Source organism: Streptomyces sp. NPDC096311 (genome assembly GCF_044763085.1).
Taxonomy (GTDB): Bacteria; Actinomycetota; Actinomycetes; order Streptomycetales; family Streptomycetaceae; genus Streptomyces.
The window spans coordinates 339,946-397,616 of record NZ_JBIWFN010000004.1 but is presented as its reverse complement, the minus strand read 5'-3'; the positions used below and the strand labels follow the sequence as shown (position 1 = coordinate 397,616).

Annotated in this window: 48 protein-coding genes and 3 tRNA genes (2 of these 51 only partly in view); 30 read left to right on the top strand and 21 right to left on the bottom strand. The window is 67.5% G+C overall.

Features of this window, described 5'->3' with window-relative positions; all coding sequences use genetic code 11:
• The 8 genes from ACIRA5_RS13405 to ACIRA5_RS13370 form a co-directional block, all read right to left on the bottom strand.
• Positions 1 to 70 carry the start of an HAD family hydrolase gene (locus tag ACIRA5_RS13405; RefSeq protein WP_403690391.1) on the bottom strand. The gene continues 575 nt to the left of window position 1, outside the view, so 70 of the gene's 645 nt are visible here — the first part of the coding sequence; its start codon is at positions 68 to 70; its stop codon lies off the left edge, out of view.
• A 138-nt stretch (positions 71 to 208) separates the two neighbouring features.
• The gene (locus ACIRA5_RS13400; protein WP_403690389.1) at positions 209 to 1,696 is read right to left on the bottom strand and encodes a hypothetical protein; all 1,488 of its coding nucleotides are present in this window, start codon (positions 1,694 to 1,696) and stop codon (positions 209 to 211) included.
• A gap of 188 nt (positions 1,697 to 1,884) precedes the next feature.
• Positions 1,885 to 3,267: an HNH endonuclease gene (locus tag ACIRA5_RS13395; RefSeq protein WP_403690386.1), complete on the bottom strand. Its 1,383-nt coding sequence runs from the start codon at positions 3,265 to 3,267 to the stop codon at positions 1,885 to 1,887.
• Between the two features lie 1,834 nt (positions 3,268 to 5,101).
• The gene (locus tag ACIRA5_RS13390; RefSeq protein WP_403690384.1) at positions 5,102 to 5,845 is read right to left on the bottom strand and encodes a ComF family protein; all 744 of its coding nucleotides are present in this window, start codon (positions 5,843 to 5,845) and stop codon (positions 5,102 to 5,104) included.
• Positions 5,842 to 6,807: a DNA-processing protein DprA gene (locus ACIRA5_RS13385; RefSeq protein ID WP_403690382.1), complete on the bottom strand. Its 966-nt coding sequence runs from the start codon at positions 6,805 to 6,807 to the stop codon at positions 5,842 to 5,844. The genes ACIRA5_RS13390 and ACIRA5_RS13385 overlap by 4 nt, the downstream gene beginning before the upstream one ends.
• Before the next feature lie 140 nt (positions 6,808 to 6,947).
• Positions 6,948 to 8,183, bottom strand: coding sequence for a hypothetical protein (locus ACIRA5_RS13380; protein ID WP_403690380.1), 1,236 nt, complete (start codon positions 8,181 to 8,183; stop codon positions 6,948 to 6,950).
• A gap of 1,691 nt (positions 8,184 to 9,874) precedes the next feature.
• Positions 9,875 to 10,867: a hypothetical protein gene (locus ACIRA5_RS13375; RefSeq protein WP_403690378.1), complete on the bottom strand. Its 993-nt coding sequence runs from the start codon at positions 10,865 to 10,867 to the stop codon at positions 9,875 to 9,877.
• Between the two features lie 5 nt (positions 10,868 to 10,872).
• Positions 10,873 to 11,229, bottom strand: a complete 357-nt coding sequence (locus tag ACIRA5_RS13370; RefSeq protein WP_403690376.1) for a nucleotide pyrophosphohydrolase — start codon at positions 11,227 to 11,229, stop codon at positions 10,873 to 10,875.
• A 93-nt stretch (positions 11,230 to 11,322) separates the two neighbouring features.
• Here ACIRA5_RS13370 and ACIRA5_RS13365 point away from each other — a divergent pair, with 93 nt between their 5' ends.
• On the top strand, positions 11,323 to 13,227 hold the full coding sequence (locus ACIRA5_RS13365) for a DNA/RNA helicase domain-containing protein (protein WP_403690373.1): 1,905 nt from the start codon (positions 11,323 to 11,325) through the stop codon (positions 13,225 to 13,227).
• 265 nt (positions 13,228 to 13,492) lie between these two features.
• Here ACIRA5_RS13365 and ACIRA5_RS13360 read toward each other — a convergent pair whose 3' ends face one another.
• Both ACIRA5_RS13360 and ACIRA5_RS13355 read right to left on the bottom strand, forming a co-directional pair.
• Complete coding sequence (locus tag ACIRA5_RS13360; protein WP_403690371.1) at positions 13,493 to 13,792, bottom strand: hypothetical protein; 300 nt, start codon at positions 13,790 to 13,792, stop codon at positions 13,493 to 13,495.
• A 549-nt stretch (positions 13,793 to 14,341) separates the two neighbouring features.
• A complete protein-coding gene (locus ACIRA5_RS13355) occupies positions 14,342 to 14,674 on the bottom strand; it encodes a hypothetical protein (protein WP_352046393.1) in 333 nt (110 codons plus the stop codon).
• Positions 14,675 to 15,514: 840 nt separating this feature from the next.
• Here ACIRA5_RS13355 and ACIRA5_RS13350 point away from each other — a divergent pair.
• Both ACIRA5_RS13350 and ACIRA5_RS13345 read left to right on the top strand, forming a co-directional pair.
• On the top strand, positions 15,515 to 16,369 hold the full coding sequence (locus ACIRA5_RS13350; RefSeq protein ID WP_403690368.1) for a polysaccharide lyase family 7 protein: 855 nt from the start codon (positions 15,515 to 15,517) through the stop codon (positions 16,367 to 16,369).
• Between the two features lie 118 nt (positions 16,370 to 16,487).
• A complete protein-coding gene (locus ACIRA5_RS13345; protein ID WP_060901523.1) occupies positions 16,488 to 16,700 on the top strand; it encodes a hypothetical protein in 213 nt (70 codons plus the stop codon).
• Between the two features lie 33 nt (positions 16,701 to 16,733).
• Here the strand turns inward: ACIRA5_RS13345 and ACIRA5_RS13340 are convergent, their stop codons facing one another.
• On the bottom strand, positions 16,734 to 17,390 hold the full coding sequence (locus ACIRA5_RS13340) for an NAD(P)H-binding protein (RefSeq protein WP_403690365.1): 657 nt from the start codon (positions 17,388 to 17,390) through the stop codon (positions 16,734 to 16,736).
• 196 nt (positions 17,391 to 17,586) lie between these two features.
• Positions 17,587 to 18,837 (bottom strand): hydrolase, encoded by a 1,251-nt coding sequence (locus tag ACIRA5_RS13335; RefSeq protein ID WP_403690362.1) that lies wholly within the window; start codon positions 18,835 to 18,837, stop codon positions 17,587 to 17,589.
• Between the two features lie 615 nt (positions 18,838 to 19,452).
• On the opposite strand from ACIRA5_RS13335, the gene ACIRA5_RS13330 reads away from it, so the two are divergent.
• The 8 genes from ACIRA5_RS13330 (at position 19,453) to ACIRA5_RS13295 (ending at position 24,760) form a co-directional block, all read left to right on the top strand.
• A tRNA-Thr gene (locus ACIRA5_RS13330) sits at positions 19,453 to 19,525 on the top strand.
• Positions 19,526 to 19,571: 46 nt separating this feature from the next.
• Positions 19,572 to 19,644 (top strand) — tRNA-Met (locus tag ACIRA5_RS13325).
• A gap of 87 nt (positions 19,645 to 19,731) precedes the next feature.
• Complete coding sequence (rpmG, locus tag ACIRA5_RS13320; protein ID WP_004571794.1) at positions 19,732 to 19,896, top strand: 50S ribosomal protein L33; 165 nt, start codon at positions 19,732 to 19,734, stop codon at positions 19,894 to 19,896.
• Positions 19,897 to 20,061: 165 nt separating this feature from the next.
• On the top strand, positions 20,062 to 20,514 hold the full coding sequence (locus tag ACIRA5_RS13315; protein ID WP_403690359.1) for a MaoC family dehydratase N-terminal domain-containing protein: 453 nt from the start codon (positions 20,062 to 20,064) through the stop codon (positions 20,512 to 20,514).
• A gap of 2 nt (positions 20,515 to 20,516) precedes the next feature.
• Positions 20,517 to 20,945 (top strand): MaoC family dehydratase, encoded by a 429-nt coding sequence (locus tag ACIRA5_RS13310; RefSeq protein WP_060899259.1) that lies wholly within the window; start codon positions 20,517 to 20,519, stop codon positions 20,943 to 20,945.
• A 406-nt stretch (positions 20,946 to 21,351) separates the two neighbouring features.
• A complete protein-coding gene (locus ACIRA5_RS13305; protein WP_403690356.1) occupies positions 21,352 to 21,921 on the top strand; it encodes a TetR/AcrR family transcriptional regulator in 570 nt (189 codons plus the stop codon).
• Positions 21,922 to 22,019: 98 nt separating this feature from the next.
• The gene (locus ACIRA5_RS13300; RefSeq protein ID WP_403690354.1) at positions 22,020 to 23,483 is read left to right on the top strand and encodes a DHA2 family efflux MFS transporter permease subunit; all 1,464 of its coding nucleotides are present in this window, start codon (positions 22,020 to 22,022) and stop codon (positions 23,481 to 23,483) included.
• Between the two features lie 221 nt (positions 23,484 to 23,704).
• Complete coding sequence (locus tag ACIRA5_RS13295) at positions 23,705 to 24,760, top strand: UDP-N-acetylmuramate dehydrogenase (RefSeq protein ID WP_403690351.1); 1,056 nt, start codon at positions 23,705 to 23,707, stop codon at positions 24,758 to 24,760.
• A 36-nt stretch (positions 24,761 to 24,796) separates the two neighbouring features.
• Here ACIRA5_RS13295 and ACIRA5_RS13290 read toward each other — a convergent pair whose 3' ends face one another.
• Positions 24,797 to 25,429: an NAD(P)-dependent oxidoreductase gene (locus ACIRA5_RS13290; protein ID WP_403690349.1), complete on the bottom strand. Its 633-nt coding sequence runs from the start codon at positions 25,427 to 25,429 to the stop codon at positions 24,797 to 24,799.
• Positions 25,430 to 25,554: 125 nt separating this feature from the next.
• On the opposite strand from ACIRA5_RS13290, the gene ACIRA5_RS13285 reads away from it, so the two are divergent.
• Both ACIRA5_RS13285 and ACIRA5_RS13280 read left to right on the top strand, forming a co-directional pair.
• Positions 25,555 to 26,166 carry a helix-turn-helix domain-containing protein gene (locus ACIRA5_RS13285; protein ID WP_352046402.1) on the top strand — a complete coding sequence of 204 codons (612 nt, stop codon included), beginning with the start codon at positions 25,555 to 25,557 and terminating at the stop codon, positions 26,164 to 26,166.
• Positions 26,167 to 26,217: 51 nt separating this feature from the next.
• Complete coding sequence (locus tag ACIRA5_RS13280) at positions 26,218 to 26,937, top strand: hypothetical protein (protein WP_403690346.1); 720 nt, start codon at positions 26,218 to 26,220, stop codon at positions 26,935 to 26,937.
• Here ACIRA5_RS13280 and ACIRA5_RS13275 read toward each other — a convergent pair.
• The gene (locus ACIRA5_RS13275) at positions 26,882 to 27,922 is read right to left on the bottom strand and encodes an adenosine deaminase (protein WP_403690344.1); all 1,041 of its coding nucleotides are present in this window, start codon (positions 27,920 to 27,922) and stop codon (positions 26,882 to 26,884) included. The two genes, ACIRA5_RS13280 and ACIRA5_RS13275, sit on opposite strands and share 56 nt — an antisense overlap.
• A gap of 131 nt (positions 27,923 to 28,053) precedes the next feature.
• The gene (locus ACIRA5_RS13270) at positions 28,054 to 29,280 is read right to left on the bottom strand and encodes a pyridoxal phosphate-dependent aminotransferase (protein ID WP_099921157.1); all 1,227 of its coding nucleotides are present in this window, start codon (positions 29,278 to 29,280) and stop codon (positions 28,054 to 28,056) included.
• Positions 29,281 to 29,527: 247 nt separating this feature from the next.
• Here ACIRA5_RS13270 and ACIRA5_RS13265 point away from each other — a divergent pair.
• From ACIRA5_RS13265 to ACIRA5_RS13215, 11 genes are all read left to right on the top strand, one after another.
• Positions 29,528 to 29,600 (top strand) — tRNA-Trp (locus ACIRA5_RS13265).
• A gap of 107 nt (positions 29,601 to 29,707) precedes the next feature.
• Positions 29,708 to 29,989 (top strand): preprotein translocase subunit SecE, encoded by a 282-nt coding sequence (gene secE / locus ACIRA5_RS13260; RefSeq protein ID WP_067367170.1) that lies wholly within the window; start codon positions 29,708 to 29,710, stop codon positions 29,987 to 29,989.
• Positions 29,990 to 30,066: 77 nt separating this feature from the next.
• Entirely contained in the window at positions 30,067 to 30,942 is an 876-nt protein-coding gene (nusG, locus tag ACIRA5_RS13255) for a transcription termination/antitermination protein NusG (RefSeq protein ID WP_403690341.1), read from the top strand.
• A gap of 168 nt (positions 30,943 to 31,110) precedes the next feature.
• Positions 31,111 to 31,545, top strand: a complete 435-nt coding sequence (gene rplK, locus ACIRA5_RS13250) for a 50S ribosomal protein L11 (protein WP_030359033.1) — start codon at positions 31,111 to 31,113, stop codon at positions 31,543 to 31,545.
• Positions 31,546 to 31,639: 94 nt separating this feature from the next.
• Positions 31,640 to 32,365 carry a 50S ribosomal protein L1 gene (rplA, locus tag ACIRA5_RS13245; protein WP_403690338.1) on the top strand — a complete coding sequence of 242 codons (726 nt, stop codon included), beginning with the start codon at positions 31,640 to 31,642 and terminating at the stop codon, positions 32,363 to 32,365.
• A gap of 154 nt (positions 32,366 to 32,519) precedes the next feature.
• Complete coding sequence (locus ACIRA5_RS13240; protein ID WP_403690336.1) at positions 32,520 to 33,455, top strand: hypothetical protein; 936 nt, start codon at positions 32,520 to 32,522, stop codon at positions 33,453 to 33,455.
• A gap of 186 nt (positions 33,456 to 33,641) precedes the next feature.
• The gene (locus ACIRA5_RS13235) at positions 33,642 to 34,493 is read left to right on the top strand and encodes a DUF1396 domain-containing protein (protein ID WP_403690712.1); all 852 of its coding nucleotides are present in this window, start codon (positions 33,642 to 33,644) and stop codon (positions 34,491 to 34,493) included.
• Positions 34,494 to 34,853: 360 nt separating this feature from the next.
• Entirely contained in the window at positions 34,854 to 35,384 is a 531-nt protein-coding gene (gene rplJ / locus ACIRA5_RS13230; RefSeq protein WP_060901499.1) for a 50S ribosomal protein L10, read from the top strand.
• A 124-nt stretch (positions 35,385 to 35,508) separates the two neighbouring features.
• Positions 35,509 to 35,889 carry a 50S ribosomal protein L7/L12 gene (gene rplL / locus ACIRA5_RS13225; RefSeq protein ID WP_351302485.1) on the top strand — a complete coding sequence of 127 codons (381 nt, stop codon included), beginning with the start codon at positions 35,509 to 35,511 and terminating at the stop codon, positions 35,887 to 35,889.
• A gap of 637 nt (positions 35,890 to 36,526) precedes the next feature.
• Positions 36,527 to 40,012, top strand: coding sequence for a DNA-directed RNA polymerase subunit beta (gene rpoB / locus ACIRA5_RS13220; RefSeq protein ID WP_403690332.1), 3,486 nt, complete (start codon positions 36,527 to 36,529; stop codon positions 40,010 to 40,012).
• Between the two features lie 113 nt (positions 40,013 to 40,125).
• Positions 40,126 to 44,025 (top strand): DNA-directed RNA polymerase subunit beta', encoded by a 3,900-nt coding sequence (locus ACIRA5_RS13215; RefSeq protein WP_097285836.1) that lies wholly within the window; start codon positions 40,126 to 40,128, stop codon positions 44,023 to 44,025.
• Positions 44,026 to 44,113: 88 nt separating this feature from the next.
• Here the strand turns inward: ACIRA5_RS13215 and ACIRA5_RS13210 are convergent, their stop codons facing one another.
• From ACIRA5_RS13210 to ACIRA5_RS13185, 6 genes are all read right to left on the bottom strand, one after another.
• Positions 44,114 to 45,028, bottom strand: a complete 915-nt coding sequence (locus tag ACIRA5_RS13210) for a M48 family metalloprotease (protein WP_403690329.1) — start codon at positions 45,026 to 45,028, stop codon at positions 44,114 to 44,116.
• Between the two features lie 626 nt (positions 45,029 to 45,654).
• The gene (locus ACIRA5_RS13205) at positions 45,655 to 46,158 is read right to left on the bottom strand and encodes a Pycsar system effector family protein (RefSeq protein WP_403690326.1); all 504 of its coding nucleotides are present in this window, start codon (positions 46,156 to 46,158) and stop codon (positions 45,655 to 45,657) included.
• Positions 46,155 to 47,549: a hypothetical protein gene (locus ACIRA5_RS13200; RefSeq protein ID WP_403690323.1), complete on the bottom strand. Its 1,395-nt coding sequence runs from the start codon at positions 47,547 to 47,549 to the stop codon at positions 46,155 to 46,157. The genes ACIRA5_RS13205 and ACIRA5_RS13200 overlap by 4 nt, the downstream gene beginning before the upstream one ends.
• 24 nt (positions 47,550 to 47,573) lie before the next feature.
• The gene (locus tag ACIRA5_RS13195) at positions 47,574 to 49,730 is read right to left on the bottom strand and encodes a hypothetical protein (protein WP_403690320.1); all 2,157 of its coding nucleotides are present in this window, start codon (positions 49,728 to 49,730) and stop codon (positions 47,574 to 47,576) included.
• Complete coding sequence (locus ACIRA5_RS13190) at positions 49,727 to 50,587, bottom strand: hypothetical protein (RefSeq protein WP_403690318.1); 861 nt, start codon at positions 50,585 to 50,587, stop codon at positions 49,727 to 49,729. Before ACIRA5_RS13190 ends, ACIRA5_RS13195 begins: the two co-directional genes overlap by 4 nt.
• Before the next feature lie 172 nt (positions 50,588 to 50,759).
• The gene (locus tag ACIRA5_RS13185; protein WP_403690315.1) at positions 50,760 to 51,416 is read right to left on the bottom strand and encodes a Crp/Fnr family transcriptional regulator; all 657 of its coding nucleotides are present in this window, start codon (positions 51,414 to 51,416) and stop codon (positions 50,760 to 50,762) included.
• A 602-nt stretch (positions 51,417 to 52,018) separates the two neighbouring features.
• On the opposite strand from ACIRA5_RS13185, the gene rpsL reads away from it, so the two are divergent.
• The 6 genes from rpsL to ACIRA5_RS13155 form a co-directional block, all read left to right on the top strand.
• Positions 52,019 to 52,390: a 30S ribosomal protein S12 gene (gene rpsL / locus ACIRA5_RS13180; RefSeq protein WP_003948652.1), complete on the top strand. Its 372-nt coding sequence runs from the start codon at positions 52,019 to 52,021 to the stop codon at positions 52,388 to 52,390.
• Positions 52,391 to 52,392: 2 nt separating this feature from the next.
• Positions 52,393 to 52,863, top strand: coding sequence for a 30S ribosomal protein S7 (gene rpsG / locus ACIRA5_RS13175; RefSeq protein ID WP_003992340.1), 471 nt, complete (start codon positions 52,393 to 52,395; stop codon positions 52,861 to 52,863).
• A gap of 39 nt (positions 52,864 to 52,902) precedes the next feature.
• Positions 52,903 to 55,032, top strand: a complete 2,130-nt coding sequence (gene fusA, locus ACIRA5_RS13170) for an elongation factor G (protein WP_403690313.1) — start codon at positions 52,903 to 52,905, stop codon at positions 55,030 to 55,032.
• Between the two features lie 168 nt (positions 55,033 to 55,200).
• Positions 55,201 to 56,394, top strand: coding sequence for an elongation factor Tu (tuf, locus tag ACIRA5_RS13165; protein ID WP_060900339.1), 1,194 nt, complete (start codon positions 55,201 to 55,203; stop codon positions 56,392 to 56,394).
• A 108-nt stretch (positions 56,395 to 56,502) separates the two neighbouring features.
• Entirely contained in the window at positions 56,503 to 56,985 is a 483-nt protein-coding gene (locus ACIRA5_RS13160; RefSeq protein ID WP_403690310.1) for a DUF6193 family natural product biosynthesis protein, read from the top strand.
• 360 nt (positions 56,986 to 57,345) lie between these two features.
• Positions 57,346 to 57,671, top strand: partial view of a glycosyl hydrolase 115 family protein gene (locus ACIRA5_RS13155; RefSeq protein WP_403690307.1) — the start only. The gene runs 2,734 nt beyond the window's last position; the window shows 326 of its 3,060 coding nt (coding positions 1-326); the start codon lies at positions 57,346 to 57,348; its stop codon lies beyond the right edge, outside the window.

Genomic DNA, 57,671 nt, shown 5'->3' with positions numbered 1-57,671 from the left:
CGCGGACCCAGTTCTCAAGGCCCACGCTGCGGTCGATCAGAGTGTTGTCCAAGTCGAAAAGTGCCAGCACACCGCGACGCTACGCGACTTGGCTGCTGCCCAGGGAGGTTCCGCAGACGGTTCTTAAAGGCATCGTGCTGCGCCGACGCGCGTCCTGGTGAGGGGTGGCACACGGTATGAGGTCAGCGCGAGCACAGAGCGCCTTGCGTCAGCTAACGAGCAGCTTCAAACGCTCATGCAGAAGCGGGTAGTTTTCCACGCGCGGCGGAACGGTGGGCTGTGCCGGCGGCGGAAACGGGGGCACCCAGTTAATGGAAGCCGTCACATCAGTAACCAGCTTTTCCATGTCACCGTCGTCCAGCGCTACGACGAACCCACGGTGGTCGAGGGCCGTGTCACGGCATCGACTGAGAAATCGATCTTTATCCTTGAAAGACCGACACGCTAGAATTCCAAACTTCCCTCGCAATGGAGAGAAGCGGGACGAGATCTGGTCCAGCTCAGGGTTCGCGACTTCCCGCCCATAGTTTTTGCATTCAACAAAAACATACTGCGCCGGAATCTTGTGTCGCGTCAGGAAGCCGAAAAATCCATCCTTCGCGTTATTGGTGTAAGTGATGTCGATCCTCTTTCGACCATCATGAATCTCATGTTCCATTTCCGGCATGGCGAGTGAGGGATAGAAGAGCGCCGTGAGCAGCGCTTCAACGCGAGCGTGGTAGTTATTTGCTTCTGCGTTTCCTGTAGGTGTACCTATCACCGCCTGGAGAAGTGCTTGGTAGTCCGGCGGCGGGGTACTATTCGCTTCACTCAGCTCGGAGTGGGAGATTACGTCGGGAGCAATTTCCGCCTTGATCTCCTTGAAGTGCCGGTAAACTGACGGACGCTTCAGGGTTTCTCGCGTCACGTCGGGTTTAGTGGAACCATACTTACCCTCAACATCCTTCCTGAAGACCTTTTTCTTGCCACTCTTGAGTACGGTTACCAGCTTGCTGCGCGGGTCTGCTTCCTCCTCGGACTGTAGTGTCGGAACTAGGTGGTTCTTGTAGTAATCTGATCGCGATAGGTGAAGGTCTCGGCGCACGATAACCTTCGGAACGAGCAGGAGTTTCTCTCCGTCCGCGATAGGTAGTTCGGTGAGCCCAATTTCCCATTTCAAGGCCTGAGCATTCCATACGGGCCCACTATCGACGCCTTCCTCAAGCGGGATACCGAAGGCGGCTGCCATTTGACGCGTGTATGTGATCAGCGGGCCGCGAATGATATTTGTCGTGATGTCGGAAACGATGTCTTTATCGACCCTGTCAATAAAGAAAGCCGTGTCCTCCAGATCTTCAATCAGCCCAGACTTCGCGGCCTGGCTTTTAGCCAGCTTGGCGGCGAAATCTTCACTCATCTGCTTGCCGAACCCTCTGCCGGCGCTCTTCCCCTTAGAGATGCCGAGGTGAGTTTCGTTTGGTTCGCCGAGATTGCCGAGAAGATAGTCGGAACGCGATTTATCGCCGTGTCGCACTGCATCGAGGACGCTATCGAAAAACGTCGTCAGCATCTGGATGCACTCTTTCCCCCAGTCATCAGACAAGTGACGGATCGTGCTGGGGTCGATATAGACAGGGACGTCCATGACCGTGTCCACATCGACAAAATCCAGAGTTCCCTGCCCGCGATTGAGGTTGTAGTACTCCGAAACCCTCATGCTGCCCCCCAAGGCTCAACCTCGCACTGACCCCTGAGCCGTACCCATCCGTTCACTCTGCGTAAACTAACGCTCTTGAAAATCGTTGCGATCCGAGTGTGGTCACATTTGCCCTGTCGGGGTGGGAGCTGGGCACGGCGCCGCGGGTTCGGGTAAACGGAACCGAGGTCTGCGTGCAGGTGGTCCTACTAGGCGCCTGCGAGGAAGGCTTGGTGGCGCTGGCGCGCGATGCGGAGTAGCGCGGCGCGGAGTTGCCGCCGGTTGCTTCCGCGGGTTTTGAGGGCGTGACAGTTGGGGCAGAGCGCGATCATGATTTCGGGGATGTCGTCGCCGCCGTTACCGAGTTCGTTGACGTGGTCGACCTCAAGGATGGGTGCACCAGCGTCTGTGCGTTCGGCGGGGTGTCCTAGGCAGTTGGGGTTCTCGCACGCACCACCGCTGCGGATGATGACTGCTTCACGCGCGGCGGGCGAGCGGAAGTAGCGGTCGACTTCAGTCCGGCGTGACCTCTGCGTGCGGCGCGAGGCCGTCCGTCCGGCTGCTGCCGCGAGTCGGCGGTATCGATCGAGGTCGCTGAGGGTCTCGGCTTCGTCCGTTTCTCCGAGGGGGGTGTTGGCCGTGTGGTCGTGCACGAGGCCGTCGTCTTCGGCGAGGGCGTCGAGGACGTGCTGGGGCCAGGTGTGGCGTAGGGGTGAGACGACGGGTGCGAGGACCCATGCGAACTCCCGTCGCATCTTCCCGTCCTCGCCGCGGCCCCAGCGGCGGTGGCATTCGACGATGACGGCCCAGGACTCGAAGGTCCACTGTCCGCGGTGGGGCTTGTGCCAGTAGCGCAGGGCGCGCTGCTCTGCCTGGTAGCGCTGCATGGACTTGTTGCCGCCGCGCAGTTGCTGGTCGCCGGCGAGCCCATCGCCGGTGTAGGCGATGAAGTCGGTGCCCTCGATCCGCTTGTCGGCGTAAGGCCCCTTGTCGTCGGAGTAGACCGTCAGGATGCCGTCAGCCAGCGGGGTGATGCCCAAGACACGGTTACCACCGCAGGCGTCAGCGATCGTGTCGCGGTTAGTGAACGGTTCCCCTACTCGGGGCCGAAGAGACGAGTCGATGCGGCCCGCCAACAATTCCTCCAGCCCCACGGCCGCGAGAAGTCCAGCCGGCAGGGGTTCGAAAAAGCGCATTAGCACACTTCCAGCAATCCTCGCTGCAAGTTCAGCGTCTTGCGACAGCAGCTTGAAGTCGGCCTGAGGGAGCCCGGCGAGCGGATCCGCCTCGTTCAGCGCGGAGAGCGTCGGCCTCCGGCCGCCGCTCGTGAGCGCCAACCCCTCAACCTCGCCAACCTCCCACAGGCCATTGCCACACAGCGCCCAGAACGGATACACGACGCTCTGAGCCGTACTGGGAGCTCCCGCGTATGCCGTCAGCAAGGGCTCTACGGCGTCGCGCAGAGCAGACCAGCGATACTCGCCCCGCCCTTGAAGCGCCTGACCGATGGCCCACAGCAGGAGCAGGGGCCGGTGCAACGCACGGCCAGAGCCGCGGGCTGCGGGGGAGAGGTCCCCCACCCGCTTGGTCAAAGATGCTGCACCGTCCGTCACTTGAACCTCCGCGAGAGACCATCCGCCAGCATCCGATTGGAGCACGAGGCACTGACAACGAGCAGTCTTCGTCGGTCCGCTACGGGGGACAGGGGAGCGTTTAGCAGGGGCTGGTAGCCCCGTCTCACGGTGCGAACCGCGACTGTCATGCTCCTTGCCGCGAGGAACTTGGCCTGCAGGACTACGTGGCGACACTCTCCCCGGGAGAGTGAAGGAACAGGGAGAGCGCCAAAATAACCGCCTGGAATCGGATCAGTCACAGCTCACTTGCCGTCGCTGCTATCCGACGAGGTGGACCGGTAGATCCAAGACCGAAGGGGAATTTACTGGGAGCTAGTTTTTGTGGGTAAACATCGCTACCACCGTAGATACCCCAGCAGCCACACTGAGTGGAACAACCGCGCTCGGAACCGTGTAAGCAAGAAATCCGGCCGCAGCACCGAATATGCTGACACGGAACTCTGGCTTCCGGGTTAGGCTCTTGAGTTTTGTTCCTGCGCGACTCAGTTTCAACTCCAGATCCCCTTCTCTCACGCTGATGTCACTTAAAGTGATTTCTCTTTTGGGTGGAACGCCAAGCAGATTCAGGCAGTGTGCGGATACATGGCGCCTATCGTGGTCAGGCCTTACACCGGACTGCACTCTGGATCCGCACACAACTCAGGGGTCTTCAGGGTTGGCCACCCTGGGATGACTGCGACTCCGGCCTTCAGGCGGAAGCTGAAGGCGAACTCGTGTTCCGATGAGGGTGCTACTACCAGTGCTTGAGAGTCGGGCGCCTCTACATTGAGCATCGTCCAGCAGTGGCCGCCGGGACTCTCGGCGAAGATGACACATGCGGCCTCGGGTGCTGCTTCCGCCTGGATGAGCATGCTGTGCACACGGCGCGTAGTGTCTTCGGGACATGCATTGCGTTGGGTTGGACGCCAGGGGATTGGCATTTGATTCACATCCCAGTTTCCACGCCACTTTTCTGGCCCAGGCCACCCGACTCGCATGTATGCGTATTTGTTCCAATGGACTTCAGAGTTGATTTCCAATGGAATCGCCTCAATAAGCAAGCGATGGTAGGAAAGGTCGTTGGTGGCGAGGGTCAGTCGGCGCGTTCGGCCGCGTCCATCGCGCACTGTGCAATGGAGAAATCCCCAACCGGCGGGAGACGGCGCCAGGCTTGCATTGGCGCAGAAACTTTCGTACGACGCTTCCATTTCCTGCGCTCTTTCGGGGCACATCTCGGAGTATTCCCAGGCGTGGACGTCGACGAGTTCGACGCTCAGGTGCATGGGGGATGGCGCGTGATCGGCCGAAGGTACTGGATCACGCCACTTGTTGAGGCCCGCTGCCGCGGTAGTTGCAAGTCGGGTGCGCCGGCTAGGTGGTTTCTGGTGCATGCCGTGCAGACTTGCGCAAGTTCGAGGGCAGAAGCCAACGCGGTGTCAACGGTGGCGTGCTAGTGCCTGATGCGCTTACTTAGCAGCCTTGAACTGGGGAAATGCGACTTGATTCAGATGGTGCATCGCCCTTCCAGGGTTCACTCGAATGGAGTAACGCGTTACCGTTTCGTGACCTGGCCGGCGGTCATGGGTAGGTGGCGTGGGGCAGTGTGGCGCGGGTTCCGGGGTACCGGCCCCATCACGTCCCCCAGGAGTTGCCTTGGGGGACAGGCCGGCTGTTCAGGGATTGCGAGGCCTGCCCGCAGTAAGTCTGCTGGGGGCTTGGCCTGCTCGCTGCCACCCTGGACGGCCGGCGGTGCTGGCCCCGGCACCGCTGGTCTCGGCGCCGAGGTCCGCCGTGAACGACTGCTCGACCAAGGTCATCCGCCCCAGGGAACGCGCGCGAGGACGAGCCCGCGAACATCGGCGGCTCCGGACGCACGGAGCCGGAGCGCGACATGCTGGAGTTGGGACCCGCTGGTGAAGACATCGTCGACCAGCAAGATCGTGCGCCCCGTGATGTCGCCCGTGTCTCCGGTCCAAGTCAGTGCGGCTGCGTGCGCGGCCGCGGCCGAGCGCTTGTCGTCCAGGCTCTTGTTGGCCGAGCGGGGCGTTTCGGTCTCCTTGATCAGACGGTGCGCGCCCGGCGGACTGAGAGGGAAGGTGTGGGTGACGTCCTCGGTGTAGGCGGCATCCATGATCGCCTCGATGTGCTGGATCGGCTGGCGGCCGACAGCGGTGGGGTTGCCGACGACATGGTCGACGCCGCGCATCTGCTCAGGATGGCTCTCCATCCAGCCGACGAGGAGTCGACCGAAGATCATCGCCCAGCCGTACGCCCCGTCGTACTTAAGTCGGTGGATCTTGTCACGAAGGCTTCCGGAGTACACGGCCACCGCGTCGACACGGGAGAACCCCCGCTCGGCCTCGGGCAGCGCGCACAGTCGGTTGCTGCACTGCCTGTTGGGCGCGACGGCCTGGGAGCAGACCGGACAGTGGCTGTCGGCGACGGGCTGGAGGGTGCGTCCGGCGCAGTCAGAGCACAGGCGTGCGGTGCCGGTGACGCTGTAGGCGCACGCCGGGCAGTTGGGAAAGCCTGCCGGATCGGGGAGGGCTGCCGTCATAGGCCGGTTAGGGCGAGTTGCTGGCGCTGCTGGCCAGCGGCCTGGATGTCCGCGGCGCGTCCAAGGCGGTCGGTGATGTCGCGGGAGGCGGTGACCAGGATCGCTCGGTCCTCGTCCAGCATCTTCTTGGCCCAGGGCTGGGTGTCGGCAAGGGACCGGATCAGGAAGACGAGCTTGCCGTGCTCGGCGGCGAGGCGTGCCTGCATCTTGGCGCCGGAGGTGCTGGAGGCCTCAATGACGACGCTTCCCAGGGTGGTGCCGGAGGTGACGACGTTGCGGCGAGGGAAGGTGTACTTTGCCGGCGGGCTGGTGGGCCAGAACTGGCTCAGTAGAGCGCCGCCCGCGCCCAGGATGGCCTGCGCAAGCGGTCGGTTCTCCGACGGGTAGATAGCGGCGGCGATGCCGGTGCCCATGACGGCGAACGTCCGGCCTCCGGCGGTGAGAGTGGCCTGGTGGGCGGCGGCGTCGACCCCTTTCGCGAGACCACTCGCGATCACGACGTCGTGCTCGATCAGCTCTCGGGCCATCCGGGCGGCCCGGCGCAGTCCGTCCTCGGAGGCCTGGCGGGTGCCGACGACGGCGATCGAGCGGGCATCGCGCTCATCCAGTTCGCCGCGGTAGAAGAGGAACGGCGGCAGGTTGCCGATCACCCGGAGGTTCGCCGGGTAGTCCTTGTCGAGGACCGTGACCAGGCGCCCGCCGACCTTGCCGGCCGCTGCCAACTCCTCGTCGACGCGGGCACGGGCGTCGTCCAGGCCCGCGGCCAGGGCCTGTTGCAGCAGGGGGCGGTTCTTAGTCGCGGCACGCGAGTCCTCGCGTACCTGTCCATCCAAGAGCGCGGCCAGGCCCTCGGGGCTCTGGGCGCCCCGGGCGAGCAGGCTCCAGTCGAGGCTGGCGTCGCCGGCGCGTAGCGCGCACAGGGTCAGCAGATCGTGCTGGTCAGCGGTGATATCGAGGTCCATCAGGATGTCCTTCTACTCGCGGCCCCGGGATGTTCGAAGGATGAAGCGGTGTACTTGGGCCACCTCCATCATGGCGTACGGGAGCCGCGGGCGGGCCGGAAGGGTGCTGGCGAGTCGGTAGACCCGGATGAGGCGCAGACTCAGTTGGTGTTCTGTGCGGCGGCCACGAAGTGGGCCATGGTGGTCGTCAGGGAAATCTCCGGACCCGGGCCGTAGTTTCCTGAGAAGACTGCGGACGCGAAGTCGGTAGCCGAGAGGTTACTGACCGTGTATGGGTCGATCGCGACGCCGGGGAGCACGTAGTTGACGTGGCGGGAGCCATACTTGCCGACCGTCAAGGCGATGACCTGCGCTGCTCCGGCTTTGCTCAGGAGGATGCGCGCCCATTCGATGGACTTGCCCTCGGTGGTGAAGTCGTCGAAGACGATCACCGTTTTACCCGCCAGCCTTCCCCGGTACTTGGGGTTGACCCGGACGGTGCGGGCCTGGGCGGCGATGGAGATGTCCGCCGTGCTCCCTTGGCCTGTGGTCCTTCTCCAGCGCTCCAGGCTAGTGTCCGGGGCTTGGGTGACGCGCTCGAGGAGGTCCTCCCTGTAGTAGGAGCCGACCATCACCTTGGCGTTCGTGAGGAACCCAGCGAGCTGCTCGCTGACCCGCCCCGGCGAGCTGCTGGGGTAGACACAGAAGAGGCTGCGGTGGGGCAGTGTGCCGTCGAGGTAGGCGGAGGACAGCAGGCGCAGCATGAGGATGTCGCGGGCGTCATGGTCCCCGACGGTGATGGTCTGCCCCCGGGTGAAGACGTCCTGGAGCTGGAAGGTCCCGCTGTTCTGGGGGAAGCGCACATTGGGGGGCAGCAATGAGCGGATCTTGAAGTCGCGAGCGTCGTCACGGGCGAAGGCCCAGCGTGGTTCGTCCAGGAAGAAGTACTCCAGGAGCTCTGCAACATCCGCGGGTTCGCCGGCCGACAGGGTGATCATGCCTTTTGCGTTGCGGACGTGATTGGCCCAGCGGGCGAGGACGTGGACGACGCCGGCGTTGATGCCGGTGCGCCAGTCCAATTCTGAGGTGCCGACGAGGGCGAGCTGGTTCGTTCGCAACTTGAGGCGGTCGGCGACTTCCCGCAGCCAGGCACCGCTGCCACGGTTCGGCGTTCCGGGAATGTCGTCGCGGCACAGGTGGAGGGCGGGCGCGGGCAGGCCGGCAGCCCTCAGGGCGGCCCTGGCGTCGATCGAGTCGGTGGTCAGCAGCACGAAGGCGATGTCGTTTTCGTCGAGCCACTCAAGGAAGCCGGCGATCCCGTTGTGGGCGCGCCCAGGCGAGCGCAGGACCGCCTTGTGGTCGATCGCGACCGCGCGCACCGTGCTGTTGTCGTCCATCCCCGCCCCCACTGCTGTTGACCTGCTTGCCATGATCTCAGCCGTTCTGGCCGAGCGCGTGCGGTTTGCGGGTTCTCCGTCGGACGGCCCCATCGCCAGGCGACGGAGGCCCAGTAATGCGTCTCCAGGAGACTGCCGTCCCGGGTCCTAAGTGGGGGACGATGCCGGCAGTATCTGACGGAAACGCCAACATATTTGCGAGACCTTGAGGGCGCGCCGGGATGCTGTTTAATCGGCCGATCCGCGAGAGCGACGGAAATAGACTGTCGCGTTCAGCCAAAATGTCAACAGCAAAGAAGCAAGGCCCATAGCGGCAGGGAATATTGCGAATACCCAGCCGAATGATATGGAGAAACCGATACTCAACCCGACCGCGAATGCAAAGGAGATGACTAGTCCCGCGTTTCTCCCCCGGTATTCACGGCGAATCTCGCTAGGGGTTCGCGTGCGAAGAGGAGCGCTTCGGGAAAATTCTCCAGCAGCGCGAAAGTAGATGGCGACTTCCTCCCCTTCTTCGCGGGAACCCAGGGGAGGGTCTGGCGTAACTCCTAAAACTTGACCTTCTCCGGCGGGCGTACTCACGTTACAGTCTCCTAGTCCTACTTGAGTCCGCTAGCCAGGAGGTCAGCCAAGACGAGCAAGTGGCGAACACTGGGGTCCGGATATCCATCGACGGGAGAATTTCCCGAAGGCGTCCATGAGTTCATTTTGGCATCCATTGCAAGAATGCCTACTTCATGCTGGCCGGCGCGAACAGCGACTATAAGTATGGCATTATCGCTCTTCGAGGCTGTAGTTGGCGGACCATCGAGATAGGACTTCACGTTCTCGCGCTTGAATACTCCCCCCGTTCTTAACGTGTGGCGCAGCACGGAGAACCCAAAATCTCCTGGCGAAATTAGGCTCGCCACTTTTGGTGACCCTGTCCACATTCCTGCGCATTCAAATCTGCCTGAATTCCATGCGTAAAAGACTGCTCGCGAGCCTGGGTGGATCCTTGCAGCCGCAGTGCAAATGGACTGATCGAGTCTCCCCTGTTCCAGTACGAGTTCTTGGTTGGGGCTTGAACGTAGCCCGCCGATGCGGGCTAGATGCACTGCCGCAGCGGATGCCGATTCGACTGCAGTCTCCTGTATGCGTGCCTCCTCTGCGGCCATTCTGTCTCGCGCCTGCTGAGAGCGTCTGGAAATTCCAGATTCTATATAGGCAATTACTGTAGTGGCGCCAAGACAAGCAACACCATAAGATATATATTCTAGACGGCGCGAACCGTCGTCTCCTCCGAGGATCGAGAAAACAAAAGCCGCAGCACCGAAGAAGAAGGCGGCGGTCTTTAGGGCTCCATCTACAATCTTTTCCTGTGTTTCATTGGTCATTATTCCCCCGGTTTGCGAGACCCAACCAGGCATGTTAGCCACGGCTCGGGCGCCCCGTGCACCGTTTGAGCAGGACGTAGGTGCACCACCAGTCCGTTCTGCTGGCGACGCTGAGCAGGGGAACGATCAAGAGGGCCGGGCAGAGGAGTCGCTCGGCATCGGAAGGATCTCCGCCGTCTCTCTCCTCTCAGTGTGTGCCGTCGTACGGGGAACTCCCAGAGCCCCAAGGGCTCCCATGAGGCCCCCAGAGGAAACCAATGCTGGCGTTTTGGCTGGTCAGAGGACGTGTAGCCAGCCCGCTGTGAATCTGTGGGCTCAGGGTGCCGGGGCGCTTCGGAACGTGTGTGCGCGGTGCCAGGCGAAGTACTGCTCACGTTTCGGCGTCCACCATGCGGTTGTGCGGTCGGCCAGGTGGTCTTGGATGTGTTGGGCTACTGCTGGTGCTGAAGCGGCGAGTGGGCTGACCTGGAGCTGTCCGCCTTGTGAGACGGTGATGAAGCCGCGTTCGTAGAGTCCGTCACAGCCCAGCAGGCAGGCGAGCATCGCGACGTTCTGTAGGTCCCGTTTCTCTTCGTCGGTGCAGGCGGCCCGCTTTTTGATGTGGGCGGCTATGAGGAAGGCGGCTGGCAGGGTGCGTCCGCACAGGGCGCACTCGCCTGTGGGGCCAGGAAGCAGGGCGCGCTTGAGGTGGGCTTGCTCTCCTCGGTGGGCGCGTTCGGCGCTGCGTTCCAGGGGGCCGGTGTAGTCGGCGATGGCCTGCTGGGCTGCGGCTTCTTCGTCCTCAGGCTGGATGGCCTGGGCGGGTTCCAGTGTCAGGAGGCTTTGGAGCAGGTCGGCCTCGGTGTCTTTGAAGGCCTGGAAGCGCATGATGTTGCGGGTCGGCTTCCAGTCGAGCAGGTCGCGGATTTCCTCGATGGGGATGTCGAAGCCGCGGGTGCCGGAGAGGGCGTACATGTACTCCCAGGTGTCGCCGGCGTCGTCGGTGTCCCACAGGCGTGCTGCAAGTTGTGGGCTGTGCCAGGTCAGGGCGACCGTGCCGCCGAGGTAGAGGCGCTTGTCGCCGCTGAAGAAGACCCAGGATCCGGGCTCCATTTTGCGGATCTCGGGGAGGTTGGCCCCGTTCTTGCCGGGCATGACGCCCCACATCGGGGCTGTGCCGTTCGGGAAGAGCTGCTTGAGCACGTCCAGGGTGGCCGCATCCAGCAGGTCGGCGTGCTGGTCGAAGGCGACGGGGCTGGCAATGGTGTCCTGGTAGTGCTTTTCGACGGTCTTGTCCGAGCGCCTCGCCGGTTGTGCAAGGATCCGCATGCTTGCTAGGCCCCCAGGTCCGTGTACTTATCGGCGCGGCCGTAGGCGAGGCCGACCGGATAGCGCTGCCCGTTCAGCTCGATCTTCTCGGCCAGGGCCTCTTCCAGGTCCACGCCGGTGACGTCCGCGAGCCGCAGCAGGTAGGCCAGGACGTCGGCCATCTCATGGCGCACCGCCTGAGCCTGGCCGGGCGTGGCCATGATGGCCTGCGACTGTTCCGGGGTGAGCCACTGGAAGATCTCGGCCAGTTCACCGATCTCGCCGGCAAGCGCCATGACGAGGTTCTTCGGTGTGTGGAACTGCTCCCAGTCGCGTTCGCGGGCGAACTGCGCCAGCTCTGCCTGGAGTTCTCGGATCGTCATGTCCCTATCCCTACCAGGTGCCTGCGACAGCTGGGGCGGCTGGAGATGAACTTGCCTGCTTACACTGTCAGTTGCGGCTGCTATAGATCATGCATGCATGTCTTCGAGGGAACCGTGGAGGAAGCCTCCCTCCGGCTTGCCGATCCGGACTTCGTTTCGCAGTGCGCCAAGCGGTATGTCGCCGTGCACGGACGACCGCCGGGACAGGCGGAGTTGAAGAGCTGGTCGGAGAGCTGGCCGGCCCTGGTGCGCGTCCTGGTTGCTGCCAGGCTGCACGATTTGCATCTTCTGCTGGAGTACGAGCTGCCCGGCTCCAGCCAGAGGGTCGATGCTCTCCTCCTTGGCCAACGTGCGGGTCGCCTCGTGGCTGTCGTCGTCGAACTCAAGCAGTGGACGTTCGCCGCACCGCATCCGGTGGGAGCGGGGATGCTCATGGTGGGGGACCGCGAGGTTCTCCACCCAGGGCGCCAGGTCGGCGGATACGTCGCCTACCTCAACGACTGGGTCCCCGCCGAACTGGACCTCGAGGTCCGCGGCCTGGCCTTCCTGCACAACGCATCCGCAGAACTGACCGGCCACCTGAGCGCACTCGCCGCTGGCGGCCCCAGCGCCGTCTTCCCGCTACTGGGAGCCGACGACCTTCCCAAGGGCACCGAGGCCTCGCTGCTGGCCGAACGGCTGCAGTGCGCGGACGTGGAGCCCCCCGACCGCCAAGCGGTCAGCGACTTCCTGCTGGCCCAGCACCGTCCCTCCGAAACCCTGCTGGCCAGGGTGGCCGGCACCATCGAAGGCCACGACGGCTTCAGGCTCATCGGCGACCAGGACAAGGCCCGCCAGACCATCCATCGCGCGATCGAGGCCATCGAGCGGGGCAGACGCGGCCACATCGTGGCCGTTACGGGCGGACCGGGCACCGGAAAGACAGCGATCGCTGCCCGGGTCCTGGGCGACCTCTGCCTCAGAGAAGACGCCAACCCCAGGCTCCTGTCCCCGTCCGGAACACTCACCCAGCAGCTCACCCGCGCCGTCGGGGACACAGCCAAAGGCCTCATCAGCACCTTGACCACCACGCTGCCCCGCGGCCTGAGCAAAGACAGCAGCATCGTCCTGCTGGACGAGGCCCACCGGGCACGTACCGACCCGCTGCAGCGCAGCAGCGAGTTCCCCGACCTCTTCACCCGGCTCATCCGCGACTGCGCGGCACTCGTCCTCTTCCTCGACGAACGCCAGATCGTTCGCCCCAGCGAAGGCACGACTCTCGACGAACTCCGCCGCTTGGCACGCGCCCGCGGCTACACCTTCGCCCATATCGACCTGACCACCCAGTTCCGGTGCGGGGGCTCGCGAACCTATCTCGACTGGATCGACGCCCTGCTCGCAGAAGACGGCCAGGCACCCGTATGGCAGGGCACCGACTACGACCTCGCCATCGCCGGCAACCCTGTCGAACTCGAAGACTGGGTCACCATCCACCAGCATGCAGGCCGCAGCGCACGCATCACCGCCGGCTACTGCTGGCCCTGGGATTCACCCCCCACCCCGCCCCTCACGCCAGAAGTCTCCATCCCTTGGACCAACGAGACCGGCGACCATCTGTGGCAACGGCCCTGGAACTCCGGCGCAGGCGGCATCCTCGCAGGTACCGACACCCCAGGGCGGGCATTCTGGGCCACCGACCAGGGCGGCCACCAGCAGATCGGCTGCGTCTACACCGCCCAGGGAATGGAATACGAATACAGCGCCGTCATCCTCGGTGAGGACATCACCTGGACCCCAACCGGATGGCAGGCCAGACCCGGAAAGAGCCGTGACTCTGCCCTTCAGGGACTGCCGCCACGGCAGTATCTCCGACACGCACTGAACACCTACCGCGTCCTCGCCACACGCGGAACCCGAGGCACGCGCCTCTACTCAACCGACTCCGACACTCAAAACCACCTCCGGACGTTGGCCGGACCTCATTTCGCCAGGAGCAACGCTCACACAGCCCCGCGGTAGGTCGCGGCTGCCAGGCGTCCCTGGGGCACCTGTGGGGCACCGACGCATCAAACAGCCTAAAAACCAGCTCACGTGCTGACTGTCGCGCGGTCTGTAAATCTGCCGGCTCAGCCTTCCCAGGTTCGAATCCTGGCGCCGCCACATGAAGGTAGACCCCCTCCGATCTGCGGAAACGTAGATCGGAGGGGGTCTCTTCGTTATCGAACGTGATCTTTCGATCGGAATCGAAACGGGGTGACTTGTCTCACTCCGGCTCGCCCGGATCTCACTCCTGATCAGCCTGCATCCCCGAGGCGTCCCCCAGGCGTCCCCCCAGGGGACGGGCGGGCGGCCACTCCGGCTCGTTCCACTCGCGCAGGGCAGCGTCTATCCGCCGGTTGGCTCGCTCCTGGGCCTGCGCGAGCACCTTCGCGTAGACCCTGAACAGCGCCGCGATCGTGGGACCTGCCCGCCGGGCGCACTCCATCGGGTCCACGCCGGAGCTCAGCCGGAAGGAGACCCCGGTTTGACGCAGGTCGTAGGGCCGCCGCGCGAGCAGGGAAGCGACCTCGGCCGCGCTGAGCACTTTTCCCGAGCTTCTGCCCGGACCTCCCGTACCCCGTTTTTGTGCGGACGTCGGTGGACAGCCTTGTCCACGTCGGTCGCTGGAGGCTGATGACCAGCCAGATGCCGACCGACCGGCCGGCGCGTGCGATCTTGTCGAGGACCTCGAAGTCGGCGACGTAGGCGGCCTCTTGGACCCATACGACCACGGCGTTGAGCTTGGACTTGGGGGCCACTGGTCCAGGCCCTCGTTGGCCGGCTCGGCGCCGCGGGCGGCGATCGGGGTGGGCAGGGAGTCCAGGCCGGCGGCCACGCTCGCGGTGGCCTGGGCGTGGCGGAAGCGGCGGAACTTGTTCGTGCCACCCACCACGGCCCAGGTGGCCGCGGAGAGCAGGACGCTGTCGGCGCCCCTTCCGGCTCACGCGAACCCGGCGGACAGGGGTGGCTCTTGAAAACCGTCGTGGTGCGAGTCACCGTGGGTTCAGATTCAGATCCCGCACCCACCGCCTGGAGACGGCCTCTGACCGGGTGAAACAGTCAGAGGCCGTGGTCTTGTCCGAGCAGGTTTCCCCTACTGCTCGTAAGGGTTGAAGCACTTGAGCGCGGCCCAGCCGTAGATGACCTTGTGGTCCTTGCGCACCACCTTGCCGTAGATCCAGGCCTTGTCCACCTTGATGTCCTTGTAGCCCTTGTAGTCCACCTTCGTGCCGTTCATGAGGTCGCCCTTGTAAGCGACGCCAGTGACCTTCGCGCTGGTGTTGGAGTGCGCTCGTATGTTGACCGAGCTGCACGTGGCCTTCAGTTTCCAGGTGGAAGCTGCAGACGCAGACTCGGCACTCAGTCCGAGCGCCCCTATCGCGAGGGCGGAAGCGCTCAGAATCGCCACCAGTGACTTCTTCAGCATTGCCGTGCTCCTTGTCGACTATCGGCTGCGACTGTCCACAGCAAGCACAGCCGACCGTGTCCGGCTGTCCGCGTGGACAGACGCGACTGTCTAGTAAACCCCCGCGAGCAGGCCGGATTTCGACAGGTCGTCGACAATCCTTCGATAGATCGTCGACGGTCTGACTCCCGTCTCCGCTCTGTCAGGTTCCGTGACAGCAAACGTAGTTGGCGATGGGTACGCGTGATGTGGGCGGGGTCTCAGGCGTCATGGGAAGAGGGCGCCACCGGCAACCTGTGCGCGCCCATACGCGTGGTGCACCCCAGCCCCCATGGCTGCTGTCGCAGGCGGCCGCGCCGGCCCAGCCGTCCTCGGTGGCCGGATCGATGCGTCACGATGAAGGCGAGCGTGAGCGCGACGACGCACGTGACTACGAAGCCCCAGAGCGCGAGCCGCAGAGCGCGAGCCGCGGCTTGAGCGGCGCTGTTGTGCGGCTCCAAGAGTCGTTTGCATGTTTGCCGGACGGTCTCTCGTTGAAAGGGCCCCAGCGACGTCGGCTTGGGTCAGCGGCCGACTCCGAGGCGACGTGTCCCTCGCTCCGTCCGCCACGCGTTCCTCCGCCCCCTGCGCGGTCTGCGCATTCGCCGGCTCGGCGCGCGGCGTTCCGTGGCTGGTGAGGTGGGTGCACCAGTACGAATGTGTTGCTCCGCCGTCAGCCTTGACGTGACCGCGCCACAGCCCTACTGTCGCGACACTCGATGTTCATGTTGACATATGAAGTTCATGTACATAAACGCTCCCTGTTGAGAAATACGCGCGCCCGCCAACCGAGCCCACCGAGCCGACAGGAAGGCACCCCCCATGCGCATGCGTACGCTGCTCACCTCCCTGGCCACTGTCACCGCCGTCACCGGCGGCCTGGCCCTTGTGGCTCCCGCCGCGCCGGCCAGTTCACTTTCTGCCGCCTCGGGCGTGGCCGGCGCGGCCAGCGGCCAGCGCAGTACCAACGTCGTCTCCTCACCCATGGCGGACCCGTCCGTCGCGCCCGGTGGGAATTTCGACCTGTCGGTATGGCAGCTTCAGGAGCCAGTGGGCTCCCCCGGCTCACCGACGACGATCCCGTCCTCCCGGCTTCAGGGGGCCAACGGGTTCCAGGACTCGTACTTCTACACGGACACCCGTGACGGCGCGATGACCTTCTGGGCACCGGAGAAGGGCGTCACCACGCCGAACTCGAACTACGCCCGCTCCGAACTGCGGGAGATGAACCGCAACGGCACCGCCGCCAACTGGTCGCTCAGCGGCACGCATCAAATGAAGGCGACGCTGCGTGTCGTGTCCGTCACATCGAACGTCTGCGTCGGGCAGATCCACCTCGGCACAGGAGGCTCGTCCACCAAACCGCTGCTGGAGCTGTACTACCGGTCGAGCGGTGACATCGTCCTCGGCACGGAGAACTCGCCCTCCGGAGGGCAGACACCGCACACGGTCGGCCACGTATCGGTCGGCAAGACATGGAACTACACCATCGCGGTGTCGGGCGGACACACCATCGACTTGACGGTCAACGGGAGCACCACGCACTACGCCATCCCGTCGTCGTTCGACGCCTACAAGCAGTACTTCAAGGCCGGCTCGTACAACCAGTCGTCCTCCGACAGCACCACCAAGGGTGCTCGGGTCGCCTTCTACGGCCTCACCGTCTCCCACAGTTGAGCGAACCTCGACGCGTACCGCCTTTTGCGGCCGGGGTCGGGGTCGAGGTCGGGGCCGGGGTAGAGGTAGGGGTCGGGTGGTGTCGGTGCGGCGGTTGCCCGCCGGGCAGACTGATCTCATGTCATCGCGTCGTAGGAACTGCCCCGAGTGCCGTCGGGAGATCGCCGTCGTCGCGGGACGGTTCGCCCGGCATGATCCGCCTGGTGCGCGGGGGAGCGGGGAGCTGGTCTCGTGTCCTGGGTCGCGTCGGCCGGCGCAGCTGGGGGCGGCCCAGCCGACGCTGGACGGGTACTCCGTGCCCGACTTTCCCGGGCAGCTTCCGTTGTTCTGAGCGGGCCGGCGAATGGCCTGGTCCGGTCGGTGTCTAGTTCCCCGCGACCGATTTGACCGCCACCGAAATCGGCGTCGAACCGCTGATCAACTCCAGGGTCAGCCCGGCCGTCGCAGGAGTCTCCACCAGCTCCGCCAGGACCGCGGCGACGTCGTCCCGCGAGACCGCTCCGCGGCCGGTCGAGGCCTCCAGGCGTACGAGGCCGGTGCCGGCGTCGTCGATCAGCGATCCGGGGCGCAGGATCGTCCACTCCAGGGCCGTACGACCGCGTACGTACTCGTCGGCCTCGCCCTTGGCGCGCAGATACAGGTCGAAGACGTCGTCGCCCGGGTGCGCCGGGTCCGCGCCCATGGCCGACACGACGACGTGGCGCCGTACTCTCGCTCGTTCCGCGGCGTTGGCGAACAGGACGGCGGCGCCCCTGTCCACCGTCTCCTTGCGGGCCGGACCGCTGCCCGGGCCCGCGCCCGCCGCGAAGACGGCCGCGTCCGCGCCCTGCAGATGGGCGGCGACCTCCTCCACCGAAGCCGACTCCAGATCACAGAGGACCGGCTCGGCACCGGCCGCCCGCAGATCGTCGCCCTGCTCGGCGCGGCGGATGATCCCCGCGACCTCGTCACCGCGCGCGGCGAGCAGTCGCTCCAGCCGCAGCGCGATCTGACCATGACCTCCAGCGATGACAATGCGCATGTTTCCGACCGTACGCCCGGATGGACCCGTTCGCCGCACGACCCTGTGGACAACTCAAGGGTCTCTTGAGTTGTCCACAGGGGCGCGCGGCGGCGGTGGCCGTCGTGCTCTCGGCCCGCGTCGTGAACAGGGGGCGCTCGGGCTGCGGTTGCGCCCGCGCGCGCACAACGTGGCGGGTGGTGGACGGCAGTTGTGGCTAGGAAGGCTCTCCGCGTCCCTGTCGGGGCAGGTCCAGGCCCACAGCTGCCGCCGAGTTGCAGTACTCCCGCACCGCGCTGGTCCGTGCGACCATGCGCCCCCGGTGCACCACGATCCGGCTGTACGCGAGCGACAGCGCCCCTGCCAGCCGATTCCCGCGCACCGCGAGCAACTCGGCCGGGAAACCCGCTTCCACGCGTACCTCGGGCAGCCCGAGGGCGGCCCGCGCGCCGGAGCTCACGGCGTCGTACGCGTCCTCGGGGCGCAGACCGTGCCGTGAGGCCAGCAGGTACGCGGCCTCCAAGGGGTCGCCGCGGCCCACCGGGTTCGATACGTCCCGAAGGGCGCCGCTGCCCGCGGCGATCCGTACCCCGGCCGCCCGCAGCATCCGTACCGGAGCCGTTCCGCGCCGGTCCACACCCCCGCAGCCGCCCTGCGGCAGGCACACCACGGTCACGCCCGCCGCGGCGAGTTGGTCGGCCGCCCGGGAGGCCACCTCGGACGGCAGCCGGCCGAGACCGCCGCACGGGCCGAGTGTCACGCCGGACCGCAGGCCGCCCGCCATCGCCGTGAGCCGGGCGAGCCGGGCGGGATCGGCGGCATCCGTGTGCAGGTCGACCGGGCAGCCGTGTTCCGAGGCGAGTTCCAGGACCGCCTCCACGTACCCCGTCGGATCCGGGTCGGCGTCCGGGCAGCCGCCCACCACCGAAGCGCCCATCTTCACGGCGTCCCGCAGTATCGCGAGCCCGTCGGCACCGGCGACCCCGGTGAGCACCCGCGGCATCGCCACCGCCGTCAGCTCGGCCAGCCCGCGCAGCGCCCGCCGCGCCTGGAGCACCGCCGCCAGCGCGTCGAGACCCTGTACGTCGCCGACGCGCACGTGCGAGCGCAACGCCGTCGCCCCGTGCCCGAGTTGCAGCAACGCGGCCTCGGTGGCCCGGCGCTGGACCTCCTGGGGGTCGTACGAGAGGGGGCCGTCGCCGTCGGCCGTCAGGGCCGTGTCGCCGTGCGCGTGGGGCTCGGCGGGAGCCGGCAGGAGCAGGTAGCCGTCGAGGTCCAGCTTCGAGGCGCGCGAGCCGGAGGAGGGTGTTGCCAGGCTCCCGGCGGTGCCGACCGCCTCGATGCGCCCTCCGCCCAGCCGCACGTCCACAGTCCGGCCGTCGGTGAGCCGCGCTCCGCGCAGCAGCAGGGTGGCGGTGTCGGTCTGTCCCGACGAGGAGTGGGGTGGCTGCGGCTGGCTGTCGGGCATCGCGCTCCTGGGGCTCGGGGGCGGCTGCGGGGAGGGGCGACTGGGGAGGTGGGGCGCTTCGGTGGAGAGGGGCGACCGGGGAGGTGGGCGCTTCGGTGGTGGGGGTGTGGGGTGGCTGGGTGGAGGAGTGGAGGGAGTGGGGGGAGAGAGGTGGGAGGCGGCTGGGTGGAGGGAGGTGGGAGGCGGCTGGGTGGAGGGAGTGGGGGGAGAGGAGTGGGAGGTGGAGGGGTGGGGCGCGGTCGTGGGCGGTGAGGGGCAAGATCACGCAGCGTGAGTCGAGCCTAGGGTGGCGAGCCCTCCTCGTCCGGGAGGAGCGCAATAGTCGTACCGGTGTGGTCCGTGCACGGACAGAAAGCGGGAGATGAGAGCCGGGCAGCGAGTCGGGACGGCCGGACGGAGTCGCTGGTCGGCGGGGCGGAGAGGCTGGGACCGGGCGCTGTCGACCGGGCTGTGTGCGCGTGATCCGTGGGGCATGAGCGGCCGGAGTCGCGGCCGTGACGCACCCTTCGTAAGGGGCCGGAGTCGCGGCGGCGAACGGCCGGGAACAGGCCGGGGCGGGTGCCGCGAAACGGATTTGGGCGATCGGCGGGCGAGCGTGTAATGTCTTCATCGCTCGCCCCAATAGCTCAGTCGGTAGAGCGTCTCCATGGTAAGGAGAAGGTCTACGGTTCGATTCCGTATTGGGGCTCTGGTGTGAGGGGTTCCCGTCGCAAGGCGGGGACCAATCGCATCACAGCGGTGTAGCTCAGTCGGTAGAGCAAGCGGCTCATAATCGCTGTGTCACCGGTTCAAGTCCGGTCACCGCTACAGACAGTAGCCGATTGTGGGGTCGGTCCTTCGATCGGCTACTCTTCTATGCGTTAATGTCCCATCCGTTCGTCAAGGAGCACTCCTGTGGCTGCCACCGACGTCCGCCCGAAGATCACGCTGGCCTGCGTGGAGTGCAAGGAGCGGAACTACATCACCAAGAAGAACCGGCGTAACGACCCGGACCGACTGGAGATGAAGAAGCACTGCCCGCGTTGCAACGCGCACACCGCGCACCGCGAAACGCGATAAATCAGGCTCGTACACGAGGCCGTCCCCAGTAACGGGGGCGGCCTCGCGTCGTTCACCGGCCGAGTGCCGACGTGCGAGTGGTCGTCGAGCAGTCGCCGACAGTCCTCGTACGGGCATCGGTCCGAGAATCGCTGCACCGGCTGAAAACCAGGAGGTACCGAGCCCATGGCGCTCGACCAGTCCTTCGTGGGGCGGTCCTACCCGCCCACCGACCCCTATGAGGTCGGTCGGGAGAAGATCCGCGAGTTCGCGGAGGCCGTGGGGGACACCAACCCGGCGTACACGGACCCGGAGGCCGCCAAGGCGCTCGGGTACTCCGATGTGATCGCCCCGCCGACCTTTGTGTTCGCGATCACCTTCAAGGCCGCGGGGCAGGTCGTCCAGGACCCCCAACTGGGTCTCGACTACAGCCGTGTGGTGCATGGTGACCAGAAGTTCGCCTACACCCGTCCGGTGCGCGCGGGCGACCGGCTCACGGTCACCTCGACCATCGACGCGATCAAGTCCATGGCGGGCAACGACATCGTGGACATCCGCGGTGAGGTCCATGACGAGGCGGGCGAGCACGTGGTGACGGCCGTCACCAAGCTCGTGGCACGTGCGGCGGAGGAGGGCTGACCATGACGGCGAAGATCGCGTATGACGACGTCGAGGTCGGTGCGGAGCTGCCGGCCCGGACCTTCCCCGTGACACGCGCCACACTCGTGCAGTACGCAGGCGCCTCCGGAGACTTCAACCCCATCCACTGGAACGAGAAGTTCGCGGTCGAGGTCGGTCTTCCCGACGTCATCGCGCACGGCATGTTCACCATGGCCGAGGCGATCCGTGTCGTCACCGACTGGGCCGGTGACCCGGGTGCGGTCGTGGAGTACGGCGTCCGCTTCACCAAGCCCGTCGTCGTCCCCAACGACGACAAGGGGGCGACCATCGAGGTCAGCGGCAAGGTCGCGGCCAAGCTGGACGACAACACCGTCCGCGTCGACCTCACCGCGATGAGCGCGGGGCAGAAGGTCCTGGGCATGTCGCGAGCGGTCGTTCGACTGGCCTGATGGCCGTCATGGAGGGCGAGGGTAGTAGCGGGTAAGGGGCGTCGGCCGTGGTCGGCGCCCCTTACGTGTGTCTGGTCGCGTCTGGTCGCGCCTGGCCGTACCCGGTTCGTCCGTCCCTGGTCCGGTTGTCCGTCGTCTGGGGTCCGGCTGTCCGCCGGTGGGTGGGTCGGGGCCGTGCCGGTACGTCGAGCAGGTACGTGGAGCCCGTCGCCGGATCAGACGTGGGCCGGGCAAGGGAACCGCTGCTCGATCCGCTCGATCCGCTCGATCCGAACGTAAGCGACGGGCTTGCGACGTACCGCCACGGCCCCTTCCGTGCGTGTGCGGGTGCCGGTCGTGCGTGTCACCCGAAGTGGCTCCCGACTACCGCTTGACTTAGTTAGTGATTGGGCACTAACTTAGTCGCATGGTCAGGATGAGCGCAGACGAGAGGCGCGAGAGCGTCATCCGCGCGGCGATCGAGGAGTTCGCCCGGGGTGGGTACTACGGCACCTCCACCGAGGCGATCGCCAAGCGCGTGGGTGTCTCGCAGCCGTATCTCTTCCGGCTCTTCCCCGGCAAGCGGGCGATCTTCCTCGCGGCGGCGCGCCGTTGCATGGAGGACACCATCCGCACCTTCGGGGAGGCCGCGAAGGGCCTGGAGGGCGAGGATGCCCTGCATTCCATGGCGAACGCGTACACCAAGGCGATCGCGGAGCACCCCGAGCAGCTGCTGATGCAGATGCAGATGTACGTCGCGACCGCGGCCGCGGAGCGGGCCGGCGATCGTGAGCTCGGCGAGGTCGTACGGGCCGACTGGATGCGGCTGTGGGAGACGGTGCATCTGCCGCTCGGTGCCGAGCCGAACGACACGACGACCTTCATGGCGTACGGCATGCTCGTCAACTGCCTGGTGGCCATGGGTTTTCCGCCCGAGCACAAGGTCTGGGAAGGGATGTATCCGTCGGCGCGGGTCAAGGGTCGGCTGGAGAAGTAGGTAGGTAAGGCGGGGGAACGGGTGTCGGCGCCCTTTTCTGCCCGTCAAAGTTAGTCATCAATAACTAACCATAGGGACGAACGCCCTTAGGGGGAGCGATGTCACAGCAGACCGCACGTCGCGGGGGAGCCACCTGGGCCCTCATCATCACCAGCGTCGCCGGATTCATGGCGGCTCTCGACAATCTCGTCGTCACCACCGCACTGCCCTCCATCCGCAAGGATCTCGGCGGAGCGCTGGACGACCTGGAATGGACCGTGAGCGCCTACACGCTCACCTTCGCCGTCCTGCTGATGTTCGGTGCGGCGCTCGGCGACCGGTTCGGCCGTCGTCGGCTCTTCCTCGTCGGTCTCTCCGTCTTCACCGGCGCCTCGGCGGCCGCCGCCATGGCGCCCGGCCTCGACTCGCTGATCGCCGCCCGCGCGGTCCAGGGCGTCGGCGCGGCGATCATGATGCCGCTCACGCTCACCCTGCTGACGGCCGCGGTGCCGGTCGCCAAGCGCGGCATGGCGTACGGGATCTGGGGCGCCGTGAACGGACTCGCGGTCGCTTCCGGGCCCCTCATCGGCGGCAGCCTCACCGAACACGTCTCCTGGCACTGGATCTTCTGGCTGAACGTTCCGCTGGGCCTCGCCCTGCTGCCCCTCGCCCGACTGCGGCTGGCCGAGTCCCACGGCACCGGCGCCCCGCTCGACATCACCGGCACCCTGCTCGTCAGCGGCGGTCTGTTCGGGATCGTGTACGGCCTGGTCCGCGGGCCGGCCGAGGGCTGGACCAGTCCGATCGTCCTGACCGGTCTGCTCGCCGGCGCCGCGCTGCTCACCGGCTTCGTCTTCCACGGCATCCGCGCCAAGAACCCGATGCTGCCGATGCGGCTCTTCCGCTCCCGTGCCTTCGCCGGGATCAACGCCGCGAGCCTGCTGATGTTCCTCGGGATGTTCGGCTCGATCTTCCTGCTCAGCCAGTACATGCAGGGCGTCCTCGGCTACTCGCCCACCCAGGCCGGCCTGCGGATGCTGCCCTGGACCGGGATGCCGATGCTCGTCGCGCCGATCGCCGGGTACCTCTCCGACCGCGTCGGCGGGCGTCCCGTGGTCGCCACCGGGCTCTTTCTGCAGGCCGCCGGGCTCGCGTACTACGCCACCGTGGTCGCCGCCCACGCCTCGTACGCCGCCCAGCTGCCCGCCCTGATCGTCAGCGGCATCGGAATGTCCCTGTACTTCGCCCCGGCCTCCAACCTGGTCATGTCCAGCGTCCGTCCGCAGGAGCAGGGCATCGCCTCCGGTGCCAACAACGCGCTGCGTGAGGTGGGCGGCGCGCTCGGCATCGCGGTGATGTCCTCGATCTTCTCCGCGCAGGGCGGCTACGGGACCGCGCAGACCTTCGTGGACGGTCTGCGGCCCGCGCTCGTGGTGGGCGCGGCGGTGGTCGCCCTGGCGGGCGTCGCGGCGCTGCTCATCCCGACGGCGCGGCGGGCGGCTCAGACCCGGGTCGTCGCTCCCGAGTCGCCCCAGGGGCAGGATCTGGCCCAGGCGCCGGTTCTGGAATCCGCCTCACGCTGAGGCAAGGGAAACCGCCTCGCGCTGAGGCAAAGGAATCCGCCTCACGCTGAGCCACAGGAAACGCCTCACGCCGAGGCAAGGGAAACCGCATCGCGGTGAGTGGGAGGGCAACCGCTCGCCGGTGGAGGGTCCAGGATTCAAACCCTTGATTGGTCCGTCCCGTGCGCACACGGAAGCGGCCCCGCCTCGACCGGCGGGGCCCTTCTCGTACTCTTGAGCCCGTGCAGGAACTCCACGACGCCCCGCTCGCCCCGCTGACCACCTTCCGGCTGGGGGGTCCCGCGACCCGGCTGATCACCGCCACGACCGACGCCGAGGTGATCGCCGCCGTCCGAGAGGCCGACGACACCGGTACGCCGCTGCTGATCATCGGCGGTGGATCGAACCTGGTCATCGGTGACAAGGGCTTCGCCGGGACCGCCCTGCGCATCGCGACCACGGGCTTCGCCCTCGACGGTACGAGGCTGGAGCTGGCGGCGGGCGAGGTGTGGACCGACGCGGTCGCCCGCACCGTCGAGGCCGGGCTCGCCGGCGTCGAGTGCCTCGCCGGGATCCCCGGCTCCGCCGGCGCGACCCCGATCCAGAACGTGGGCGCGTACGGCCAGGAAGTGTCGTCCACCATCACCGAAGTGATCGCGTACGACCGCAGGGCGCGCGAGACGGTCACCCTGGCCAACGCCGACTGCGCCTTCTCGTACCGCCACAGCCGTTTCAAGGCCGACCCCGAGCGGTATGTCGTGCTGCGCGTCAGGTTCGAGCTGGAGGACGCGGACGGGCTGTCGGCGCCGATCAAGTACGCCGAGACGGCGCGCTCCCTCGGGGTCGAGCCCGGCGACAGGGTGCCGCTCGCCGCCGCCCGCGAGACCGTCCTGAAGCTGCGCTCCGGCAAGGGCATGGTGCTCGACCCCGAGGACCACGACACCTGGTCGGCCGGGTCGTTCTTCACCAACCCGATCCTCACGGACGAGGAGTTCGCCGCGTTCCACGCGCGCGTGGCGCAGCGGCTGGGCACCGACGTCGCGCCGCCCGCGTACCCGGCGGGCGAAGGCCACACCAAGACCTCCGCGGCCTGGCTGATCGACAAGTCCGGCTTCACCAAGGGCTACGGCTCCGGACCCGCCCGGATCTCCACCAAGCACACGCTGGCCCTCACCAACCGGGGCCGGGCCACCACCGAGGACCTCCTCGCGCTGGCCCGCGAGGTCGTCGCAGGCGTCCGCGACGCCTTCGGGATCACCCTCGTCAACGAGCCGGTGACGGTGGGCGTGGAGCTCTAGCTGGGCAGGGCTCCAGTACTAGTACGCGACGCCGATCTAGTACGCGACTCCGACGCCCTGCTTCACCGTTCCGGGGTCGTTGATCATCGCCAGCATCGCGTGCGCCACGTCGGCGCGCCCGATGAACCGGCCCTTGAGCGGGAAGCCTCCGACGACCGTCCGGTACGAGCCGGTCACCGGCTTGTTCTGCAGGCGAGGCGGGCGTACGACCGTCCAGTCGGTCGTGCTCCGGGCCAGTTCGCCCTCCATGGCCGCCAGGTCGGCGTAGACATCCTTAAGGATCAGCGAGACCAGACCCCGCGCGGCGCGGTCGGCGAACGCCGCGCCCTCGGGGTCGGGACCGACCGGCCCCGCGCTCACCACCAGCAGCCGGCGCACCCCCTCGGCCTCCATGGCGCCCAGCACCGTACGGGTCAGCCGGGTGGCGATCCCGGCGTCCTTGCGGCTGCGGGCGCCGAGCCCGGAGAGGACGGCGTCCCGGCCCGCGACCGCGGGGCGCAGTGCCTGCGGGTCCGTGAGGTCCCCGCGGAACACCTCCAGGCCCGCACCCGTGACGGTCAGCCGCGCCGGGTCCCGTACGACGGCCGTGACCTGGTGGCCGGAGTCCAGCGCCTGCCGGACGATCTCCTGGCCGATGCCGCCAGTGGCCCCGAAGACGGTGAGTTTCATGACGTGATCCCCCTGGACGGATCTAGTGGGTGAGTATTCACTCACCTCTGCTTGCTCCTAGAGTGGGTAAGCACTCACCCACCCGTCAAGGCCGAACAGGGGTGACCATGGAATCCTTGGGGCCCATGCAGCAGAAACCGGCCCGGATCCGCATCCTCGACGCGGCGCACGAGCTCATGCTCACCATCGGCCTCGCCCGCGCCACGACCAAGGAGATCGCCAAGGCCGCGGGCTGCTCGGAGGCAGCGCTCTACAAGTACTTCCCGAGCAAGGAGGAACTGTTCGTCAAGGTGCTCAAAGAACGCCTGCCCCAGCTGACCCCGCTGCTGGCCGGCCTCGCGGCCGAGCCGGGCCGGGGCACCCTCCTGGAGAACCTCACCGAGATCGCCCGCCAGGCGGCCCTCTTCTATGAGCAGAGTTTTCCGATCGCCGCCTCCTTGTACGCGGAAACGCAGCTCAAGCGCCGGCACGAGGAGTCGATGCGCTCCATGGGGTCGGGCCCCCACATGCCCATCCGGGGTCTCGACGCCTACCTCCGCGCCGAACAGGACGCGGGCCGGGTCCGCGCCGGGGTCGACACCTACGCGGCCGCCTCGCTTCTGCTGGGCGCCTGCGCCCAGCGCGCCTTCGCCTACGACTCCACCGAGGAGGGCAAGCCGCCGCCCGTGGACGAGTTCGCCCTGTCGATCGCCCGCACGCTGCTGGGCGGAATCTCCGTTGCGGACGAGCCCTCGTGACGGTCACCCTGGCCCGATGAGACAAGCCCCCACGACCGTGCGACGCTCCTTGTGCGGCTGAGCGTCACGGAGTTCACGCCGCGCGTCGGCCCCCACGCCTACCGGGTCGTCCAGCCGCGTCAGCCGCTGCGGCACACCACACTCAGTGACCCCTTCGAAGGCTGGGGCTACCTCGTGGGCGACCACGACGGACTCGCCCGCCTCGCCGCGCTCTTCTCGTTCGCCGCGTTCTCCCGGCACACGATCGTGTACGTCCCGCTGCGGCGGAGCATCCCCAGGGACTACGTGCCCGGGGTGCCGGTCGACCTCGTCCTCGCCCACCGGTCGCCGGGCCTGCGTGCCTCCGCCTGGCCCGAACTGCGCCGTCGGCTGCGCGGTGGCACCCCGCTCACCGTGCGCACGAACGAGGAGCGCACCGCCGCCCATGCGGCCGCCTGGGAAGCACGCTGGGAGCAGCGCTGGGACCGCCTCGACGCGCGGGACCGGATCCATCCGGCCGTACACGCGGGGACCCTCTTCCTCCTCGGCGCCCGCGACACCTTCGCCTCGGCCGCCACGCATCTGGAGGCGGCGGCCGGGTTCGGACCGCGTGGGAAGCGGGCCGCGAAGGGGCAGGACGTGCTCGTCACCTCCCTCACCCCGCACCTGCCGCCGTCCGCCGGCCGTCACGTCGAACTGGACATCGGCTTCCAGGCGTATCCGCCGTACACCCACTTCAGGCGACCGGGGCGGCCAGCCAGTCGTCGATGCCCGACAGCAGCTTCTCCTTGACGTCCTTGGGGGCCGCCGTGGCCCGCACCGACTGGCGTGCCAGCTCGGCCAGTTCCGCGTCCGTGAAGCCGTGGTGGTGGCGTGCCAGCTCGTACTGGGCGGCCAGCCGGGAGCCGAACAGCAGGGGGTCGTCGGCGCCGAGGGCCATCGGGACGCCGGCTTCGAAGAGGGTGCGCAGGGGGACGTCCTCGGCCTTCTCGTAGACCCCCAGGGCGACGTTCGACGCCGGGCACACCTCGCAGGTGATGCCGCGGTCCGCGAGCCGCTTCAGCAGCCGCGGGTCCTCGGCGGCGCGCACACCGTGCCCGATCCGGGTGGCGTGCAGGTCGTCCAGGCAGTCGCGGACCGACGTGGGGCCGGTCAGCTCGCCGCCGTGCGGCGCGGACAGCAGGCCGCCGTCCCGCGCGATCGCGAAGGCCCGGTCGAAGTCCCGCGCCATGCCCCGCCGCTCGTCGTTGGAGAGCCCGAAGCCGACGACGCCGCGGTCCGCGTAGCGCACGGCGAGCCGGGCCAGGGTGCGGGCGTCCAGCGGGTGCTTCATACGGTTCGCGGCCACCAGGACGCGCATCCCGAGCCCAGTCTCCCGCACGGCCGAGTCCACCGCGTCCAGGATGATCTCCAGGGCCGGGATGAGCCCGCCCAGCCGGGGCGCGTACGAGGTCGGGTCGACCTGGATCTCCAGCCAGCCGGAGCCGTCCTTCAGATCCTCCTCGGCGGCCTCGCGCACCAGCCGCTGGATGTCCTCGGGCTCTCTGAGGCAGGACCGGGCCGCGTCGTACAGCCGCTGGAAGCGGAACCAGCCGCGCTCGTCGGTCGCCCGCAGCCGGGGCGGTTCGCCGCTGGTCAGGGCGTCGGTGAGGGCTTCGGGCAGCCGGACGCCGTACTTGTCGGCCAGCTCCAGCACGGTGGTGGGCCGCATCGAACCGGTGAAGTGCAGGTGCAGATGGGCTTTCGGCAGTTCAGAGAGATCACGTACGCGCTCCATTCCAGGATCCTGCCGTACGTCCCCGCCGTGTCGGTAGCGCTTTCCTCGTTAGTGGTCTTGCTCGCACGAAGAAGCGGGCCGCCTCCCCCCGGGGGGAAACGGCCCGCACACGCGCGTGGAGCGCGAAAACGTCAGTCCCGTGCCTCGGCCAGGAGCTTCTGGATCCGGCTGACGCCCTCGACGAGATCCTCGTCACCCAGGGCGTACGACAGGCGCAGGTACCCCGGGGTGCCGAAGGCCTCACCCGGGACGACCGCGACCTCGGCCTCCTCCAGGATGAGCGCGGCCAGCTCGACCGTGTCCTGGGGGCGCTTGCCGCGGATCTCCTTGCCGACGAGGGCCTTGACCGAGGGGTACGCGTAGAAGGCGCCCTCGGGCTCGGGGCAGAGCACGCCGTCGATCTCGTTGAGCATCCGCACGATGGTCTTGCGGCGGCGGTCGAAGGCCTCGCGCATCTCGGCGACGGCCGTCAGATCGCCGGAGACGGCGGCGAGAGCGGCGACCTGGGCGACGTTGGACACGTTCGAGGTGGCGTGCGACTGGAGGTTGGTCGCGGCCTTGACGACGTCCTTCGGGCCGATGACCCAGCCCACGCGCCAGCCCGTCATGGCGTACGTCTTCGCGACGCCGTTCACGACGATGCACTTGTCGGCGAGCTCGGGGACGACCACCGGGAGGGAGTGGAATTCCGCGTCCCCGTAGACCAGGTGCTCGTAGATCTCGTCCGTCAGGACCCACAGACCCTTCTCGGCGGCCCAGCGGCCGATCTCCTCGATCTGCTCGCGGCTGTAGACCGCGCCCGTCGGGTTGGACGGGGAGACGAAGAGCAGCACCTTGGTGTTCTCGGTGCGGGCGGCCTCCAGCTGCTCGACCGAGACGCGGTAGCCGGTGGTCTCGTCGGCGACGACCTCGACCGGGACACCGCCGGCGAGACGGATCGACTCCGGGTACGTCGTCCAGTAGGGTGCCGGGACGATGACCTCGTCGCCCGGGTCGAGGATCGCGGCGAAGGCCTCGTAGATGGCCTGCTTACCACCGTTGGTGACCAGGACCTGGGCGGCCTCCACCTCGTAGCCGGAGTCGCGCAGGGTCTTCGCGGCGATCGCGGCCTTCAGCTCGGGGAGCCCGCCGGCCGGCGTGTAGCGGTGGTACTTGGGGTTCGAGCAGGCCTCGATGGCGGCCTGGACGATGTAGTCCGGGGTCGGGAAGTCGGGCTCACCGGCGCCGAAACCGATCACCGGACGTCCAGCGGCCTTGAGTGCCTTGGCCTTGGCGTCCACGGCGAGGGTGGCGGACTCGGAGATCGCGCCGACTCGGGCGGAGACCCGGCGCTCGGTGGGAGGGGTTGCAGGGCTCATGGCACCCATCGTTTCAGACCGGAAACTCCCCCGGCACGCGGGTTTCACGGACTGAACACCAAGAGAACAACCGTCCGGATCCGGATCCCTCACCGGTCGATCTTCGGCGGACAAAGCCCGTACGGACACTTTCTGTTCGACGACCGGCCCCGGACCACGTACACTCTCACCTCGTTGGCCTTCACCGGCCGCACTCATCCGATGCACACCGAGCATCCGGGTGGATGCGGTACGTTGGGGGAAACAAAGGGTCGTAGCTCAATTGGTAGAGCACTGGTCTCCAAAACCAGCGGTTGGGGGTTCAAGTCCCTCCGGCCCTGCTACACACACCTTCGCCAGGATGTGTGCGCATGTACGTACTGCAATGCACCGCCGTGCGGCTCAACCGGGCGCGGCACGGCCACGACCCGGAATCAGGTGAGGACGAGTGACGGACGCCGTGGGCTCCATCGACATGCCTGATGCCGAGGCGCCCGAGTCTCAGAAGAAGGCCCGCAAGGGCGGTAAGCGTGCCAAGAAGGGCCCGCTGAAGCGCCTTGCCACTTTCTACCGCCAGATCGTCGCGGAACTCCGCAAGGTCGTCTGGCCGACTCGCAATCAGCTGACGACGTACACCACAGTGGTGATTGTCTTCGTCGTCATCATGATTGGCCTGGTGACCGTGATTGACTATGGGCTCAACCACGCCGCCAAGTACGTCTTCGGCTGAGCCGAGAGCGAAGGGCGCCGTCACCGGCGCCCCTTTCGCGCGTTCCACCCCCATGTATCCAGGAAGAAGCAGCCACCGTGTCTGACCCGAACCTGAACGATGCCAGCGAGTCGGTCGAGTCCGTTGACGACGAGCTCGACATCGTCGAGGGCGCGGACGTCGTGGACGAGTTCGAGGCTGCCGATGCCGCCACCGGCGAGCCCGCCGAGGAAGCGGCCCTGCACGTCGAGGACGAGTCCGGTGAGGACGTCGAGGACGAGGACGTTCCCGACGAGGCCCTCGCCGTAGACGCCGAGGAAGGCGACGAGGAAGAGGCCGAAGAAGAGGCCGAACCCGTCGACCCCGTCACCGCACTGCGCGAGGAGCTGCGCACGCTCCCCGGCGAGTGGTACGTCATCCACACCTACGCCGGTTACGAGAACCGCGTGAAGACCAACCTCGAGCAGCGCGCCGTCTCGCTGAACGTCGAGGACTTCATCTTCCAGGCCGAGGTGCCGCAGGAAGAGGTCGCGCAGATCAAGAACGGCGAGCGCAAGACGATCAAGCAGAACAAGCTCCCGGGCTACGTTCTGGTCCGCATGGACCTGACGAACGAGTCCTGGGGTGTCGTCCGCAACACCCCCGGTGTCACCGGCTTCGTGGGCAACGCCTACGACCCGTACCCGCTGACGCTGGACGAGATCGTCAAGATGCTCGCCCCGGAGGCCGAGGAGAAGGCCGCCCGCGAGGCCGCCGAGGCCGAGGGCAAGCCCGTTCCGCAACGCAAGGTCGAGGTCCAGGTGCTGGACTTCGAGGTCGGCGACTCGGTCACCGTCACGGACGGCCCGTTCGCCACGCTGCAGGCGACCATCAACGAGATCAACGCCGACTCCAAGAAGGTCAAGGGCCTGGTGGAGATCTTCGGTCGCGAGACCCCGGTCGAGCTTTCGTTCGACCAGATCCAGAAGAACTAGCAGCTTCTGGACGTACGTCTTCCGAACAGGTCAGACGGGCTCACGCAGCCCGTCTGACCTGCTCGGTTTTTGGCCCCGCATGGATACCCGTTATCGTTGTGCGGTATGCCTCCATCCGGATGATCCGGGCGGAAGCTGAAAACTCTCACTAGGACCCGGAGAGAGCACATGCCTCCCAAGAAGAAGAAGGTCACGGGGCTTATCAAGCTCCAGATCCAGGCCGGCGCGGCCAACCCGGCTCCGCCGGTCGGCCCGGCGCTGGGCCAGCACGGCGTCAACATCATGGAGTTCTGCAAGGCCTACAACGCCGCGACCGAGTCGCAGCGCGGTTGGGTCATCCCGGTGGAGATCACGGTCTACGAAGACCGCTCCTTCACCTTCATCACCAAGACTCCGCCGGCCGCCAAGATGATCCTCAAGGCCGCGGGTGTCGAGAAGGGCTCCGGCGAGCCGCACAAGACCAAGGTCGCCAAGATCACCCAGGCGCAGGTCCGCGAGATCGCCACCACGAAGATGCCCGACCTCAACGCCAACGACCTGGACGCCGCGTCGAAGATCATCGCCGGCACCGCCCGTTCCATGGGCATCACGGTCGAGGGCTGACACCCACCTTCGTAGGAACCATGCGGCGCGAGCCGCACGTGGCAGGGCCTGCTCGGTCCGTACCACGACTCCTCAGAACACATCAGGAGCAGTAGTGAGCAAGCGCAGCAAGTCTCTCCGCGCTGCGGACGCCAAGATCGACCGGGAGAAGCTCTACGCCCCGCTCGAGGCCGTCCGTCTCGCCAAGGAGACCTCCACGAGCAAGTACGACGGCACCGTCGAGGTCGCCTTCCGCCTGGGCGTCGACCCGCGCAAGGCCGACCAGATGGTCCGTGGCACCGTGAACCTCCCGCACGGCACCGGTAAGACCGCCCGGGTCCTGGTCTTCGCGACCGGTGACCGTGCCGAGGCCGCGACTGCCGCGGGCGCCGACATCGTCGGCTCCGACGAGCTCATCGACGAGGTGGCGAAGGGCCGTCTGGACTTCGACGCCGTCGTCGCCACCCCGGACCTCATGGGCAAGGTCGGCCGTCTGGGCCGTGTCCTCGGCCCGCGTGGTCTGATGCCGAACCCGAAGACCGGCACCGTGACCCCGGACGTGGCCAAGGCCGTGACCGAGATCAAGGGCGGCAAGATCGAGTTCCGTGTCGACAAGCACTCGAACCTCCACTTCATCATCGGCAAGGTGTCCTTCGACGACACGAAGCTGGTGGAGAACTACGGCGCCGCGCTGGACGAGATCCTTCGTCTGAAGCCGTCGGCCGCCAAGGGTCGCTACATCAAGAAGGCCGCGATCAGCACCACGGTCGGCCCCGGCGTTCCGCTCGACCCGAACCGCACCCGCAACCTCCTCGTCGAGGAGGACCCGGCCGCCGTCTGAGCCTTCCGCTCACCACGGTGACCGCGTCGCATACGCGTTCTTGGCACGGGCCCCGCAACCTTTCGAGGTGCGGGGCCCGTCCTCATTCCCGGATACGTGTGTCAGTGGGCTGCGTTAGCGTGCAGCTCTCAGGATTCGCATAGGGGTGGGACGAATGAAGAGCACGCACGTGCGCCGAGTGACCCTTTCGATCGCGTTGGTGAGCGCGCTGGCGGGAGCGGCGGCCTGTTCCTCGGGATCCTCCGGGGGCTCCGGCAAGGACGACAAGGCGGCCCAGGGCACGACTCACGTCAGCCCCATAGCGGCCCTGCAGTCGGCCGAGAAGTCCACCGACGGCGCCGACACCGCCAGGATCGAGTCCACGACGAGCCTGGGCACGCTGATGTCCATGAAGTCGGACGGCTCCATGGGCTGGGGCGACGGCCTCACCGGTGACATGACGATCACGTACACCGGCGGCACGATGGCCGAGGCGATGCGCAAGACGGGCAGCACCTCCATGCAGGCCCGCTATCTGTCGGACGCCTACTACGCCAAGATGGGCGAGGCGTTCGCCGAGCACACGGGCGGCAAGCACTGGATCAGGTACGCGTACGACGACCTGGCGAAGATCGCGGGCGGCTCCGGCGCGTTCCTGAAGGACCAGATGCAGAACAGCTCGCCGAACCAGTCGGTGAAGCTCCTGCTGGCCTCCGGCGATGTGAAGAAGGTCGGCGAGGAGACGGTCCGCGGCGAGAAGACCACGCACTACTCGGGCACGGTGAACGTCTCGGACCTCGCGGCCAAGAGCTCCCACCTCACCGCGAGCCAACTCGCCTCCCTCAAGAAGCAGTTCACCCAGGCCGGCATCACGACGGAGGACGTCGACATCTGGGTCAACGGCAAGGACCTGCTCGTCAAGGCGGTCTCCAAGGGCGAGATGTCGAGCGGCACGATGTCCTCCACGACGTACTACAGCGACTACGGAGTGAAGGTCGCCGCCGTGGCGCCCCCGGCGGGCGACACGACCGACTTCAAGGACCTGCTGAAGACACAGGGCCTGACGCCGGGCAGCAGCGACACGTCGAGCGGTTCAGGCACCTCGAGCTGAGGCTCCGGACGACCAGAGGTCCAGGTACCAAGAAGCCCAGGTACCAAGAAGATCAAGTACCAAGTAACTCGAGTACCAAGAAACTCAAAAGAATTCACGAGACCGCTGGAACCTCCCTGGGCTACGCTGCGGGGCGAAGTCTGTGTATCGCTCATGTGTTCCCTGGGGGGGATCCTGATGTTTTCTGTGCGTAACTCCATACGGCACGGAGCGGCGGGGGCCGCGCTCGCGGCCCTGGTCCTCGGAGGGGGCGCCGTCGCCTGCGGGAAGGGCGACGAGTCGCCGAAGATGACGCCCGCGGCGGCCGTGGCCAAGGCGGCGAAGAACAGCGAGGCCATCACCTCGCTCAGCTACCGGATGACCGGCAAGGTCCCGGAGTCGGGCCGCGTCGAGGCCCAGGCGTCGATGAGCATGAAGCCGCTGGCCATGAGCATGAAGATGACCGCTCTGGACCAGGGCGCCGACGGCAAGATGGAGATCCGGGTCGTCGACGGGGCGATGTACCTGGGCGGGGGTGCGGCCGCCGCCAAGGAGATGGACGGCAAGAGATGGATGAAGTTCGACATCTCCGGGATGGCCAAGGGCGCCGAAGGCTCCCCGGGCATCGACGCGAGCAAGCTCTCCGACCAGGCCGAGCAGGACCCGTCCCAGGAGTCCACCTACCTGACCGGCTCCAAGGACGTGAAGAAGGTCGGCACCGAGAAGATCGACGGCGTGCAGACCACCCACTACAACGGCACGGTCACCCTCGACGAACTCCGCGCCGAGCTCAAGAAGAAGGACAAGGCGGCGCGGGACAAGCGCGAGAAGAGCCTGAAGCAGTACGAGGAGCTGGGCGCCGACAAGCTCACGATGGACATGTGGATCGGGCCGGACGACCACACCAAGCAGGTCCGGGTGCGTGCCGCCTCCGACAAGGGCCCGCTCGACATGACCATGGTCTTCCTCGACTACAACAAGCCGGTGACGGTGAAGGCCCCGCCCGCCAAGGACACCGTCGACCTCGCGCAGATGATGAAGGACGCCCAGAAGGGCTGATCCGGCACTGAACCGTCGCTGAGACGAGGCGCCGTGGGGCGCTGAGCCGAGGCGCCGTCGAGTGCCGGGACGAGGCGCTGTCGAGCGGATTTGCTTGACAGCGACCCCGTCACGTACTGTTCCCCAGAAGCCAAAGACCGCTGGTCGTTGCCTTGTGCTCGCAAGAGGGCAGGGCGGCCGAAGGATCCGCTGAAACTGCGGACGACCCGCGTAGGTGACCGTGGATGTGCTCCCGGAGTTCGCTTGCCCAGCTTGCGGACGTACCGGTCGAGCTACGCCCCGTGCGCCTGCGCCGGGGCGTTTCGTTTTGCCCAGCCCCTTCTGAGCGGTCCTCATCACCCGGAAGGAGGCCGACGCTCTATGGCAAGGCCCGACAAGGCTGCCGCGGTAGCCGAGCTCGCGGACCAGTTCCGCAGCTCGAACGCCGCTGTGCTGACCGAGTACCGGGGTCTCACCGTGGCGCAGCTCAAGACGCTGCGTCGTTCGCTCGGTGAAGACGCCCAGTACGCCGTGGTGAAGAACACGCTGACCAAGATTGCGGCCAACGAGGCCGGGATCTCCACGCTCGACGACCTGTTCAACGGTCCGACGGCGGTCGCGTTCATCACCGGTGACCCGGTGGTGTCCGCGAAGGGTCTTCGTGACTTCGCCAAGGACAACCCCAACCTCGTCATCAAGGGCGGTGTCCTTGACGGCAAGGCGCTGTCCGCCGACGAGATCAAGAAGCTTGCGGACCTCGAGTCCCGCGAGGTTCTGCTCGCCAAGCTGGCGGGTGCCTTCAAGGGCAAGCAGACTCAGGCTGCCCAGCTCTTCCAGGCGCTCCCCTCGAAGCTCGTCCGCACCGTGGACGCTCTTCGTGCCAAGCAGGCCGAGCAGGGCGGTGCCGAGTAATTCGGCTCGCGCATTGACCGCCGCCTGAGCAGTTCCGCCTAGGCAGTGGTCGCAGCGGGCCGAAAGTACGCCCGCCTCACATGTACATCCGGCACCAGCCGAATAAGTGGAAGGATCGCCCCTCATGGCGAAGCTCAGCCAGGAAGACCTGCTCGCGCAGTTCGAGGACATGACCCTCATCGAGCTCTCCGAGTTCGTGAAGGCGTTCGAGGACAAGTTCGACGTCACCGCCGCCGCCGCGGTCGCCGTTGCCGGTCCGGCCGGCCCCGCCGCCGTCGAGGCCGTCGAGGAGCAGGACGAGTTCGACGTCATCCTCACGGGTGCCGGCGAGAAGAAGATCCAGGTCATCAAGGTCGTGCGTGAGCTGACCTCCCTGGGTCTGAAGGAGGCCAAGGACCTCGTGGACGGCGCCCCGAAGCCCGTTCTCGAGAAGGTCGCCAAGGAGGCCGCTGAGAAGGCTGCCGAGTCCCTCAAGGGCGCCGGCGCCTCCGTCGAGGTCAAGTAGTCCCACGGGCCCGCTGAGGGCCCCTCGCGAGCTGATACAGGACTACTGGTGGACCTGTAACGCTGACGCACTGAGGAGCGATCACCCAACTGGGTGGTCGCTCTTCGGCGTTCCGGGGGGCAGGTGGCGGCTGCCTTGCACTGTCGGTGGCGACGAGTATGGTGATCTTCGTTGTGCCTCCGGCCGAGCCCGTGACGGGCTGCAGGACGGGCTGCAAGACAGGTTGCACGTGACGATCGCGGCACTTGCTTAGGGCATGGGGGGCCTTGACGAACCGCACGCAGCGCGCAATTCTCAGGACGCGTCGTCACAACGATCCGGATCCGAGGCATGGATCGGTGGCGAAGAGGGCAGTATCGATGTGCATTGAGGGCGTGGCTTGCCGCAGGTGTTGAGAACAACGATGGTCTCAAGAAACCGGGACTGGACATCAGTGGGCCTAGTGGCTACACTGACCCTTTGCGCTGCCTGTTAGCTGCCTCCTGCCCGTCACCAGGGGCATGCCCTCGCGTGAGCACCGATGACTAGATCATCCCTGACCTGGCCTTTTGGCTGAATCGGGAACGGACTGTCTCTGTGCCCACAGTGGGGGGCCGGTACGCGCGTAGTGAGTCCGAGCCCTCGGAAGGACCCCCTCTTGGCCGCCTCGCGCACTGCCTCGACCGCGAATACGAACAACGGCGCCAGCACCGCCCCGCTGCGCATCTCCTTTGCAAAGATCAAGGAGCCCCTCGAGGTTCCGAACCTTCTTGCGCTGCAAACCGAGAGCTTCGACTGGCTGCTCGGCAACGACGCGTGGAAGGCTCGTGTCGAGGCGGCTCTGGACAACGGACAGGACGTCCCCACGAAGTCCGGTCTGGAGGAGATCTTCGAGGAGATCTCCCCGATCGAGGACTTCTCCGGGTCGATGTCCCTGACGTTCCGGGACCACCGCTTCGAACCCCCGAAGAATTCCATCGACGAGTGCAAGGACCGCGACTTCACGTATGCGGCCCCGCTCTTCGTCACCGCCGAGTTCACCAACAACGAGACCGGCGAGATCAAGTCCCAGACGGTCTTCATGGGCGACTTCCCGCTCATGACCAACAAGGGCACCTTCGTCATCAACGGCACCGAGCGTGTCGTGGTGTCGCAGCTCGTCCGCTCGCCGGGCGTCTACTTCGACTCCTCCATCGACAAGACGTCCGACAAGGACATCTTCTCCGCGAAGGTCATCCCGTCCCGGGGTGCCTGGCTGGAGATGGAGATCGACAAGCGCGACATGGTCGGTGTCCGCATCGACCGCAAGCGCAAGCAGTCCGTCACCGTTCTCCTGAAGGCTCTCGGTTGGACGACCGAGCAGATCCTCGAGGAGTTCGGCGAGTACGAGTCCATGCGCGCCACCCTGGAGAAGGACCACACCCAGGGCCAGGACGACGCGCTGCTCGACATCTACCGCAAGCTGCGTCCGGGCGAGCCCCCGACCCGCGAGGCCGCGCAGACGCTTCTTGAGAACCTCTACTTCAACCCGAAGCGCTACGACCTCGCGAAGGTCGGCCGTTACAAGGTCAACAAGAAGCTGGGCGGCGAGGCCCCGCTCGACGCCGGGATCCTGACCGTCGAGGACATCATCTCGACGATCAAGTACCTGGTGAAGCTGCACGCCGGTGAGACCGAGACCGTCGGTGACAACGGCACGCAGATCGTCGTCGAGACGGACGACATCGACCACTTCGGCAACCGTCGTCTGCGCAACGTCGGCGAGCTCATCCAGAACCAGGTCCGCACGGGTCTGGCTCGTATGGAGCGCGTCGTCCGCGAGCGCATGACGACCCAGGACGTCGAGGCGATCACGCCGCAGACCCTGATCAACATCCGGCCGGTCGTCGCCTCCATCAAGGAGTTCTTCGGCACCAGCCAGCTGTCGCAGTTCATGGACCAGAACAACCCGCTGTCGGGTCTCACCCACAAGCGCCGTCTGTCGGCTCTTGGCCCGGGTGGTCTCTCCCGTGAGCGGGCCGGCTTCGAGGTCCGTGACGTGCACCCCTCGCACTACGGCCGCATGTGCCCGATCGAGACCCCCGAAGGCCCGAACATCGGTCTGATCGGCTCGCTCGCCTCCTACGGCCGGGTCAACGCGTTCGGTTTCGTCGAGACGCCGTACCGCAAGGTCACCGGCGGTGTCGTCACCGACGAGGTCGACTACCTCACGGCCGACGAAGAGGACCGATTCGTCATCGCGCAGGCCAACGCGCCGCTGACGGACGAGCTCCGCTTCGAGGAGTCCCGCGTTCTGGTCCGCCGTCGTGGCGGAGAGGTCGACTACGTCCCCGGTGAGGACGTCGACTACATGGACGTCTCGCCGCGCCAGATGGTGTCGGTCGCGACCGCCATGATCCCGTTCCTCGAGCACGACGACGCCAACCGTGCCCTCATGGGCGCGAACATGATGCGCCAGGCCGTGCCGCTCATCAAGTCCGAGGCGCCGCTGGTCGGCACCGGCATGGAGTACCGCTGCGCGGTCGACGCCGGTGACGTACTGAAGTCGGAGAAGGACGGTGTGGTCCAGGAGGTCTCCGCGGACTACGTCACCACCGCCAACGACGACGGCACGTACACCACGTACCGCCTGCACAAGTTCTCGCGCTCGAACCAGGGCACCTCCGTCAACCAGAAGGTTGTCGTGGACGAGGGCGCCCGGGTCATCGCCGGTCAGGTTCTGGCCGACGGCCCGGCGACCGAGAACGGCGAGATGGCGCTCGGCAAGAACCTGCTCGTGGCGTTCATGCCGTGGGAGGGTCACAACTACGAGGACGCGATCATCCTGTCGCAGCGCCTCGTGCAGGACGACGTCCTCTCCTCGATCCACATCGAGGAGCACGAGGTCGACGCCCGTGACACCAAGCTCGGCCCCGAGGAGATCACCCGGGACATCCCGAACGTCTCCGAGGAGGTCCTTGCCGACCTCGACGAGCGCGGCATCATCCGCATCGGTGCCGAGGTCGTCGCCGGCGACATCCTGGTCGGCAAGGTCACGCCCAAGGGCGAGACCGAGCTGACCCCGGAGGAGCGCCTGCTCCGCGCGATCTTCGGTGAGAAGGCGCGCGAGGTGCGCGACACCTCGCTGAAGGTGCCGCACGGCGAGATCGGCAAGGTCATCGGCGTCCGCGTCTTCGACCGTGAAGAGGGCGACGAGCTGCCGCCGGGCGTGAACCAGTTGGTTCGTGTCTACGTGGCGCAGAAGCGCAAGATCACGGATGGTGACAAGCTCGCCGGCCGTCACGGCAACAAGGGCGTCATCTCCAAGATCCTGCCGATCGAGGACATGCCGTTCCTGGAGGACGGCACCCCGGTCGACATCATCCTCAACCCGCTCGGTGTCCCGTCCCGAATGAACCCGGGACAGGTCCTGGAGATCCACCTCGGCTGGCTCGCCAGCCGCGGCTGGGACGTCTCCGGTCTCGCCGACGACTGGGCGCAGCGACTGCAGGCCATCGAGGCCGACGTGGTCGCCCCGGGCACCAACGTCGCCACCCCCGTCTTCGACGGTGCGCGTGAGGACGAGCTCGCGGGTCTGCTGCAGCACACGATCCCGAACCGGGACGGCGAGCGGATGGTGCTCCCGACCGGCAAGGCGCCGCTGTTCGACGGCCGCTCCGGCGAGCCGTTCCCGGAGCCGATCTCGGTCGGCTACATGTACATCCTCAAGCTCCACCACCTGGTCGACGACAAGCTGCACGCCCGCTCGACCGGTCCGTACTCGATGATCACCCAGCAGCCGCTGGGTGGTAAGGCCCAGTTCGGTGGCCAGCGCTTCGGTGAGATGGAGGTGTGGGCGCTGGAGGCGTACGGCGCCGCTTACGCCCTCCAGGAGCTGCTGACCATCAAGTCCGACGACGTGACCGGCCGCGTGAAGGTCTACGAGGCCATCGTCAAGGGCGAGAACATCCCCGAGCCCGGCATCCCCGAGTCCTTCAAGGTGCTCATCAAGGAGATGCAGTCTCTCTGCCTCAACGTGGAGGTGCTGTCCAGCGACGGTATGTCCATCGAAATGCGTGACACCGACGAGGACGTCTTCCGCGCGGCGGAGGAGCTCGGCATCGACCTGTCCCGGCGCGAGCCGAGCAGCGTCGAAGAGGTCTGACGGGAGTTCGGCGGGCCTTTGAACGCCCTTGGAAAAGGTGCATAAGGCCCGCCGGCCCCAGGACCCCCGTTTCAGACCCCAAGACTTACAACCCTGAGAGGGATTGACGCATAGTGCTCGACGTCAACTTCTTCGATGAGCTCCGGATCGGTCTGGCCACCGCTGACGACATCCGTCAGTGGAGCCACGGCGAGGTCAAGAAGCCCGAGACCATCAACTACCGCACCCTCAAGCCCGAAAAGGACGGACTCTTCTGCGAGAAGATCTTCGGTCCGACCCGGGACTGGGAGTGCTACTGCGGTAAGTACAAGCGTGTCCGCTTCAAGGGCATCATCTGTGAGCGCTGCGGCGTCGAGGTCACTCGCGCCAAGGTGCGTCGTGAGCGGATGGGCCACATCGAGCTGGCCGCTCCCGTCACCCACATCTGGTACTTCAAGGGCGTTCCGTCGCGTCTGGGCTACCTGCTCGACCTCGCCCCGAAGGACCTCGAGAAGGTCATCTACTTCGCGGCGTACATGATCACGTTCGTCGACGAGGAGCGCCGCACCCGCGACCTGCCCTCGCTGGAGGCGCACGTCTCCGTCGAGCGTCAGCAGATCGAGAACCGTCGCGACGCCGACCTCGAGGCCCGCGCCAAGAAGCTCGAGACCGACCTGGCCGAGCTCGAGGCCGAGGGTGCCAAGGCCGACGTGCGCCGCAAGGTGCGCGAGGGTGCCGAGCGTGAGATGAAGCAGCTGCGTGACCGTTCGCAGCGCGAGATCGACCGTCTCGACGAGGTGTGGACCCGCTTCAAGAACCTGAAGGTCCAGGACCTTGAGGGTGACGAGCTCCTCTACCGCGAGCTGCGTGACCGCTTCGGCACGTACTTCGACGGTTCGATGGGTGCCGCGGCGCTGCAGAAGCGCCTGGAGTCCTTCGACCTCGACGAGGAGGCCGAGCGCCTCCGCGAGATCATCCGCACCGGCAAGGGCCAGAAGAAGACCCGTGCGCTCAAGCGCCTCAAGGTCGTCTCCGCGTTCCTGCAGACCAGCAACAGCCCCAAGGGCATGGTGCTCGACTGCGTGCCGGTCATCCCGCCGGACCTGCGTCCGATGGTGCAGCTGGACGGTGGCCGCTTCGCGACCTCCGACCTGAACGACCTGTACCGCCGCGTGATCAACCGCAACAACCGTCTGAAGCGACTCCTTGACCTCGGTGCCCCCGAGATCATCGTGAACAACGAGAAGCGCATGCTTCAGGAGGCCGTCGACGCGCTCTTCGACAACGGCCGTCGTGGTCGCCCCGTCACGGGCCCCGGCAACCGTCCGCTGAAGTCCCTCAGCGACATGCTGAAGGGTAAGCAGGGTCGATTCCGTCAGAACCTGCTCGGCAAGCGTGTGGACTACTCCGCGCGTTCCGTGATCGTCGTCGGTCCGCAGCTGAAGCTGCACCAGTGTGGTCTGCCCAAGGCCATGGCGCTGGAGCTCTTCAAGCCGTTCGTGATGAAGCGCCTGGTCGACCTGAACCACGCGCAGAACATCAAGAGCGCCAAGCGGATGGTCGAGCGCGGTCGCACGGTCGTGTACGACGTCCTGGAAGAGGTCATCGCGGAGCACCCGGTTCTGCTGAACCGTGCGCCCACGCTGCACCGCCTCGGCATCCAGGCCTTCGAGCCGCAGCTGGTCGAGGGCAAGGCCATCCAGATCCACCCGCTCGTCTGCACCGCGTTCAACGCGGACTTCGACGGTGACCAGATGGCCGTCCACCTGCCGCTCTCCGCGGAGGCGCAGGCCGAGGCCCGCATCCTGATGCTGTCCTCGAACAACATCCTCAAGCCCGCCGACGGCCGCCCGGTCACGATGCCGACCCAGGACATGGTCCTCGGTCTGTTCTTCCTGACCACGGACGGCGAGCTGCGCGACGTCAAGGGCGAGGGCCGTGCCTTCGGCTCGACCGCCGAGGCGACGATGGCGTTCGACGCCGGGGAGCTCGCGCTCCAGTCGGCCGTCGACATCCGCTTCCCGGTGGGCACCATCCCGCCGCGTGGCTGGACCCCGCCGGCGCAGGAGGAGGGCGAGCCCGAGTGGCAGCAGGGTGACACCTTCCGCCTCCGTACGACCCTGGGCCGTGCGCTCTTCAACGAGCTGCTGCCCGAGGACTACCCGTTCGTCGACTACTCGGTGGGCAAGAAGCAGCTCGGCGAGATCGTCAACGACCTGGCCGAGCGTTACCCCAAGGTCATCGTGGCGGCGACGCTCGACAACCTGAAGGCGGCCGGCTTCTACTGGGGCACCCGCTCCGGCGTCACCGTGGCCATCTCCGACATCGTCGTTCCCGAGGCGAAGAAGGAGATCGTCAAGGGCTACGAGGCGCAGGACGAGAAGGTCCAGAAGCAGTACGAGCGCGGTCTGATCACCAAGGAAGAGCGCACTCAGGAGCTCATCGCGATCTGGACCAAGGCGACCAACGAGGTCGCCGAGGCGATGAACGCGAACTTCCCGAAGACGAACCCCATCTTCATGATGGTTGACTCGGGTGCCCGAGGAAACATGATGCAGATGCGTCAGATCGCCGGTATGCGTGGTCTGGTGTCGAACGCCAAGAACGAGACGATCCCGCGTCCAATCAAGGCCTCCTTCCGTGAGGGCCTGTCGGTGCTGGAGTACTTCATCTCGACGCACGGTGCTCGTAAGGGTCTGGCGGACACGGCTCTGCGTACCGCCGACTCGGGTTACCTCACCCGTCGTCTGGTCGACGTCTCCCAGGACGTCATCATCCGCGAGGAGGACTGCGGCACCGACCGTGGCCTCAAGCTGCACATCGCGGAGCGCGGCGCGGACGGTGTCCTGCGCAAGGCGGAGAACGTCGAGACCAGCGTGTACGCACGTGCGCTGGCCGAGGACATCACCGTCGACGGCAGGGTGCTGGCCCCGGCCAACACCGACCTCGGCGACGTCCTCATCGACGAGCTGGTCAAGCACGGCATCGAGGAGGTCAAGACCCGTTCGGTCCTGACCTGCGAGTCCGCCGTCGGCACCTGCGCCATGTGCTACGGCCGTTCGCTGGCCACCGGCAAGCTGGTCGACATCGGTGAGGCGGTCGGCATCATCGCCGCCCAGTCCATCGGTGAGCCCGGTACCCAGCTGACGATGCGTACCTTCCACACCGGTGGTGTGGCCGGTGACGACATCACCCAGGGTCTGCCCCGTGTCGTCGAGCTCTTCGAGGCTCGTACGCCCAAGGGTGTCGCCCCGATCTCCGAGGCCTCCGGCCGCGTGCGGATCGAGGAGACCGAGAAGACCAAGAAGCTCGTGGTCACCCCGGACGACGGCAGCGACGAGACGGCGTTCCCGATCTCGAAGCGTGCCCGGCTCCTGGTGTCCGAGGGCGAGCACGTCGAGGTGGGCCAGAAGCTCACCGTGGGTGCCACCAACCCGCACGACGTGCTGCGCATCCTGGGTCAGCGTGCCGTCCAGGTCCACCTGGTCGGCGAGGTCCAGAAGGTCTACAACTCGCAGGGTGTGTCGATCCACGACAAGCACATCGAGATCATCATCCGGCAGATGCTGCGCCGTGTGACGATCATCGAGTCGGGCGACGCGGAGCTGCTGCCCGGCGAGCTGGTCGAGCGCTCGAAGTTCGAGACCGAGAACCGTCGTGTGGTCCAGGAAGGCGGCCACCCGGCCTCCGGCCGTCCGCAGCTGATGGGTATCACCAAGGCCTCGCTGGCGACCGAGTCGTGGCTGTCGGCGGCGTCCTTCCAGGAGACGACCAGGGTTCTGACGGACGCGGCGATCAACGCCAAGTCCGACTCCCTGATCGGCCTCAAGGAGAACGTCATCATCGGTAAGCTCATCCCGGCCGGTACGGGTCTGTCCCGTTACCGCAACATCCGGGTCGAGCCGACCGAGGAGGCCAAGGCCGCGATGTACTCGGCCGTCGGCTACGACGACATCGACTACTCGCCGTTCGGCACCGGCTCCGGCCAGGCCGTCCCGCTGGAGGACTACGACTACGGTCCGTACAACCAGTAAGGCGTACGTCTGAAGTACTGAAGGGCGGTCACTCCGTTTCGTACGGGGTGGCCGCCCTTCGGCGTTGTCCGGTGCCGGTCGTCCGTGGTCAGCGGCCGAGCTGGAGGTAGGGCTCCAGGGCCTGGAGCCGGGTGTAGTTGTCCGGGTGGGTGGTCAGCAGCCTGGCCAGGCCGCCCGGTTCCTTGAGCTGCCTGCCCTGCGCCGCTGCCTGCGCCTTCACGGCGTCCTCCTGGGCCTGGAAGTGGTACAGGACCTGCGCCAGCTGGGGCGCGAAGCCGAGGTCGGCCGCCTGCCGGTCGGCACGCAGCTCGCCTTGGCGTCCCACGTAGGCGAGCAGATAGGGGGCGACGACGAGCGGCACGGTGATGTACCAGGCGGCGACGAACCCGCCGATCACGAACATCCCGATGAAGAGGTAGACCATCCCGGTCGCGGCGAGCGAGAAGACGCTTGCGACCCGGATCGCGATCCGGGCGATGCCCCGCATGAAGGCCCAGGCGATCCGACCGGGCAGGGAGTACCAGTAGCCGAGCAGGCCCGTCCAGGCATGACCGCCCGTGTGGTGGCCGAGCTCATGGGCGAGTACGGCGGCGAGGTTGCTGCTGGGGATCTCGTTCAGCGCGTACGTCGTGACGCCGACGACATGGCCGGCGGCCGCCACGGCGTTCAGGTCCGTGCTGTTCTCTACCATCAGCTCGTACGTGTGTGGCTCGATGCCCGCTCGGGCGGTGACCTCGCGCCAGATCGGCTCCAGACGGGCCCGCTCCTCGGCGAGCGGCGTCCTGAGCTTCATCACGTGCCGGGCGAAGGCCAGCTCGGTGGGCCGGTGGAAGACGAGCGCCCCGGAGGCCAGCCAGGCGAGGATGACCAGCCAGCCGATGGCCGTGCCGAGGATCCCCACGGCGAACGAGGCGACCACGGCGAGGCTCACCAGGAAGCCCGGCACCTGGACCGCCAGCTGCCCGATCGCGGTGGCGTCGGCACCGCGCTGGTGCGCGGCCACGTGGATGCGGGAGCCCGCGTGACGGTAGTCGAGGTCGTCGGGTGCGGGGGCCTCCGGCGGTGCCGCGGGTGTGGGGGCGGGGGGCGGTTGCGGCGGGATGTACGGCGGTGCGGTGGCGGTGGGCTGCGGGCCGCTCGGGTACGTGGGCGTGGCCCCCGGGTAGGCGGGCGGCGCCGCGGGGTACCCGGCGGCCCCGGCCGCCGGGTACTGGGGTGCGCCGCCCGGATAGGACGGGGGCGCGGAGGGCTCCGGGTACAGGGGCGGAACGGCGGACCCGGGGTAGGGGGGCGGGGGAGCGGCGGACCCGGGGTAGGGGGGCGGGGGAGCGGCGGACCCGGGGTAGGGGGGTGCGGAAGCGGCGGACCCCGGATAGGGGGGTGCGGAAGCGGCGGACCCCGGATAGGGGGGTGCGGAAGCGGCGGACCCCGGATACGGGGGCGAGGGAACGGCGGACCCGGGATAGGGGGGCGGAGTCGAGGCAGCCCCAGGGTACGAAGGCGCGGGCGTGCCTGGGTACGGGGGCGAAGGCGTGCCTGGGTACGGGGGGTCCGGGTAGCCGGGGCCGGGCTCCGGGGCGGCCGGGTCTGGTGGGTAGGACAAGGTGGGGCTCCTTCAGGATGGGGACGTCAGCCGATGAGCAGCCCGGCGGGAAGCAGCACCGTGCCCGCGCAGAAGGCGATCAGGCCGGTGCGGATCCACTGGTGCTTGCGGGCGGCGATACGGCTGGTCTCGGTGAGCGCCGCGGTGAGTCCGACGGCGGGGTCGCGGTCGGTGTCGGCGAGAGCGGTCGCCAACTGACCTTCACGTACGGCTTGTTGGATGTCGCCGAAGAAACAGAGGGGCCGGCCCGGGGCCCATGAACTGGCGCGGTACCGGGGGAGCACCGCGAGCAGCAGCGCGAACAGGGCGAAGGCGAGGGCCAGGGCGCCGGTCCACCAGACGGCCGTACCGGGTGCGGAGAGCGAGCTCGGCGACCAGTTCCGTCCGGCCAGCAGCCCGCTGAACACCCCTGCCGTCATCCCGAGCGCCGCCACGAGCACGGACGCCTTGCTGTCGGCCCGGGCGATCTCGCCCCGCAGCTCCGCCAGCAGCCGTTCGGCGGTTCTGGCGCCGGGAGCGGTGGTGGTCACTCCGGGCCCGTCTCGGCGGACTCCGGCGCCTGGGGCGGGGGCGGCGGCGGATAGGCGGAGGGCGCGGGCGGAATGACGGGCGTGGGAGCCACGGCCGGGGGCGGCGGAGCCTGGTCGTACGGGATACCGGCGGCGGGCGCGGCCGGGGGCGCCTGGTACGGCCCCGGCGGCACGGTTCCGGGCGCGGGCGGGACGTACGGCTGGTGGGACACGGGCGGCCCCGGCGGGGTGTAGGAGGCGCCCGGTGCGCCTGCGGGGGCCGGAGCGCCGCCGTAGGGCTGGGCGGCGGCCCCGTACGGCGGTGAGGGGTTGTAGGGCTGCGGCTGCGAGGGGTCGTACGGCGGTGAGGGGCTGAACGGCTGCGGCTGCGAGGGGTCGTACGGCTGCTGCGGTACGCCCCCGGGCGGTGGCGCCGGTCGGCCGGGGACCGGGGGCTGCGGCGGGGGCTCCTGGCGGCTGTTGAGTTCCTTGACGACGCGCAGGGTGGAGCGGGCCGACTCGGCCTTCTGGTAGTCCTCCAGGGTGTCTCCGGCGATCAGCTCCAGCTGGCTCTCGATGGCGGAGAGCTGGTCCTTCTGGAGAGCGCTGATGACCATCCGGGTGTCCTCGGGGTGCGCGGCGAGGTGGAAGGCCCACTGGGCGACACCCCCGTGTTGCAGGTGGTGCTGGTAGAAGGCGATCTTCTGGGCCATCAGCTCCTGGGACTGGTGCTGGCGCAGCACCTCCAGCTCGTGCAGCTGCTGGGCCTGGCGCAGTCGGTACTCGTGCTCGGGGTCGAGCATGTCGGCCTCGTAGCGCAGCGCCCGTTTGCGCCGTCTGTGCGCGATCGCGTCGTCGTCCAGGCGCAGCCGCACCGCGCAGGTGACCGCGAGCCCGATGCCGTCGGCGAAGACGCCGCTCTCGACCGCGTACTGGACCTCGGCCTCGGCGTCCCGGCTGTCCTCGATGGAGAACCGGCGGCTGACCGGTCGCGCCAGCTGGTGGAGTTCACGGGCGAGCCGTGTGGGCACATCGCGTTCGCCGCCGGCCACGTACGCGATCGGGTCCGCGACGCGCCAGGTCAGATCGGCGGTGGCGCCGAACGAGAACGCGTCGTCGTCGCTGGGCAGTTCGAGTTCCAGCTGGACCGGGTGGCTGCCCATGTCGACCTCGTAGACCGAGGTGTAGCGGCGGGTCGCGGCGTCCGTGCGGCTCGGCCGGTGCGGGGGCATGTACGCGTCGTAGCCGCCGCCCGCGGTGGCGAACACCAGTGCGTGGTCGATCGCGGAGACCGGCCGCCGGGCCGTGTAGTCGAAACGGGAGATCGGCCGCACGGTGAGCACCGGGTCGATCAGCGTGGTGTGCCGGTCGGCCTGTTGCTGCCACTCCGGCGGGCGGCGGAATTCCGCCATGGGTCAACTCCTCGTAACTCTGTGTCAGGCTGTCGGGACGGGGGGACGCAGTGCGGCGAGCAGGCGGTCGGCGAGAGGCGGGCGCGGGCCGCCGTCCCGGCCGCGCAGGGTGCCCAGTTCGTGGCTGAGGCGTTTGTGGTCGTCCGCCGTGACGACCAGTGCGGGCAGCAGCAGCTCCAGGGCCTGGGCCGCGTCCGGGCGGCGCTCGGCCACGTACACCCAGGTGTGCAGGGCGTTCAGGGCGCCCCGGGTGTGGGCGCGGTCGCCGAGGGCGGTGCGCCAGAGGGTGGCGAGGTCGCGGGCCGAGTCCGCCTGGTACATGCCGTCGCCGGCGTACCACTCGACGAGCGCGCCCTCCTCGGCGTTGTCGCACGCCAGGACGAAGGCGCCCAGCGCCAGCGCGCGGACCGCGGGAGTGTCGTGGTGGAGCAGGCGCACCAGCTCGGAGAGCATCTCGCCGCGCCTGAGGCCCACCGAGAGCAGCAGGGCCGTGGACTCGATCAGGTTGGCCGCCTCGGCCGGGCTGCTGTGGTCGGCGCGGGCCAGGGTCGCGAGGGCGCTCAGGGCCGGGGCCACCAGGTCCGGGCGCAACGGCGCGAGCAGCCCGAAGGCGCGGATCGCGGTCCAGCGGCGGGCCGGGTGGGCGTCCGTGCACCACTGGGTGAGCAGGCGCAGGACGACGGGCGCGTCGAGGAGCTGGGCGAGCGTGAGGGTGTTCGCGGCGGTGACACGGGGGCCGAACGTCTTCGACACCGCCCAGCCGTCGATCAGCAGCGCGACCGCGGAGGGCAGGTCGGCGAGCGCGAGCATGGCGGTGGCCGCGGCGGCCCGGGTCCGTACGACGGGACGCCCGTCGCGGGCCAGCTCGCGCAGCCAGGCGATCAGCGCGGGCCGGGCCGAGGGATGTCCCGTCCACACCTCGGTGAGCAGGGCGCGCGGGGTGTTCTCCTTCCGGAAGAACGCGGTGAACTGCGGTACCGGGCCCCATTCGGTCGCCTCGTCCCGCACTTCCCCCTCGGCGCGGGCCCGCGCGAGCCGGGTCTCGGCGGCGAGCCCGAACACCGGGATCTCCGGTGGCTCCTCGGGGTGCTGCAAGCGCTGGAAGTGCACGAACAGCTTGTCGGCGAGCTCGGCGGCGAGGACGTACGGCGCCCGGTCGAAGACGGCGAGCGAGATGAGGAAGGCCTTGTCACGCAGCGTGGACTCGGGGTCGCTCAGCCACTCCCGGCACTGCTGCTCCACGGCCGCCTGCCCGAACTCCGCGAGCCGGGTCGCAGCCGCCTCGCCGCCGTCGTAACCCGCCACCTCCTTCGCGAACTCGGCCGCCTCGGCGGGCTGATGGTGCCCCCGGGCGAGGAAGTCCCGCACCGGGGCGAGGGCGAGGAGGCCGTCGGTGTCCTGTGTGCGGTGCCTGCTCACATACGCGCGGACGACGGCCGACGCCTCCGGCGGCTGCCAGACGGAGGGAGTGGCGCCCAGCAGGAAGGGTGAGTTCTCGACCGTCACCACCAGATACCCGTCGACCTTCTTGAGCTGGTCGCGGGCCGCGTAGAGGTGGGTGTCGCGCAGCGGCCGGTTGCGGCTCAGCGGCAGATCGCGCAGGACGTGCCCGCCGGGTGCGGTGAGCGGGGCGCTCAGGGTCGCCGGGCTCGTCTCCGGCGAGAGGGCGTGCACGGCGGGCACACCCAGACGGTGCAGGAGCATCAGCGCGGCGGCGTGGCGGCCGGTGGCGTGGGCGCCGGCGAGGACGAGGACGCGTTCTTCGCGGAGCCGGTCCAGGGCGGCGGCGAAGGCGGGGCTCTCGACGAAGACGGCGTCCAGGTCTTCGAGGTGGCGCCGTGGGATCTCTCCGGAGGCGTACGGCGCCGAAGCCGCCGAGCCGTGGTGGTGGATCTCCGTCTTGCCGCCCATGAAGACGTCACCGGCGACCTCGCCGCCGGACACGCCGTGCTGGGCGCCGCCGACCAGACTCCCGCCGAAGGACGCGGCCGAGCCGAGGATGAACCCCGGGGTGTGCGCGAAGAGCTCGCGCTGAGCCGCGCGCGCCTCCTGCGGCCGCTCCTGCTCTCCTTCTCCTTCCCCCTCCGCGTCCTGGCGCCGGGTGTCCGGTTCGGGGGCCGGGTGTACGTCCTTCGGGGGTACGTCGTCGGGGCCCGGCGCCGTGGGTGGAGGCACTGTCACGCCGACTCACCCCCGGACCCGCCGAGGTGGACGTCTCCGGTGACCTGGCCGCCCGACACGCCGTGCTGGTCGCCGCCGACGAGGCTGCCGCCGAAGGTGGGGGCGCCTCCGTCGAAGTGGAAGACGGCGCCCGCGGGAGGGGCGGAGGGCCGGGCCGCGCGGGCCTCGGGGGCCTGGGACCCGGGTACCTGGTCTCCTGGCTGGTCCCGCCTCGGTGCCGGACGCTCCCCCGAGCTGGCGCCCGGCACCGAGGTTCCCCCCTTCTCACTGTGGTCGTCGCCGGCCCCCGGTACCGGGCCGTGCAGCCAGGCGCGCAGCGGGCCGTTCTTGCTGTCCACGGTCACCGCGTGGAAGTCCTCGGCGGGGATGCCCGCGTGACCGTGCCGCACGATCCCCGTGTGCACGCTCTCCGAGACGCACAGCGCGAAGTCGTCTCTCCGCTCCCGCAGGGCCGCGCGCAGCAGCTGGGCGTCGAGGAGGCGGCAGGCGTGGTTGAGGTCGGAGCCGACCCACCCGTCGTGCTCGTCCACGGCGACGTAGCCCGTGGCGACGACGCCGCGCAGCCGGATCTGCGCCGAGCTGGACGCCATCCGGTTGACCGCGTGCAGCTGGGCGGGGACCTCGGTGAGCAGGGCGCGCAGCAGTGCGGTGACGGACGCGTTGGCGTCGATCAGCTCCATCACGGAGTCGCCCCGGTCGGCGCGCTGGCGCAGGCGTTCGTCGATGCCGGCGCGCTCCAGGGTGCGGTCGGCGACGTCGTACAGCATGCGCCGCAGGTACGCCTGCTCGATGTCGTCCCGGTCGCTGTACTTCTCGATGTCGAGCAACAGGATCGTCCGGCTCACGGGGTCGGTCATGGTCGCCTTTCGCAGGTGGTGCGGCAGTGGCAGAAGAGTGGCGGGCGGGGTGGGGGTGACGTGAGGGCGGATGACGCAGTCGGAGTGTGACGGCGTACACAGAACCCGTGCTCTCTCGCCCGCGCGACCAGCCCCCACCGGCCGGCAGCCGAAGTGATCCACCAGACCCACGTCACCCCCGCGCGATCCGCCGCAGCACATCCGGCCGCACGATCACCAGCGCCCGGCGCCCCGTCATCACGACCCCCCGTTCCCGCAGGTCCTTCAGCAGGCGTTGGACCATCTCGCGCGAGGCCCCCACCGACCCGGCGAGTTCCTGTTTGCTCAGGGGGACGGAGAGTTCGATGCCCTGGTCGGTGCGCCGCCCGTGGGTGCGGGCGAGGTCCAGCAGCAGAATCGCGAAGCGCTCCCGCACGCTGAGGGAGGCGAATTCCAGGCGGCGCCGATCGGCCGCCCGGGTGCGATCGGAGGTGAGGCCGAGCAGGGCGAAGGAGACGGCGGGGGAGCGGGCGAGGAACTCGGTGAACCGGCCGCGTTCGACCGCGACCGTTCGGACCGGCTCCAGGGCCGTCACGGTGGCCGACCGCGGGCGCCCGGTGAGCGCCGCGGACTCCCCGATGATGTCGCCGGGGCCGCGCAGCGCGAGCAGCGCCTCGTAGCCGTTGGAGGCCGCCGCGGTCACCTTCGTCCAGCCGTGCGTGACGAACAGGACGTGCGAGGACGGTTCGCTCTGGTGCAGGAGCACCACCCGGGGCGCGTACGAGAGCGCGTGCCCGAGATCGAGCAGCGCCGAGCGGTCCTCGCTCTCCAGCCGGGCCAGGAACGGCACCCGGTCGTCGAGCCCCCCGTCGCCGGGTAAGCCCGACGAGTCCCACGAACCAGGTAAGTCCGATGAGCCGGATGACCCGGATGACCCGGATGAGTCCGGTGCGTGTGCTGCCGTCATGGTTCCCCCGATCGCCACAGCCGATCGATCAAGGTACTGAAGGGCACACAGCGAGGGACAGAGATTGCGCGGTACCGTCGGGGATCGGAAACTTTAGGGGACGAGCGTCCCGGGAATGCGCTAAGGCCGGCCCAACACTCACCCCGCATCGGCGCCCCGCAACGACCCCACGGCCGCCCCGTCTCCGCGTCGTGTCCGACCTGCGGGAGCACCGCGCTGACGTGGCAAGAAGTCCGGCGTGTCGCCCTGGACAGCATTTGTTTTGACCGAAGTCGTTGAGGTAGGTACGCTCAGACCTTGTGCCTGGGGTGTGCCCTGGCTCGCGTGCGTGCCTTCAAACCGCAAGGCGAGCCGTAACCGGCCACCGTAATCTGCGCCCTTTTCGCCTCGCGGCGGGAGTCTGCAGCATTCGACACACCCGACCGCGTGGGTCGGAGATGTTCCAGGTTAGCTTCACCATTCGGCACACAGAAACCGGAGAAGTAGTGCCTACGATCCAGCAGCTGGTCCGGAAGGGCCGGCAGGACAAGGTCGAGAAGAACAAGACGCCCGCACTTGAGGGTTCGCCCCAGCGTCGCGGCGTCTGCACGCGTGTGTTCACGACCACCCCGAAGAAGCCGAACTCGGCCCTGCGTAAGGTCGCGCGTGTGCGTCTGACCAGCGGGATCGAGGTCACCGCTTACATTCCGGGTGAGGGACACAACCTGCAGGAGCACTCCATCGTGCTCGTGCGCGGCGGCCGTGTGAAGGACCTGCCGGGTGTTCGCTACAAGATCATCCGTGGTTCGCTTGACACCCAGGGTGTCAAGAACCGCAAGCAGGCCCGCAGCCGCTACGGCGCCAAGAAGGAGAAGTAGAAATGCCTCGTAAGGGCCCCGCCCCGAAGCGCCCGGTCATCATCGACCCGGTCTACGGTTCCCCTCTGGTGACCTCCCTCATCAACAAGGTGCTGCTGAACGGCAAGCGCTCCACCGCCGAGCGCATCGTCTACGGCGCCATGGAGGGTCTGCGTGAGAAGACGGGCAACGACCCGATCATCACGCTGAAGCGCGCGCTGGAGAACATCAAGCCGACCCTCGAGGTCAAGTCCCGCCGTGTCGGTGGTGCGACGTACCAGGTTCCGATCGAGGTCAAGCCCGGTCGTGCCAACACGCTCGCGCTGCGCTGGCTGGTCGGTTACTCCCGCGCCCGTCGCGAGAAGACCATGACCGAGCGTCTGCTCAACGAGCTTCTCGACGCCTCCAACGGCCTTGGTGCCGCTGTGAAGAAGCGTGAGGACACCCACAAGATGGCCGAGTCCAACAAGGCCTTCGCGCACTACCGCTGGTAGTCGCTACCCCCATCGAGACCGAGAGAAGACCGAAGCCTTATGGCTACCACTTCACTTGACCTGGCCAGGGTCCGCAACATCGGGATCATGGCCCACATCGACGCGGGCAAGACGACCACCACCGAGCGGATCCTCTTCTACACCGGCGTCAGCTACAAGATCGGTGAGGTCCACGACGGCGCTGCCACCATGGACTGGATGGAGCAGGAGCAGGAGCGTGGCATCACGATCACCTCTGCTGCCACCACCTGTCACTGGCCGCTCGAGGACGACGACTACACGATCAACATCATCGACACCCCGGGGCACGTCGACTTCACGGTCGAGGTGGAGCGTTCGCTGCGCGTCCTCGACGGTGCCGTCACGGTGTTCGACGGTGTCGCCGGTGTCGAGCCGCAGTCCGAGACGGTGTGGCGTCAGGCCGACCGCTACGGCGTGCCGCGCATCTGCTTCGTGAACAAGCTGGACCGTACCGGCGCCGAGTTCCACCGCTGTGTGGACATGATCAAGGACCGGCTCGGCGCCGTTCCGATCATCATGCAGCTGCCGATCGGTGCCGAGATGGACTTCAAGGGCGTTGTGGACCTGGTCCGCATGAAGGCGCTCGTGTGGTCCGCCGAGGCGGCGAAGGGCGAGATGTACGACGTCGTCGACATCCCCGCCACGCACGCCGAGGCTGCCGAGGAGTACCGCGGCCGGCTGGTCGAGACCGTCGCGGAGAACGACGACGAGATCATGGAGCTGTTCCTGGAGGGCCAGGAGCCCACCGAGGAGCAGCTGTACGCCGCGATCCGTCGCATCACCATCGCGTCCGGCAAGGGTGACGGCGTCACGGTCACCCCGGTGTTCTGTGGCACCGCGTTCAAGAACAAGGGCGTCCAGCCCCTGCTCGACGCGGTCGTGCGCTACCTGCCGACCCCGCTCGACGTCGAGGCCATCGAGGGCCACGACGTCAAGAGCCCCGAGGTCGTCGTCAAGCGCAAGCCGTCCGAGGACGAGCCGCTGTCTGCGCTGGCGTTCAAGATCATGAGCGACCCGCACCTCGGCAAGCTCACCTTCGTCCGGGTGTACTCGGGCCGCCTGGAGACCGGCACTGCCGTGCTGAACTCCGTCAAGGGCAAGAAGGAGCGCATCGGCAAGATCTACCGCATGCACGCGAACAAGCGTGAGGAGATCGACGCGGTGGGCGCCGGCGACATCGTCGCCGTGATGGGTCTGAAGCAGACCACGACCGGTGAGACGCTCTGCGATGACAAGAACCCGGTGATCCTGGAGTCCATGGACTTCCCGGCGCCGGTCATCCAGGTCGCCATCGAGCCCAAGTCCAAGGGTGACCAGGAGAAGCTGGGTGTCGCCATCCAGCGTCTCGCGGAGGAGGACCCCTCCTTCCACGTTCACTCGGACGAGGAGACGGGCCAGACCATCCTCGGCGGTATGGGCGAGCTGCACCTCGAGGTGCTGGTCGACCGTATGAAGCGCGAGTTCAGGGTCGAGGCCAACGTCGGCAAGCCGCAGGTCGCGTACCGCGAGACGATCCGCAAGACCGTCGAGCGTCACGACTACACCCACAAGAAGCAGACCGGTGGTACCGGTCAGTTCGCCAAGGTGCAGATCGCGATCGAGCCCATCACCGAGACCGATGGTCCGGCGTACGAGTTCGTGAACAAGGTGACCGGTGGCCGTATCCCGCGGGAGTACATCCCGTCGGTGGACGCCGGTGCGCAGGAGGCCATGCAGTTCGGCATCCTGGCCGGCTACGAGATGACGGGCGTCCGCGTCACTCTTCTCGACGGTGGCTACCACGAGGTCGACTCCTCCGAGCTCGCGTTCAAGATCGCCGGTTCGCAGGCCTTCAAGGAGGCCGCGCGCAAGGCTTCTCCCGTGCTCCTCGAGCCGATGATGGCCGTCGAGGTCACCACGCCCGAGGAGTCGATGGGTGATGTCATCGGCGACCTCAACTCCCGCCGTGGCCAGATCCAGGCCATGGAGGAGCGCAGCGGCGCCCGCGTCGTGAAGGGCCTCGTGCCCCTCTCGGAGATGTTCGGCTACGTCGGCGACCTCCGCAGCAAGACCTCGGGTCGCGCAAGCTACTCGATGCAGTTCGACTCCTACGCCGAGGTTCCCCGGAACGTCGCCGAGGAGATCATCGCGAAGGCCAAGGGCGAGTAACGCACCCCGTTTACACGCTTTAGGCTTGACACCGACCGCCGGGGCTTCGAACCGGCAAGGGGACGAGAGATCGTCCCCCGGGGGAGAACCCCGGCGGGCGGCATCCCAGCAAAGATCACCTGGCGCCGATGAGTAAGGCGTACCAGAACCACTCCACAGGAGGACCCAGTGGCGAAGGCGAAGTTCGAGCGGACTAAGCCGCACGTCAACATCGGCACCATCGGTCACATCGACCACGGTAAGACGACCCTCACGGCCGCCATTACCAAGGTGCTGCACGACGCGTACCCGGACCTGAACGAGGCCTCGGCCTTCGACCAGATCGACAAGGCTCCTGAGGAGCGCCAGCGCGGTATCACCATCTCCATCGCGCACGTCGAGTACCAGACCGAGACGCGTCACTACGCCCACGTCGACTGCCCCGGTCACGCGGACTACATCAAGAACATGATCACGGGTGCGGCGCAGATGGACGGCGCCATCCTCGTGGTCGCGGCCACCGACGGCCCGATGCCGCAGACCAAGGAGCACGTGCTCCTGGCCCGCCAGGTCGGCGTTCCCTACATCGTCGTCGCCCTGAACAAGGCCGACATGGTGGACGACGAGGAGATCCTGGAGCTCGTCGAGCTCGAGGTTCGCGAGCTGCTCTCCGAGTACGAGTTCCCGGGCGACGACCTGCCGGTCGTCAAGGTCTCGGCGCTCAAGGCCCTTGAGGGCGACAAGGAGTGGGGCCAGACCGTCCTCGACCTGATGCAGGCCGTCGACGAGAACATCCCGCAGCCCGAGCGTGACGTCGACAAGCCGTTCCTGATGCCGATCGAGGACGTCTTCACGATCACCGGTCGTGGCACCGTCGTCACCGGTCGTATCGAGCGTGGTGTCCTCAAGGTCAACGAGACCGTCGACATCGTGGGCATCAAGCAGGAGAAGACCACCACCACGGTCACCGGCATCGAGATGTTCCGCAAGCTGCTCGACGAGGGCCAGGCCGGTGAGAACGTCGGTCTGCTCCTCCGTGGCATCAAGCGCGAGGACGTCGAGCGCGGCCAGGTCATCATCAAGCCCGGTTCGGTCACGCCGCACACCGAGTTCGAGGCCCAGGCCTACATCCTGTCCAAGGACGAGGGTGGCCGCCACACGCCGTTCTTCAACAACTACCGTCCGCAGTTCTACTTCCGTACGACGGACGTGACCGGCGTGGTGACCCTCCCCGAGGGCACCGAGATGGTCATGCCGGGCGACAACACTGAGATGACCGTTTCGCTCATCCAGCCCGTCGCCATGGAGGAGGGCCTGAAGTTCGCCATCCGTGAGGGTGGCCGGACCGTGGGCGCCGGCCAGGTCATCAAGATCAACAAGTAGTCCTTGTTGGCTTGACAGCCTGGTAGCTCCTCGCGAGCTCCTTGAAGGGGCCCGTACGACTTCGGTCGTACGGGCCCCTTTGCCGTGCCCATCGCGCACACTGCGAGCGTGGATTCCAATGACCTGGGCGCGGTGGGACGTCGGCCGCTGCCGGCGAAGCCGGTCCTTCCGGACATGGCGGCGGCGCATCTGCGTGGCCCGGCCGATGTCGTGGAGGAGCGGTGGCGGCGGCTGGCGCTGGTGTGGCAGTGGCGTCGCGAGCGGCAGGAGGTCCTCCGGCCAGGGGTGGGCTACCCGGGCATCGTGCACCTCATCGAGGTGGCCCACGCGGAACGGACACTGCGGCAGCTGTATCCGTACAACAGCCACTTCGCCCTGCATCTGAGCAGCTGTACCCGGTACCCGTACGTGCTGCGGGTGCCGAGCGTCCTGCCTCGGCACGACGGGCGCTTCCGGGTCTTCGTGCCACGCGTCGGGACCGTCCTCGGCGAGACCGACACGGCGGAAGCGGCCGTCGCCCTGGTCGTGGCCCACCTTCCGGCGGGACTCGGCCCGGCCGTGGCCGGCACCGCCGACGATCTTTGCCGGTGACGGTCTCCGTAGGCCGATGACGCTCTCCGTAGGCCGATCACGGTCTCCGTAAGCGTGCTGATCCCCTTCGTAGGCTGATGACGGCCTCCGTAAGTTGATGGCCGCCTCCGTGAGCGTGATGACTGACCTTCGTCGGCCAATGACGGTCTCCGTCGGCCAATGACGGCGGCCTCCGTCGGCCGATGGCGGTCTCCGTAAGCGAGATGGCGGCCTCCGTAGCCCCGATGGCGGCCCCCGTAAGCCGACGACGGCCTCCGAAAGTATTCGACGCCGACGACCCATTCCCCCCGCGCGACCCTCCCTCCACTATTTGTCATGCCGCTGAGCAAATTCGTACGCCGTCGGGGCGAGGGGTGAGGAATGTCTGGAGACGTCAGCCGCAGAACCGTTCTCGGTGCCGGACTCGGTGCCGGAATCGCGGCGCTACCGGTGCTGTCGGGAGAGGCGTGGGCGGACGGTGGGCGACCGCGGCCCACCGACCCCGGCGCGTACATCTCCTTCACCGGCGGAGCGTTCTCGCTGGTGGGCGCGCCGGTCGTGGTCTCTCCGGAGGACCACCCCGGAGTCGTACGGGTGGCGGGCGACCTCCGTGACGACCTCGAACGGGTGACGGACGTACGGCCCGGAGACGGAATGGCCCGGGAGGTCGTGCTCGTCGGGACGATCGGGCGCAGCCCGCTGGTCGA

Coding starts and splice junctions, on each gene's coding strand:
- ACIRA5_RS13400 (WP_403690389.1), bottom strand. CDS start 1,696: ATGAGGGTTTCGGAGTACTACAACCTCAATCGCGGGCAGGGAACTCTG.
- ACIRA5_RS13390 (WP_403690384.1), bottom strand. CDS start 5,845: ATGACGGCAGCCCTCCCCGATCCGGCAGGCTTTCCCAACTGCCCGGCG.
- ACIRA5_RS13385 (WP_403690382.1), bottom strand. CDS start 6,807: ATGGACCTCGATATCACCGCTGACCAGCACGATCTGCTGACCCTGTGC.
- ACIRA5_RS13380 (WP_403690380.1), bottom strand. CDS start 8,183: ATGGACGACAACAGCACGGTGCGCGCGGTCGCGATCGACCACAAGGCG.
- ACIRA5_RS13375 (WP_403690378.1), bottom strand. CDS start 10,867: ATGCGGATCCTTGCACAACCGGCGAGGCGCTCGGACAAGACCGTCGAA.
- ACIRA5_RS13370 (WP_403690376.1), bottom strand. CDS start 11,229: ATGACGATCCGAGAACTCCAGGCAGAGCTGGCGCAGTTCGCCCGCGAA.
- ACIRA5_RS13365 (WP_403690373.1), top strand. CDS start 11,323: ATGCATGTCTTCGAGGGAACCGTGGAGGAAGCCTCCCTCCGGCTTGCC.
- ACIRA5_RS13355 (WP_352046393.1), bottom strand. CDS start 14,674: ATGCTGAAGAAGTCACTGGTGGCGATTCTGAGCGCTTCCGCCCTCGCG.
- ACIRA5_RS13350 (WP_403690368.1), top strand. CDS start 15,515: ATGCGCATGCGTACGCTGCTCACCTCCCTGGCCACTGTCACCGCCGTC.
- ACIRA5_RS13345 (WP_060901523.1), top strand. CDS start 16,488: ATGTCATCGCGTCGTAGGAACTGCCCCGAGTGCCGTCGGGAGATCGCC.
- ACIRA5_RS13340 (WP_403690365.1), bottom strand. CDS start 17,390: ATGCGCATTGTCATCGCTGGAGGTCATGGTCAGATCGCGCTGCGGCTG.
- ACIRA5_RS13335 (WP_403690362.1), bottom strand. CDS start 18,837: ATGCCCGACAGCCAGCCGCAGCCACCCCACTCCTCGTCGGGACAGACC.
- ACIRA5_RS13315 (WP_403690359.1), top strand. CDS start 20,062: ATGGCGCTCGACCAGTCCTTCGTGGGGCGGTCCTACCCGCCCACCGAC.
- ACIRA5_RS13310 (WP_060899259.1), top strand. CDS start 20,517: ATGACGGCGAAGATCGCGTATGACGACGTCGAGGTCGGTGCGGAGCTG.
- ACIRA5_RS13305 (WP_403690356.1), top strand. CDS start 21,352: ATGGTCAGGATGAGCGCAGACGAGAGGCGCGAGAGCGTCATCCGCGCG.
- ACIRA5_RS13300 (WP_403690354.1), top strand. CDS start 22,020: ATGTCACAGCAGACCGCACGTCGCGGGGGAGCCACCTGGGCCCTCATC.
- ACIRA5_RS13290 (WP_403690349.1), bottom strand. CDS start 25,429: ATGAAACTCACCGTCTTCGGGGCCACTGGCGGCATCGGCCAGGAGATC.
- ACIRA5_RS13285 (WP_352046402.1), top strand. CDS start 25,555: ATGCAGCAGAAACCGGCCCGGATCCGCATCCTCGACGCGGCGCACGAG.
- ACIRA5_RS13275 (WP_403690344.1), bottom strand. CDS start 27,922: ATGGAGCGCGTACGTGATCTCTCTGAACTGCCGAAAGCCCATCTGCAC.
- ACIRA5_RS13270 (WP_099921157.1), bottom strand. CDS start 29,280: ATGAGCCCTGCAACCCCTCCCACCGAGCGCCGGGTCTCCGCCCGAGTC.
- rplK (WP_030359033.1), top strand. CDS start 31,111: ATGCCTCCCAAGAAGAAGAAGGTCACGGGGCTTATCAAGCTCCAGATC.
- ACIRA5_RS13240 (WP_403690336.1), top strand. CDS start 32,520: ATGAAGAGCACGCACGTGCGCCGAGTGACCCTTTCGATCGCGTTGGTG.
- rplJ (WP_060901499.1), top strand. CDS start 34,854: ATGGCAAGGCCCGACAAGGCTGCCGCGGTAGCCGAGCTCGCGGACCAG.
- rplL (WP_351302485.1), top strand. CDS start 35,509: ATGGCGAAGCTCAGCCAGGAAGACCTGCTCGCGCAGTTCGAGGACATG.
- ACIRA5_RS13200 (WP_403690323.1), bottom strand. CDS start 47,549: ATGGCGGAATTCCGCCGCCCGCCGGAGTGGCAGCAACAGGCCGACCGG.
- ACIRA5_RS13190 (WP_403690318.1), bottom strand. CDS start 50,587: ATGACCGACCCCGTGAGCCGGACGATCCTGTTGCTCGACATCGAGAAG.
- rpsG (WP_003992340.1), top strand. CDS start 52,393: ATGCCTCGTAAGGGCCCCGCCCCGAAGCGCCCGGTCATCATCGACCCG.
- fusA (WP_403690313.1), top strand. CDS start 52,903: ATGGCTACCACTTCACTTGACCTGGCCAGGGTCCGCAACATCGGGATC.